Below are 57,671 nucleotides of genomic sequence, written 5' to 3'. Positions count from 1 at the left end.
CCAGCATGTCGTGCTGGGAAGAATGCTGGCAACAGGTAAAATCACACGAACGGAATATAACGAGGGACTTCATTTTGATATTAAAGCTACTCTTGCACCACATCGCGAGAAAAGCTACAATACATTCCCTTATTTGATGCTGGAGACGGAGCGGGAGGCCACTCGGTTGTTGGCGCTCCAGGAAAATCCGGATCTTACAACAGCTGAGATTTCCAAACCTGAGCATGCTGAACTCCTTCAAAATACACGGGAAGAGCTGCAACGGTCCGGTTATCGGATTTATACAACGATAAATAAGAAAGTTTATAACGATATGAGACAGATTGCAGCCAATCCGCAAAACTTTTCTCCATACAGTAAGCAGAAGGGACTGGAACAGATTGCTGCCATCATGATTGATCATAAAACGGGGGCTATACTCGGTATGATCGAGGGCAGGGACTTTAATACTGAGCAAATGAACTATGCAACCCAGATGACGCGTCAGCCCGGTTCTGCCATGAAGCCTATTGCAGCTTATTTGCCTGCTTTGGAAAAAGGCTACACTCAGCCTGCTGGTCTTATTGATGATTCGCAAATTGTATTGAAAGACGGACGTAAAGGCTATCATATCCCTAAAAATTATAACAGACGGTACGAAGGACTGATGACAGCCCGCGAAGCACTCAATCGATCGATCAACATTCCTGCGCTGAGATTGTTTTTATATGAAGTTAAAATTCCAAATGCCTGGAATTTTGTGCGTTCCCTTGGGGTTACAACAATTCAGCCGCAGGATGAACATGCTCAGACAGGCGTTCTGGGTGGGCTGAGTAAGGGAGTATCTGTCAAGGAACTGACAGCGGCATATGGTACGATTCCCAATATGGGCGTATACAATGAACCCCATTTGATCAGTAAAATTACGGATGCCGACGGCAAGATCGTATATCAATTCAAACCGCAGGCGAAGCGTGTATATTCCAAGCAAACCGCGTTTTTGATGACAGATATGCTCAAAACGGTTATATCGGACCCTAGGGGTACAGGCAAACGTATGCAAAATGCTTTTAAAAGCTATGGTACCATTGATATTGCTGGCAAGACCGGTACGACACAAAACTTTGGCGATGTATGGTTCATGGGCTATACCCCGGATGTTACACTTGGCGTCTGGGCAGGTTACCGTCAACAGGTTAACACGCTATCTCAAGAAGGGCACTCCAGAGCACAATCGGTGTGGGCGCTTATCATGAACGAGGCGGTCAAGGATCAGCCCCAGCTTTTCAAAAATAAGCATTTTACACAGCCAGAAGGTGTTGTAAAAGTTACGGTCTCCAGTCTTACAGGTAAGCTGCCGGGAAGTTATTCCCGTCAATCCGGTCAACTTGTGACAGACTGGTTTAACCAAAAATACGTGCCAACGGAAGTTGGGAGGGAGCAACGAACACGTTCATCCATACCTGTCGTACCGTCCAAATCGGATACAAAGGATAAAGCAACTCCGGAGAAACAAGAACCTGCAACGGATCAGAAGGAGATTCTACCAGAAGAAACAGTACCTTCTGATCCTGACACAGAAATAGATACAAATGGTGAGAGTAATGATTTGCCGCCAGCAGATAGTTCGCAGCCATCTGTTGAAAATAAGCAGGAGCCTCCTTCTGAACCAGAAACCCAGAATGAAGCTCCAGAAAATAAACCCAGCGAAGCTATTCATAACGAAACACCTGATCAGCCGGAAAACTAAACAAAAGGGAGCGGCCTAATTCAAAATGCCGTTCCCGACAATATTAACGGTGATCTGTGGGTGAAAACGAACATTAGGGTACTCTTTATTCCACTCCAGACTTTTCCACAAGGTCGGGTGATGGGCAATCAATTGTCTGCCGATGCCAAAGGCATCACAACCGCTTTTTTGAAGCGTACGGATAATTTCCTCCGCATCCTGGGTCATGATTTCCGAAAGCTGACGGTTCAGGCGTATGACATTATCCTTATCCTGAAGATGATCCCGCGCGTATTCAACAACATCGACAGGGAGCTTCAGGTTGAGGTACACATCAATTTGACCATCACGTCCAACTTTCACTATAAGCTGGCGTTTGATGTTCCGAATATGAGCCTGATAGGTAATAAAGTTTTGCAAATCACTGGCAGGTCCCGAGTGAACCCTTTTTACAAAGCGCGCTGTGTCCTTCCATTTCCCGGTCATCAGGACATAAAGCACCCCTTGCTCGTCGTTAAGGGTTCCTGTAAATCTTTGTCCGTGAAACAAGGCAATCCCTCGTGCTACGATGTCTTCTCCATCTTTGGAGAGATAGGGGAGAACAAAGTCCTGTCCTGGATCAAGCATAGGGGGAAGCAGTGTTTCTAGCGTCACTTCGGGAAATACGCACATTTCCTCCAGGCTTCGTATTTTTTTCGTTATAAATTCGCCGATTAAGAGACTGCCTACACTTTTCTTGTTCATTAATTCTCCAGCTGATCCTTCTACTATAGCTACCTTTACATGTGAGGTTGGATGATCCGGCTCCCGATACAGGACATCCAGATATGGATACAAATCTTTTTGGGCCAAGCTTGTGCCATACAAAGTAACCCCATATTTAAAGTAACGGATATCCCCTGTTACTTTGGCTCGAATTTTGTCTGTACTTTGCCGAACGGAATTTCCGGTGCCTGAATGAATTTCATTGGTGCTTTTCCCTTGGTTATTTCCAGAGTCGTCTACAATTTCGAGTGTTTGCAGCAATATGCCTTCTGGAGTAAGATCGTAGGCCGAAGCATTTGCCAGCCGGGCATCCTTCAAGCTGTCCTGATCCCAGCAGCCAGTCATAAAAATGAGTAGAGCCAGCATACCAAGTGCTCTCCTCTTTTTTTTCATGTTCCGGGCTCCTCCTTTTTGTTGAATATATACGATAGAATCAGCAACAGCAGAGGTAGTGCAATCAGGAAAAAATAAGCCGAATTGTTGGCAATTGTACCGACGAGTTCAAAATCCTCTCTTTTTTGAGGGATGCAGGCAATAATGCATGAGACGAATACTACGAAAGGAACGGCTTGTTTGTGGTTTTTCTGCTTGAACAAATAGCCTAGTCCATAGGACGCTGCATAATAATAACCGCTTATGGAGCCAAAGATTGAAATTAACCAGATGGGCAGGAAAATAAAATCAACCCGGTCCATCGTTCCCAGCGGAATAGATCTGAGCAGGTAAATGACAGGCTCAGGCATCAAATCAAGCTGCTGGGGGCTAAATACACTTGTACAGGTTAATATGGTAAAACCATACAAGAGAACCACGACCCCGTTAGCTAGCAGGAGCGACTTGAGCTTCCCCTTACTTTTGCCCTCGACCATGGGAAAGACCACGAGGATGAATTCAAAGCCGAACATGGCTAGAAGCGTTTCTTTGGAACCTATAATAATATGAGGCCATCCAGCCTCAGTCAAAGGCAGCAGATAGAGCAGATTGGCCTGTTTTATTCCATAACTGATTAAAAGCATCATCGGTACGATCAGGAAGGAGATTAAAACAAGCACTCGGGCAATTGTCCTCAAATTTTCGCGAACTAGATAGATGCTGCTGAACAGAATCAGAGCCAATATAGCCCAACGCGGGGTTTTTTGCAGCATCCAGCGATTAATGACGTCATAGGCGCTCACAAGAACCGAAGTTCCCATAAGCAAGTAGTACATAATGTAAGCCAACGTCAAAATTTTCCCCATCCAGGAACCAGTAATCCGAGTGAGGATTTGGTAAATGGAGGAGGAGGGAAAACGTCTTAACAGGAGCCAGCACATTAAAATGATAAGCTGGATCAAAATGCCTCCAATAATGACGGATATCCAGCCCCCTCCCTTGGATGACAAATGCATCTGATAAGGAAGTGATAGAATATCCACGCCAATCTCAAACTTGATAATCAAAAAAAACAATTGACCCTGTGTAATTGTACTTTCTTTATTCACGACGTTTCCAGCTCCTAGAGTAGTTCTGCTGCTTCATTTTTTGGGGTCGGGAATCATGCGGCCGCTGTTGGAGTGTCCAAATGGGGAAGCGAATAAAAACATCCTTCATATCTCCAAGCCGGAAAGGTGCCAGAGGAGCAAAATAAGGTGAACCAAATGTTTCCAGCTTACAAAGGTGAATAAGGAGAATAAGCATTCCGAAGGCAATGCCAATATATCCGAACAAGGCTGCAGCAATCATCATTGGAAAACGGAGAATGCGGACAGCTGAGCTCATTTCATGGGAAGGTACCAAAAAAGAAGAGATAGCTGTTAACGAAACGACAATAATCATGGTGTATGATACGAGACCAGCCCGAACGATAGCATCCCCGATAACCAGACCGCCAACGATGCCTATTGTTTGGCCCACTCGGCTGGGCAGACGAATCCCGGCTTCCCGTAGCACCTCAAAAATCACTTCAAGCAACATCGCCTCCACAATGGCGGGAAATGGAACATTTTCCAACGATTTTTTGATCGTATGTGCGAGCTCTAGCGGTAGAATGGCTGAGTGAAAGGCAATCGTTGCAATATAAACGGCGGGCAGTGTAAAAGCGATCAGAAAGCTCATCATTCGGATCATTCTCAGAAAGGAACTAATAATCCAGCGACCGTTATAATCATCCGGGCTTTGATAAAATGCAAAAAAAGAGACGGGAGCGATTAAGGCAGTAGGGCTGCCTTCGGCCAAAATAGTTACTCGTCCTTCCATTAAATTAGCGGCTACCCGATCTGGACGTTCTGTGCTGAGTTGCTGAGGGAACAGGGAAAAGGGATTGTCCTCCGTGAATTCCTGAATAAAACCGGGAGGCAGTACCAGATCGGAGGAGATGGCTTGTATTCTTTTTTCCACTTCCTCCACTAGCTCAGGATTGGCCAAGTCTTGCATATACATGATAGCGACTTTGGTCCGGGTTTTAGATCCGACATAAAAGTAGCGCACAATCAGCGATGTGCTGATGATTTGTTTGCGAATAAGATTCAGATTGACGGACAGCTGCTCAATAAATCCATTGTGCGGCCCGCGGATAATTCCCTCGTTCTCCGGCTCATCTGTACTACGGGCGTATGTTTTTTCGGAGGAAAGGATATAAAATTCTTCTGCGCCATCCACCATTAAAATGGAGTATCCCTCAATAAGCGAATCAGCGGCATTTCGGAGGTCGGTGTCCTTTTGGCTGTTCAGGGTGGTAAACATTTGATGAGAGCCAGAATCGGTTTTCTTATACAATGTGGCCAGAATATGCGTCTGAATGATCTCCTGATCCACGAGTGAGTCTATATAGAGAAGAATGCCATCTTTCCCGTCAACAGAAATAGCCTGTTTTTTTAAATCATCCGTATAAAAAAGAGCTTGCTCGATAAAGGAAATATTCTTGTTCAGTTCAAAGGAAGCTGGGTTATGTCCAGTCAAGGAAACACCTTCTTTTTGGATGAGATAAGCATAATGTGTGCCAAATGGATTGGATTTATCCATGATCTGGCGATCTATCCATATCCCGCATCATGTTTCACCTCACGTAACGTGAATGTTTTATAATAGAATAGGCTGAAAACGAGAGACTCAATTACATATATCTACACGCACGATACGATTCTATGAGGAAAGGGATGATTGCTCCTGTTAAGCACCCGGATAATGGATATCGTTATTTTACAGAGCGTGAAGCCGTTCGCCTGAGGATGATTATGGCGCTACGTGAATTCGGTATGTCGGTAGAGGAAGTCAAATCCATACTGGACCGATTGGATCAAGGGAGAAGGGATGAGGCACTTCATGAGCTGGAGCTGCAACGTTCTGTGATGTTCACGACGTGGATGGATCATAAGCGCAGGCTGGAGGCAGCCGACCAAATGATCGAACGTTTGAGACGTGACAGCGAGCTGGAGTGGGAAGAGATGTTTCAGTTGGCCGGAGGTTTGAAGCGTCAGCGGGAGCTGCGTGAAGACTGGTTTGACGGTTGGGATTTTGACAGCCGCGCAGCTGTACATGATATCAGGGTGAGTCTGGAAGAGGGAGAAAATGGCAGGCATCCCGCGTACAGGCGTGCTTTGCGTCTTATCGTACAGCGTGTGGCTGCCAATGCAGGTGAGTCTGGACGCAGGTACAGGGACGGGGAATCTGGCGGGGTTGTTCGCTGAAAAGGGCATTCGTATGGCAGGTGTGGATCAATCGAATGGAATGCTCAAGCGCTGCCGGAGTAAATTTCCGCAGGTGGAGACGAGGCTGGGAAATCTGATGTCGATTCCTTATATGGACGGGACCTTTGACTTGTAGTCAGCAGTTATGCCCTGCATCATCTGACAGATGAACAAAAAATACTCTCTCTGTCAGAAATGCGACGCACGCTTAAACCACACGGACGTATTTGCGTCGTGGATCTGATGGTTGATGCAGCAGAGATACCGGAAGCGGGGGAAAGCATGTCTACACCGGATAACGAGGAGTCCGAGTTGCCTGTATATTGTGCAGAACGCTCCTGCATGCTGGATTGGTTCGATAGACATGGGTATTTTGCGGCTTTCTGGCATATTACAGGGAGACTGCATTTAGGCAGCGACATGGCTGCAAAAGCTAAGCACAGGCAATCCAGCTGCTTTTACTGCTGCGCAGGCGCTGCAAATGGCTACAGTCAATGGAGCCAAGCTGCTAAACCTTGAGCACGAAACCAGCACACTTGAGGTGGGGAAAAAGGCAGATATCATTCTGATAGATATGCAAAAGCCGCATTTACAGCCAATACACCAGATAGAGTCACTGCTTGCTTACAGTGTAAACGGCGCGGATGTTGATACGACCATTGTGAATGGGCGTGTGCTAATGCGCGGAAGACAGTTGCTAACAATAGACGAGAAAGAGGTGCTCGTACAAGCAACGGTACGCGGAAAACGCATCGTACAAGGATTGTAAACGAGACTACACAGTCGAGTGGCTTTGGGTCACATCAATTCCTAAATAATGTCCCAATTCTCGTCGAACCTCGCTGCGTGCAAAGGAGGAAAGCATGAAAAACCGCTTTTGGTAGCCACGGCATACATACAGAACCTCCACGCCTTCGTGATTCCGGGTTTCGTTGTATATTTTAACTCCTTGCCTTTTCATTCGCGCCTTTGTCTCCGCCAATTGAACAGCTACACGCTGTTGCACCCCGGTCAGGCTGCGAACGTACAGATCGGGCATTTTTAAGGCAGAGGCATTCAGAATGCGAATGTCCCGCTCCAGCACATCCAGCACGAGGGTCAGAAGTACACAAGTTTTGATCAGCCCTGCGTCTTCCTCGGAAGGCAGTGGGGCCTTATTCTTGTTGTCCAGTATCTTTTTCATAAGAAATCTCCTTTACTCATAGCAGGAATACAATTATAATCAGCATACAGAACAAATGTTCTTTTTATACTTCATCATAGAAATTATTCCTTTGCCAAAGCAATCATCAATTATTGGAAAGAAAGAAGGTATACATATTGTCACGCTCGTTATATGCGGTGCTATTGCTGCTAAGCCTCATTTGGGGCGGATCATTTTTGTTTATCAAGGTGTTATTGCTCCATCACGTAGGGCCTTGGACTATTGTATTTCTTCGTTCCGGCTTTGGCCTCATTTTTATTGTTTTGTTGATGCTGCTTATGCGCAAGCCATTTGAATTCAGAAGTATTCCATGGAAATCGGTTATTCTCGTAGCTCTAGTGAACATGGTTTTGCCATGGGCCTTGATTAGTTTTAGCGAGACCAGAATTGCTAGCAGCATGGCTTCCGTATTGAATGCCACCACGCCAATCTGGACCATGTTGGTCGGAATTGTCTTTTTCAGAGCTATCTTTTATCGAATGCAGTGGTTTGGAATGGGCCTCGCTTTTGTAGGAATCGTTATTTTACTGGGTATTAATCCTGTATCCATTATTTCTGTCGACCCCGTCGGCTTTGGATGTATGCTGCTTGCGACTCTCTGCTATGGCTTCGGAACGCAGTTGTCCAAGCGGTTTTTATCCAATCTGTCGATGTATCAGGCAACCTTTGCGACACTATTGGGTGCGGCGGCAGGGGGCGGCATCATGACGGCAATGGTGGATCGACCTGATCTGTCGGTCGTCTTCATCCCTGGTGTGTTGGGTTCCCTTATAGGGCTGGGGGTTTTGGGATCGGGAGTAGCGTATATATTGTTCAATTATATGATTTTGCGGGGAAGTCCGGAATTTGCCTCCTCGGTGACTTATTTTGTACCGGTGAGCGCTATTGTATGGGGCTTTTTGCTTCTGAATGAACACATCGGCTGGAACGTTCTGACCGGGCTGCTCCTTATACTCGGAGGGGTGTTTATGGCCAACCAACGCAGAACAGCCAAATTAGCCGGGTAGTATCACTGAAAACCTGCATAAACCATGCCATAAGTACATTGTATGTGCATCCGCCAAACCTTCGGTATAATGCCGTTATTCGCACATACAATAAAGCATGCTCACGCATAAAATAAAAATATGGTGCAGCATAAAAAGCAAGCTGTTTAGCAGGTGGTAAGGTGTGGTATAATAAATAATAGAATTACATGTACCACAGAAATGTCGGAGTTTTATTCCACAAAAGAAAGGATCAGGATACCATGTGTCCCCGAAGGATACTTCCCCAAAGGACGATTTGGAAACGATTTGATCTGTCTTATACTTAGCTTTTCCGCGGAGTAACGTCAAGTTGCGAAAGCCAACTCTGCGGAAGAGGGGATTGTATATGCGAAGGACCAAGTCCTCCAGGCACAACTTACCCGGTAGCTTCCGTAAGAGTGGGTTCATCCACATCAAACTTACGAGAAACCGAGGGAGCCTGTATGAGGAAAACTTACGAATCTATCGTGAACAATGGAGCATTAAGGCAGATTGCTGTCATGCTGCTCGGAACATGCATTTTAGCTTTTACGTATTATCACATCAATGCTCAAAATCATTTGTCAGAAGGCGGATTTGCAGGCTTGGCCCTGCTGGGACATTACGCATTTGGCGTGTCTCCGGCTTGGAGTATGCTACTGCTTGATATCCCTGTCATATTGCTGGCCTGGGTACTGAAGGGCAAAAGATTCATGCTGCTGGCATTGATCGGGGCGGTCGCCTTTTCCCTGTTTTATGCAGGATTTGAAAAGTATTCGACGCTGGTTATAGATCTGCACGGCAACTTGCTGGTAGCGGCTCTGCTTTGCGGAGTGCTTACAGGCTTGGGTGCCGGAATCGTACTGCGATTCGGTGGAGCAACCGGGGGCGATGATATTTTGTCCCTGCTGATCAGCGAGTGGCGCGGATGGAAAATCGGTAACGTGTTTATCGTCAGTGACATTATTGTATTGGGATTATCGCTGTTGTATCTGCCTGTGAAGGAAACAATGTTTACCATACTGGCTGTGTGGCTCGCCGGAAAAATAATTACATGGACGACAACGTTCCAACTACACCGACCTGTGAAAAAGGTGCTGCCTGCGGCTATTCCAGCCCCAAAGGTAGTTGCCAAAACAGTGCCGGTCGTCCACAGCCTTCGTCAATAAGGAAAGGGTGTTACGTCAGGAGAGAAATCTTCCTACGTGACACCCTTTCGCTGTATCCAGGCTTTGTCAGGAAGGCTTCAAAGTAGAATGAATACGTCCGCTCCGGTCATAAATAATCGCCGAAATCTGCTGGCAGTCTACTCATTTTCGAGCCTCGTCCACCGCTTTATTTTTGTGCTTAAAGGTTGAAGCAGACTTGTCATGTCCTTCTTCCTTAATAGCCCAGCCATCCTCATGTGGCACGACATGAATAGGCTCCTGAGATCCGTAAGAAGCGGAATGATTGCCTTTCCCGCACACGAGGCTCCAGATTTTTCATAGATGGGGGATAATCATGTTTGGTCCAAGGGACAGCTAATCACTCCCTATAGCAGATGATGTATTATGTATTACCCGCTGTCCGCTTAAATAAACGGAAAGCAAGAAATGAATATATTGTAAAATGTATTTTGAGAAAAAGCGTATAATGGTGTACAGAATGTCAGGGTCTTACATGCTCAGGATTTAAATATGAAAAGGAGTGGGGCATTTGCTTGCCTGGGGTTTCGTCTTTATGCTAACCATCATCATACATACTACAGATAGCTTGTCCTATGCCCTCCGGCTTGGCGGTTTGCGAGCGCGTCGGATTGGATTGGCTTTAACCGTTGCAAGTATGCTGCTGTTGGTTTCACGCACCTCTAATATGGCGCAGGGACCTTTACTCGGAGGTATGGTCGATCAGGCTAAGGCCGCCGTGCGAGCGAGTGGGGCTGATGTTAGACTGGAGCTGTATATGCATGGGGTCCTACTGGCAGCAACCGTTGGAACCATGATCGCTATAATTTTGTATCCGACAGTGGTACGCATGTCCGCCAGATGGATTGTGCATCTGGAGCATACCGGGTCTATTCCGGCATTGGTGCGTCATTTAATGGTGCGCAACCACTGGAAGCATGCAGGCTACTACATGAAGCGTCCAACCTGGTCCATGCTCACCTCGCTGTTCAAGGGAGCGATCCCAAAGCGTCTGATTACCCTGAATATGATTGTGACCGCGATATATACGACTGGAGTGGTGTCTGCTTTATATGCATCATTCCTGTGGCCCGCTCAGGGTACAGCAATGTCTATGTCATCGGGTCTAATCAATGGTATGGCAACGGTACTGCTAACTTTGCTAATTGATCCCAGATTGGCGGTATTGTCTGAAAAAACGCTGCGCGGGGAGCTGCCCTTAAATCGTATGAACAGTATGTACGGCTGGATGATCATTTCGCGTCTGGGAGGTACCTTGCTTGCACAATTGCTATTGGTGCCGCTCGCAATCTGGCTTGGATGGATTATGGACTGAGCCGGAAACTGAATTCACCAGTTTAATTCAAAAAAAGCTGACCCGGAGCCATCTGCGAAAGATGATTTCTGGGCCAGTCTAAAATATTTTTGAAGTCTACTTACTTTTCAAATAATGACTTATAGGCTCCATAGCCTTCACGTTCCAAGTCTTCTTGAGGCACAAAACGGAGCGCAGCGGAATTAATACAATAGCGCAGGCCATCAGGACCTGGGCCATCATCAAATACGTGTCCCAAATGGGAATCCGCTTCGCGACTACGGACCTCGGTACGAATCATAAAGTGGCTGAGGTCGTTTTTTTCTTTGACGTTATAGCTGCGCAGCGGGCGAGTAAAGCTGGGCCAACCGCAACCTGCATCATATTTGTCGAGCGAGCTGAACAAAGGCTCTCCCGAAACAATGTCCACATAAATCCCTTCACCCTCATGGTCCCAAAACTCATTTTGAAAAGGGCGCTCGGTCGCGTTTTTTTGTGTTACTTCGTATTGAATAGGTGTCAGCCGATCTTTAAGATCAGATTTATCTATTTTGCCCGACCAATTTTGCTCAATAAAATCTTCACGTCCAGAGCCTTTGCGGTAACGCTTGTAATGGGCGGGATTCTTCTTATGATAGTCCTGATGATATTCTTCCGCTTCATAAAAGGTTGCCGCAGGCAGAATTGGTGTAGCAATGGGCTTGTCAAAACGGCCGCTTTCACCCAGCACTTTTTTGGAAGCCTCTGCCTTGATTCGTTGTTCTTCGTTATGATAGAAAATAGCTGTTTGGTAGGATGAACCTCTATCGTGGAATTGTCCACCTTCATCCGTCGGATCAATCTGTTTCCAGAACAGCTCTAATAATTTTTCATATGGGAAGATTTGCGGATCAAATGTAATCTGTACTGCTTCTACATGTCCCGTTGTTTCGGAACATACCTCTTCATAGGTCGGGTTTTCCGTATGTCCTCCTGTGTAACCGGAGCTTACCTTTAAAATGCCGGGTAGTTCCTCGAAGGGGGAAACCATGCACCAGAAGCAGCCGCCTGCAAAAGTTGCCTTCTCCACGGTGTTTGGATTGTTGGTGCTCATATTTGTCACTCCATTCTGAGAAAGTTTCAATTAGTTGTTATTTAAATAGCTTACAATTAAATTATATACGACATGTTCGCAAAATCCAATGGAACGACAGAAACAAACCAGCTTTGCAAATTTCTTTGGACTAAAAGCCACCGCTAACCTTCATCCTTACTGATCTAGCGGCAGGCTCACAGAAGCTATGATTTATTAACACGTTGAATCTTTTTGCGGTAAAGCACAAAGCCACCGCCCACCAGTGCTGTATACAGCAGCAAAATGAGCAAACCAGTGACCGGACGTTCGGCAATAGTCCCGCCTGCATAAGCGTATACCGCAATTGCAGGAAGCTTGCCAATCGTCGTACCCAGCATAAAGCTCCAGAACGGAAAGCCTGCGACCCCGGCATATACATTCACAGCTGCCTGCGGGATGATCGGAATCAGGCGGGCCAGCAGCACAGCAGCAAAAGGCTCTCGCTCCATGACCCGGTTCAAGCGCTCTAACGCTGGAATTCGCTCCAGATAAGCCCGTCCTTTGTCACGGAAGAGGGTAAGTACCGCCCCGTAAACCACCAACGCAGCCAATGTAGTGCCGAGCCAGCAGATAAGTGCGCCTTGCCAGGCACCTGCTGCATAAGCAATGGAAGCGATAATCAGCTTGTAAGGCACAAATGGAATTAACGCGAATAGAAACGCGAGCAGCAGCAGAACTGGAAATGAGGTTTGCTTGTTCGCCCAGGCGAGCCAATCATATCTGTAGATAAACGCGATGCAGAGCAGCGAAACATAAGCTGCGGCGAGTAGCCATTTTTTCATTTACATACCTCTTTCAATATCCCTGTTCGGCTTGTCGCTTATACAGAAAAAAATAGGGTTCACATTCCTGATAATGTGTGCTATACTGCCACTAACAGAATAGTTCCCAAAGGGGAGTAGCTCAACGAGTAAAGTCGTCATTACGGGATTTTTTAAATCCCCGGCTTTATTGGCAACGTAATGTTGTAAGCGAGACCTTTGCCAGGATTTTTGGAATCCGGGTAATGGTCTTTTTTTGATGCTAAATTTGGGTCAAGCGCCGTTTCCGGATTCCGTGAAATGGCGCTTTTTTAGTATAAAGCGCAGAACTAAGTACAGTATAACAAATAAATAAAGAAGGTGGGAGAAACGTATGGATTTTTTGTCAATCGAGTTTTTAACCGCACTATTGTCAATCATTATCATTGATTTGGTGCTGGCTGGTGACAATGCGATTGTGATTGGTCTGGCAGCCCGTAATGTCGAGAAGGCCAATCAAAAAAAGGTCATTATTTGGGGGACGGTCGGCGCGGTTGTCATTCGAGTTATCGCTACTTTGCTGGTCACGTACTTACTGGAAATTTACGGCTTGCGTTTAATCGGGGGGCTTGCGCTCATCTACATTGCTTACAAGCTGCTGGTTGAGGAGAAAAAACATGAAATCTCTGCAACCAATCAAATGTGGGCAGCGATTCGTACCATTATTATTGCCGATACCATGATGGGGCTCGACAATGTACTTGCCGTTGCAGGAGCAGCTCATGGAAATATGTTGCTTGTTATTTTGGGACTGGCGATCTCCGTTCCGATTATGGTATGGGGCAGTACAATTATCTTGAAGCTGACCGAACGTTTTCCGATGGTCATTACAATTGGAGCTGCTGTACTGGCCTATACTGCTGCCAAAATGGTAGTGGCCGAGCCGCTGATTGCACATTGGTTCACGAATGGGGTCGTCAAATACGGATTTGAAGTTCTAGTCGTTGTTCTGGTCGTAGCCATTGGAATGCGTGTTAAAAAAATAAAAAGTGAAAAAACAAGAAAACAAGCGCTGCACGCCTAAGTTAAGCACACTGAAATCATCGTAGCTGAAGCTGAAGGCTCATGCATAGAGGCTGTTCCGTCAGGTCTAACTGGATCGGGGCAGCCTCTTTTCTTTGCTTGTCAGCTGACTTCCATGTAAACTAGACAACAGAAGAAATGAGTCATCAGAGGTGGGTATGATATGAATAAGCAAACGAAAACAAGAGTGGCTATTGCAGGTCTGGGCGGTATTGCCCGCAAAGTGTATTTGCCGCTGCTGACTGCGCACGAAGGTGTAGATATTGTAGGAGTCATGAACCGTTCGCAGGAGCCGGTTAGTTCCATTATGGAGCAATACAGGCTGCCGAGAGGAACGACGGATGTAAAGGAAATGCTGGCATGGGAGCCGGAGGCTGTATTCATACATGCTGCGACCGAAGCCCATTTTGATCTGGTTATGGCGTGTATTGAAAAAGGTGTTGCGGTGTATGTGGATAAACCTCTGTCCTATGATGTGCGTCAAAATCTGGAAATGACCGCGTTTGCGGAGGCACAGGCTGTGCTGCTGGCGGTCGGCTTTAACCGACGTTTTGCCCCGCATTATGTAGCTGCTAAAGCGTGGCTGGAGGAAGCAGGAGGTTTCAGCCAATGCGCGGCGATCAAGCATCGGACTGGATATGATCAGAGACTTGCGGCACAGACGGTTTATGATGATTTGATTCATATGCTCGATCTGCTATTGTGGCTGGGTGGCGATGATTATGAGCTGCTGCATAGCAGTCTGGACACGACGAGTGAAGGATATATGAACGCTGCATTCGGGTCGGTACGTTTGGGAAATGCCTCCGGTAGCTACAGTATGAACAGACAGGCAGGGGCTGACATTGAGAGGCTGGAGCTGCATGGGGCAGGTCGTTCCGTCGAGGTGACCAACATGGAACAGGCTATTTTTATGCAAAAAAATAAGCCGTCATTGTCACAATCTTTTGGAAGCTGGGACACAATTCTGGAAAGACGGGGATTCACCGGAGTGGTAAATCATTTTCTGGAGCATATTCATCGTCCAGAGGAGTGCAGTGTGCGTGCTGGCAGGGTGCTGGAAAGTCATATGTTGGCGGACGAACTCATTAGCCGTTTGAATGACTAACACAGAAGGAACGACAGCCATCAAGGCAGTCGAGACATCGAGAAATAGATTGAAGGAGAAATGAACGAATGGAAGAGCACAACCGCGGTAAACAGTTAGAAGAGGCTATCATCGAAAATTATAAGCAGGAAGAGGATATGATGATCCTTGTGTTTGCGCAATGGTGCATCAATCACGGGCTGGAGCCAGAGGAGCTGTATCATGCAGCTTATCCGCAGCAGGATAGCAATGAGCGTCTGTTGCGAGTACGTAAGCTGACCGTATCGCGTGAAGAAGCGGGAGATATTCCACTAGACACAGTATTAGGAGTGCTGTCCATGTTCGGAAATGAGGACTTGGCGATGGTCGTATCTGAAGCGGCTGCCCAGCTCCCGCCGGAACGGAAATAAGGTCCTCCAGCCGCATGTACTCAGGACGTTGTTTGAAAGAGAGGGTAAGCCGATGATGGAAGGTATAACCGCACCAAACACCTGTAAAGGGTGTGAAAGGGACATCGCTATTTCGGAAGAGCAAATTACCAGAATTATAAACAACATGAGGCCCGGAATGGAATGTGTGACCGATGATGTGTACGAGACCAGACTGTTAGCTTGCTCGCAATGTGATGAGTTAATGGGTGGGCATACGTGCAGCATCAGCGGAAGTATTGTCCGTGTACGCGCTCTGGCAGTCAATCAAAATTGTCCCGGCTATAGCGGTTCTCGCTGGCAAGGGACATCCTTGAAATGAAGTAGGCTCAGACTCCACTGAACATGCGGCTGTTTCTGTGATCACGAGCTAAAGTGGACATACCATGGTCTGCCTTGAGGGCAGACTTTTTGGTTTGGGTGGAGCTATGGGTTAACGATTGACAAATAGAAGGCAATAAAATATATTAAACATGTAAAATATTTTTGTTTAATTATTAATATTTACATTAACTATCTAAGCTGTTACATTGCATGATTGTAAACGTTGAGATGGAAAAGAGAATCAGGTATACGCCATATTTTTTAATTTTATGAAAGCGTAATCATTGAAATGTATAGTCTAATGAACTTTACTATTTTTGAGGAGGGCTTGTCATGAAGGGTTCTATTGTTGTGCATACAGATTGGGAGCAAGGCGTTATTAATAAAAATATTTACGGACAATTTGCCGAGCATCTTGGACGATGTATTTACGAAGGTTTGTGGGTTGGACAGGATTCCCCGATTCCAAATACGGACGGGATTCGCAATGATGTGGTAGAAGCGCTCAAAAAGCTGAATATTCCTGTGCTGCGCTGGCCAGGTGGCTGTTTTGCCGATGAATACCATTGGAAGGACGGCATCGGACCGAAGGAAAATCGCAAAAGAATGGTCAATACACACTGGGGTGGTGTGGTTGAAAATAATCATTTTGGCACCCATGAGTTTTTTCAGCTGTGTGAGCTGTTAGACGCTGAGCCTTATATTTGCGGGAATGTTGGCAGTGGTACGGTGCAGGAGATGTCGGAGTGGGTAGAGTACATGACCTTTGACGGGGAATCCCCTATGGCCGCATGGCGGCAGGAAAACGGGCGTGAGCAGCCATGGAAGCTTAAATATTTTGGCGTAGGTAACGAAAACTGGGGCTGTGGCGGCAATATGCGTCCGGAATATTATGCTGATCTGTATCGTCGTTATCAGACGTATGTCCGTAATTATGGTGATAACCGTATCTACCGGATTGCGGGCGGGGCCAATGTGGACGATTATCGTTGGACCGAAGTGCTGATGCGTGAAGCTGGGCATCTTATGGATGGCTTGAGTCTGCATAACTACACGGTCCCGGGCACCTGGGAAGCGAAACGGCAAGCACTTGGTTTTGATGAAGCGGAATGGTTTGAGACGATGAAAAAATCATTACGTATGGATGAATTGATTACACGCCATTCTGCTATTATGGACCAATATGATCCTGACAAACGGGTCGGAATGATTGTAGATGAATGGGGAACCTGGTTCCTGACCGAGCCGGGTACCAATCCGGGCTTCCTGTATCAGCAAAATACGATGCGCGATGCGCTGGTAGCCGGACTGCACCTGCACATTTTCCACGATTATCATGACCGTGTACAAATGACGAATATTGCTCAAATGGTCAACGTTTTGCAGGCTATGGTTCTGACCGAAGGACCTGCTATGCTACTGACGCCGACATACCATGTATTTGAAATGTTCAAGGTGCATCAGGATGCACAAGCGCTGGCTACCCATGTAACCGTAGGCAATTATGAGTATGATGGTAATTCCATTCCACAGGTGAGTGTGTCCGCTTCCAAGGCGCAGGACGGATATATTCATGTGAGTTTGTGCAACGTCCATCCGGGCGAGGCGGCTTCCTTGAATCTGGAGCTGAGAGGGCTGGAAAACGTTAAGCAAATTAGCGGCGTTGTTCTCGCCAGTGACGATATGCAGGCACACAATACATTTGATCAGCCGGAGCGTGTGAAAACGGAAACTTTCACGTCCTTCCAGCAGCAAGATCAGAGCCTGGATGTTACACTGCCACCGATGTCAGTAGTGATGCTGACGATTGCACCGTAGATATTTTGCAGACTCAGAAGAAATATGAAGTATAATTTTGAAATCGGAACAAAACAAAACCTTGATGGAGCAAGAAAGGCTCTCTCAAGGTTTTATTTTTACCAATACTACAATTGCTCGCGGTGGATCACTCTGAATTCCTTGGGCGACATGCCGAAGCGGGAGCGAAATACGCGGTGAAAATACGTATAGTTTGCAAAACCGGACGATTCGGCTGCCTGTTCCAAAGACATGGGGCTGAAAATAATGCGCTCCCTCGCCATGTTGAGCCTGATATCCAGTGTGTACTGCATAATACTCGTATTAAATGTTTCCTTGAACAGATGTACAGCTCTGGATACGCTGATGCCGATGTGTGAGGACACGTCATCCAGCTTAAAATTGGAAGAAGCATTTTCTTCAATATAATTTTTAATCTGATAAGCGAGATAATTATGATGGGTGGAAGTCGGATGCTCGGATAGCATACGGTCAAACTCCAGGCAAAGAATGCGCATGTAATAGCTCGATATTTCCGGATAAGGATTAGAAATACGCCGCTGCTCCATCACAAGCTGCCGAAATAGGCCAAGCAGTGCTTCGGTAAGCTGGACCTTGATGCGGTTGGGCCGTTTGTGATGGTGCCACCACTCATCTACCCAGGAGCCTCCAAAAAAAATGTGATAATCTCCGCTCTCCACGACCTGTTCCCCCATGGGATTTAACTCACTGTGAATGTCCAGCTCATAAGGCTCGATAGGATTGAACAGCAGCAGGTCACCCGCCTCAATCCGTGTCATTTCCCCGTTAATGCGGGCCTGGCAGCGTCCGTCTGTTTGTAGACGAAATAAATAATTTTTGATCCCTTCGGGCTGGTTCGAATAAAAGGGCTTACGATGGAAGGAATAGCCTGCGGTAAGAACCTGACAAGGCTCGACGATAGACATGATGATGACTCCTTTGGGCATATGGCTGCTTCAAATATTGACCAGATTGTTCATGTTTTAATCATATTATTCATTTTAAACGAAACGGAAATAGAATACTATTGTGTCTGTAAGGCTTATAACAGAATACAGAACATGTTGGAGGCCAGGGGGTGTGACGACGTGGAACGAATGAAGGCCGGGATTATCGGCTGCGGTAACATTAGCGCGGTATACCTTGAAAATCTCCAAAACAGTCCGCTTATCGAAGTGGTGGCCGTGGCTGATTTATTGGAGGAAAGGGCCAAAGCGAGGGCCAATGAATTTAACATTGAAAACGCATACAAGGTAGATGAATTGCTTCGTCAGCCCGAGATTGAGCTTGTTTTTAATCTGACCGTGCCTGGCAGCCATGCACTAACGGATATGGCGATACTGGAGGCAGGCAAGCATGTGTACAGTGAAAAGCCTTTGGCGGTTTCCTTGGAGGATGGCAAACGCGTTCTGGATCTAGCCAAGGCAAAAAACCTGCGTGTCGGCTGTGCCCCGGATACATTTCTTGGCGCGGGTATTCAGACTGCACGCTATGCCATACAAAACGGAATGATTGGGCAGCCCGTAGCCGCTACTGCCTTTTTTATGGGTAGAGGTCCCGAGTGGTGGCATACTGATCCGGAATTTTTCTATGTCGCTGGAGGCGGTCCGATGTTTGACATGGGACCTTACTATTTGACGTCGCTGATCCATGTGCTGGGTCCGATCCGGCGAATCAGCAGTTCAGTGGGCATTCAGATTCCTGATCGTTACATACATTCCGGTCCCAAAAGCGGCACACCGCTGCGGGTACAGACACCAACGCATTTGACCGGAACGATGGATTTCCATAACGGAGCCATTGTAACGCTCATTGCCAGCTTTGACATTCAGGGGGCGACGGATCTGCCGCGTATTGAAATTTATGGTACGGAAGGAACCTTAAGCCTGCCTGATCCGAACTTTTTTAACGGAGATGTCAAGCTTCGCCGATCTGGAGAGGAAACCGCAGAGCTCGTGGAACCTTTATTTGAGTGTGGGAAGAACGAACGCGGAATAGGTGCGGGTGAGATGGTGAGAGCCATTCGCAGTGAAAAGAACCACCGTGCTAACGTGGAACTGGCCTATCATGTATTAGAGGCTATGCACGCTTTTCAGCGCTCCTCATTGGAAGGTAAGCATATTACGTTGGAAAGTACATTTGAGCCAGACGAGGATTTGTATCATGGAACAGATATAACGATTCATCCATCCTAATTGAAGAGGTGAAGGACAATGGCTAAAGTAGGATTGCAATTGTACACAGTAAGGGAAGAACTTGAACAGGATTTTGAAGGTACGTTGCGCAAGGTAGCTGAGCTGGGCTATAAAGGGGTTGAATTTCATGCCTTTTTCGGACGTAGTGCCAAGGATGTCAGAGCGCTTTTGGATGAGCTGGGCATAGAAGTTATTGGAACTCATATTCAATATACCCGCCTGCTGGACCATTTGGATGAGGAGATCGCTTACCACAAAGAATTGGGCAACAAGTACCTGATCGTTCCTTATTTAACCGAAGAACAGCGCCAGTGGGATGAGATTTTTGCCAATTTGCATCGTATTGGTGAAAAAGTGAAAGAACATGGCTTAGTTCTGGCTTACCATAATCATGATTTTGAATTGACGGAGAAAATTAGTGATCGTCCGGTATTTGATGTTCTATATGATGCAGTTCCCGCTGATTTGTTGCAGGTCGAAATGGATACTTGTTGGGTATACTACGGAGGCTATGATCCTGTGGAATACATCGGACGTTATCGCGGACGCCTGCCTATCATTCACTTAAAGGATATGGCACGTGACGAGCAGCACAAAGCAGTTACCGTAGAGCTTGGCAAAGGAGAAGTGCAGCTTCAGGCCATTACAGACGCCGCTATTCAGGCAGGCGTGAACTGGATCGTCGTGGAACAGGATTTCAGCTCGAATCCTCCAATCGAAAGCATTGAAACCAGCTTTAAGTGGCTCCAACAATACGCAGCTCAGGGAGGAAATATTCATGTCTAAAACACTCAAAATCGGAATTATTGGTTGTGGGGGCATTGCTACTGGCAAGCATTTGCCGAGTCTTGCCAAGCAAAAGCGTGCAGAGATCGTTGCTTTCTGTGACATCATTCTGGAACGTGCGGAGGAGGCCGCAGCAAAGTTTGGTGCTGAAGGCTCCCAGGTTTATAGTGATTACCGTAAGCTGCTTGAAAATAAAGACATTGAAGTCGTACATGTATGTACGCCCAACGACTCGCACTCGGAAATTACGGTAGCTGCGCTTGAGGCAGGTAAGCATGTGCTGTGCGAGAAGCCGATGGCCAAAACCGCCGAGCAGGCTCGAGAAATGCTAGATGCTGCGAACCGTACAGGTAAAAAGCTGTCCATTGCGTATCAAAACCGTTATCGCAATGACAGCTTGTACCTGAAACAATTGGTCGAGCAGGGAGAGCTTGGCGAAATTTACCTAGGCAAAGCAATTGCTCTGCGTCGCCGCGCGGTTCCAACTTGGGGAGTATTTCTGGATGAAGATAAGCAGGGCGGCGGTCCACTTATTGATATTGGGACGCATGCGCTCGACCTGACTCTCTGGCTGATGGATAATTACAAGCCTAAAAGCGTTCTGGGCTCAACCTTCCATAAACTCGGAGATCGTAAAAACGCGGCGAATGCCTTTGGACCGTGGAACCCTGAGGAATTTAAGGTGGAGGATTCTGCCTTTGGTTTTATTACCATGCAAAATGGAGCCACTATTGTATTGGAATCCAGTTGGGCACTGAACGTTGTAGAATTTGGCGAAGCCAAGACACTGTTATGCGGGACTGAGGGCGGAGCCGATATGCAGGATGGTCTGCGTATTAACGGGGAGAAGAACAGCCGCTTGTTTGATACGAAAATTGATCTGGATGCGGGCGGTGTAGCCTTTTACTCCGGAGAAACGGAAAACGAAGCGGATCGCGAAGCCCGTCTGTGGATCGAAGCCATTCTGGACGATAAAGAGCCGCTTGTGAAGCCGGAACAGGCACTGGTAGTTACTGAAATTTTAGAAGCTATCTATGAATCGGCGCGTACAGGAAAAGCCGTCTATTTTGATTAAGCCCGCAAGTATCCTGAATAGGCCATCATTATAAGATAAGCAGCTTCTTTCACATATAATACAGGGAGGGATTACGTTTGAAACTTGGAGTATTTATGGTATTGTTCGGCGGACGTTCACTGGAAGAGGCTTTGGACTATGTAGCATCCCAAGGACTGGATGCAGTAGAAATCGGCACAGGCGGTAACCCGGGCGATAAACACTGCAAGCCGGATGAACTGCTGGACAACGAAACAGCGCTCAAAAACTTCAAAAAAGCAGTAGAGTCCCGTGGACTGACCATTAGCGCACTCAGTTGTCATGGCAACCCGATCCATCCGCAAAAGCATTTGGCACAGGCTGATCACGAGGCGTTTCTTAAAACGGTTCGTTTGGCAGAAAAGCTGGAAGTTCCCGTTGTGAACACCTTTTCCGGCTGTCCGGGTGATCATGAGGATGCGAAGTATCCGAACTGGCCTGTTGCGCCGTGGCCGAATGATTTTCAGGAAGTGCTAAAATGGCAATGGGAAAATAAAATTATCCCTTACTGGACCGAAGCCGGAAAATTCGCAGCAGATCATCACGTCAAAATCGGGCTGGAGCTGCATGGTGGCTTTTCCGTTCATACGCCAGCGACCTTGCTTCGTCTGCGTGAAGCGGTCGGGGAGGTCATTGGTGCCAATCTGGATCCGAGCCATATGTGGTGGCAGGGTATTGATCCGGTACAGGCGGTTCAAATTCTGGGCCGAGAGGGAGCCATTCACCATTTTCATGCCAAGGATACGACGATTGACCCGATTAATGTGAATAAATACGGTTTGACCGATATGCAGGATTACTCGAATATGCTGGATCGCGCTTGGCAGTTCCGTACTGTCGGCTATGGACATGATATCAAAACATGGGCGGATATTATTAGTGCTCTTCGCCTGGTGGGTTACGATTATGTAGTGAGTATTGAGCACGAGGATGGGCTGATGTCCGTTGAGGAAGGCTTTACTAAAGCCGTCCACAATCTTCGCCAGGTCCTCATTGAAGAACCGCTGAGCGAGATGTGGTGGGTCTAACCTAATAGGGGGAAGTATTGATGATTAACGTCACCATTTGGAATGAGTTTTTGAACGAGAAGCTGAATGATGAAGCCAAACAGGTATATCCTGATGGGATACACAAGGCACTGGCTGATGGCCTCTCAGGCGAAGGGTTCGCAATTCGAACGGCTACGTTACGTGATGATGCTGAACATGGTTTGGGAGAAGAAATCCTGAATTCTACAGATGTGCTGTTGTGGTGGGGGCATAAAGCACACGATCAGGTGAGTGATGAAGTTACAGCCCGTGTTGTAAAGCGGGTAGAGGAAGGTATGGGCTTGATCGTGCTGCACTCGGGACATTTTTCCAAGCCGTTCAAAGCCCTGATGGGCACAAGCTGTGATCTCATATGGAGAGTGGCAGGAGAACAGGAAATTATTTGGTCCGTAAATCCATCCCATCCCATTACGAATGGAATTGACGCCAAAATTTTGTTAGAGCGCGAAGAGATGTACGGTGAGTTTTTTGATATTCCAGCGCCGGATGAATTGGTCTTTGTCAGCAACTTTGAAGGTGGAGAGGTATTCAGAACCGGTTGTACCTTCCGTCGTGGCAGTGGTAAAATATTTTATTTCCGCCCGGGTCATGAAACGTATCCGACCTATTACCAGCCCGATATTCTGAAGGTCATTGCCAATAGTATACGCTGGGCTTATCCGACAGGTATAGTTAGACCAGTATATGGTAAAAGCGAGCCTGTTAGACCTCTCGGTGGGGTATTGGTATAATTTCCATTTATTTATTCCAATAAGCATGATATTGAACAGACTTGCAGGCGGAAATCTCTTGAGATTCCGTCTGTTTTTTATTTAACGCATTTGCCATATACCTCTTATGTAGGTTTGTTGTATAATCAGCTTTGGTCATGGCAACTTTATCGGATCAGGTATTAAATTAAGAAGAAAGTGTTTTCTTTCGGGATAAAGTATGCTAAAATTATATATACTAACAAAAGGAAAGCTTTATCAAACCGAAATGCTAAAGAAGGTGAAAAATATGGAGGTTCAACCGCAACTTACAAAAATGTGTCCGCGTTTTGAAAGTGCCTTTTCATGTCTGGGTAAGCGTTGGAACGGACTCATTATTCAATCCATGATGAGCGGTCCCAAGCGTTTTAAGGATATTTCCAATCTGATTCCTACAATGAGCGATAAAATGCTGTCTGAGCGGATGAAGGATCTGGAGAATGAAGGAATTCTTACACGTCATGTATACCCGGAAACTCCTGTCCGCATTGAATATGAGCTGACAACCAAAGGCCGTGCACTTCAGCCGGTAATGGAACAGATTCAATATTGGGCCGAGGAATGGATTAGATGAGTACCAAGCCGAATAAACGTTTTTCATAGCAAAACAGCCTTTTTCCTAGGAAAAAGGCTGTTTTTTATTTTGTAATACTTAATAAACTTTGGCGCGGCCTGCGATTGAAAACAATCCTGTCGCAGTACGACGGGGGACACGGGTTTGAATATCGAGCGCTGCTGTACGGAACGTACCGAGGCAGGAATGGCAAAGCCTTCCCGCATAAATCGGGGAATGGCAAGACTCGCAAGGATAATCAAGCTGGCTATAGGTGGAGGGAAACTTGCCTGCTCTCACCCAGTCTGTAAGCAAATCCATAGGTGTATCGGTTACTTCACTAAGCTGGCGAGTATGAGTAGTGGGATGTTTCCACAAATAGTTAGAACAGCGGTCATAAAATAAATTTTCTTCTTGAATACAAGTATTGCACAGGTTTCTAAGATTTTGGCGGAAAACGGAACCACACTTTGGGCAATTAGCAGTATGTATCTCCATAGAAACCAGTCCTTTATATCGAGTTATAGTGAATATTTAGTTACATACTACTATGACTTTATACCTATATCAATCTTTATTTAAGGAAGCGACGATTTTTAAGTGTATGCTAAAATCTGCATTGACATAACCTTGTTACTTATGTATTATTACTTACATAAAGTTACTTGTTGAGAAAAATAAATTGATAAATGATAAGGGGATTTTCACATGATGCCATCTTTGTTTTTAGCCCACGGATCACCTATGCTTGCTATTGAACAGACAGAATATACTGCCTTTCTGGAGCAGCTTGGAAAGAGTATTCGCCCGAAGGCTATTGTTATCTTTACCGCCCATTGGGAAACGCAGGCATTGACAGTTAGTTCGATAGACGACGTTTACGATACGATTTATGATTTTGGCGGTTTCCCGCCGGAGCTGTATGCGGTGAAATATCCAGCGCATGGTTCGGTGAAGCTGGCGGCCAAGTTAAAAGAATTATATGAGCAAAAGGGTATTGACGTACAAACGGACCGGGTGCGAGGGCTGGATCATGGGTCCTGGACACTTTTGCATCGTATGTATCCTGAGGCGGATATTCCGGTAGTCCAGATTTCCGTGAATCCGTTTCTATCGCCTAAAGCACAATATGCTATCGGTGAAGTGCTGCGGGGGTTGGGTGAGCAGAATATTTTGGTCATTGGCAGTGGTGTAACTGTTCATAATCTGCGCATCGTCAAATGGGGAGAAACGAAAACAGAGCCTTGGGCACTTGATTTTGATGACTGGATTATTGAAAATGTACAGAGTGGAGATGTGGAGGCTTTGGATCGCTATGAAAGCGAAGCCCCATATGCTCGTCAAGCGGTACCGAGAGCTGAACATTTTGTACCGTTGCTTATTGCCATGGGGAGTGGAGATCCGGCGAATAAGGCCAAGGTCATCCACAGGAGCTATGAGATGGGGAATTTAAGTTATCTGTGCTTCCAGTTCTAAAAATGTGGAGAAGGGTGTTAGTGGGATGTTAGGCGCTTCGCGATCCATTTGATCTTACGATCGCTGTTGCAGCGGGATTCTTTTGGGTTTTATAAAACATTTAGAGGTGAGAATCCCGCTGCAAAGGCGAACGCTTCGCTTCTTCAGATTCAAATGGATTGCTCCGCTGCTGCCCGCCATTTAGGTGGAGTGGGAGTGTAAAATTAAGAGAGTGTTCTGTAAGCCATACAGTTTACAGAACACTCTCTTTTACATAAAATAAAACAATAATTTAGATCCGGCAAATCTCACGCGGGCACAGCTCACAATGACATACACCTTGCAGCATTTCCAAATCCTTTACGACGATCATGCCATTATCATATTCGACTGCATTTTTTTTACGCAAATCACTCAGCATCCGGTTTACACTTTCGCGGGTGGCACCGATCATATTGGAGAGGTCGGTATGAGTGATTTTTTTATGAATAAGGATATGTTCCCCATGAGGCTCACCATAGGTGTTACACAGGCGGATTAGCGTGGAGCATAGAGCACCGGGCTTGCCGTACATCATCAGATCACGAAATTTGGTCTGAGTAATACGGTGGTGGGACCCCATCCATTTCATAAAGTCAATGGCAAAATCACAGTGCTGGCAAATAAGCAGCTCCAAATCCGTATGATCGACAACACCGATATCACTGTCCTCCAGAACTTCGGCAGAAAAGGAGTGCTTGGTACCGAAAAATGGATCAGCTTGACCAATCAGATCGCCGCTTTGGTACATATATAGTATAAGTTCCTTACCCTCATCCGTTGTTTTCGTTACTTTCACGCGTCCGCGCTTGATATAAAACAGCTTATCCGCTGTATCTCCTTCCCAGAACAGATGTGAGCTTTCTGGCATGACCCGATCTTTCATCATCACTTGCAGCCGGTTGAAGCTGGTCTCCGAGAAGCAACAGGTGTTGCCGCGGGCTTCCATTACGTTTGCAGGGTTTCTCATCGTCCATTTCCCCTTTGTTTCCTTTGTTTTTTTATCTGCAACTTGATCAATTCAAATTCATTATATACCTGTGCTATGCGTTTTTGGGGCAAGAAGAGGGGGTAAAAGTGGCAGAATTCCAAACTTTGTGATTTAATTCACTTCATAAAATAAAATTTTAAATAGATTGTGAAAAAAATCACAATATATCTTGAAAAGCTGTGTTACGATCAGTGCGTGAACAAGAGATAGTACACGAGATAACAGGAGGATGAGGGAAATGGCTGTTAAAAACGAGGTTATCCAAAAAGAGCAAAGCGCTGAGCAGTATATTCAAACACTGATTGACCGGGGGAACCGGGCACAGAAGGCTTTTATGAGTATGAATCAGGAGCAGATTGACGAAATCGTACAAGCTATGGCAATCGCAGGGATGGATAAGCACATGCATCTGGCGAAGCTGGCTGTTGAAGAAACAGGACGCGGTGTGTATGAGGACAAAATCATTAAAAACATGTTTGCAACAGAATATGTCTATCATAGCATCAAAAATGAAAAAACCGTTGGTGTCATTGAAGATAATGACTTTGACAGTTTTCAAAAAATAGCAGAGCCCGTCGGCATCATTATGGGGATCACTCCAGTGACTAATCCGACTTCAACTACAATGTTCAAAGCGTTGATTGCTATTAAAACACGTAACCCGATCATCTTTGGTTTCCATCCATCCGCTCAATCGTGTAGTGCGGAAGCAGCTCGCGTTTTGCTTGAAGCAGCCGTCAAACATGGTGCTCCGGCAGATTGTATTCAATGGATTGAAGCTCCATCGATGGATAAGACAAATTCACTCATGAATCACCCGGATGTGGCGCTGATTCTGGCAACTGGTGGATCAGGCATGGTTAAGGCGGCATATAGCTGCGGTAAACCTGCTCTGGGTGTAGGCCCAGGTAACGTGCCTTGCTTTATTGAAAAAACAGCAGACATCAAGCAGGCTGTGAACGATCTCATCCTCTCCAAATCTTTTGACAACGGTATGATTTGTGCTTCCGAGCAAGCGGTTATTATCGAAGAGCCAATCTTCGAACAAGTGAAAAAATTGATGATCGCTAACGGCTGCTATTTTGTAAATAAAGAAGAAGCAGCTAAGCTCACTCAAGGAGCTATGAATGTCGAGAAATGTGCAGTGAACCCAGCTATTGTCGGGCAGTCTGCTGTAAAAATTGCTGAAATGAGTGGTATCACAGTACCAGCAGGAACTAAAATTTTGGTCGCTGAGATTGAAGGGGTAGGAACAAAATTCCCATTGTCTGCGGAAAAATTGAGTCCTGTATTGGCTTGCTATAAAGTGAAAAATGCGGAACAAGGTATTCAACGCGCTGCTGAAGTCGTGGAATTCGGGGGCATGGGCCACTCGTCCGCTATTCATTCGAACGATGAGGACGTTATCGCTCGGTTCGCAAACCGTTTGCAAACAGGCCGTATCATTGTAAATTCGCCTTCCACACATGGTGCGATCGGTGACCTCTACAACACCAACCTTCCATCGCTGACACTGGGTTGTGGTTCGTACGGACGTAACTCGACTTCGTCGAACGTATCGGCAGTCAACTTGATTAATGTGAAAAGGGTGGCGAAACGAACGGTGAATATGCAATGGTTCAAAGTACCTTCCAAAATTTATTTCGAAAAAAATTCGACTCAGTATCTTGCTAAAATGCCTGATATCACACGTGTAGCCATTATCACAGACCCTATGATGGTGAAACTCGGATATGTGGATCGTGTCATTCATTATTTACACCAACGCCAAACGCCAGTAGCTATCGAAGTGTTCTCTGAAGTAGAGCCAGATCCATCGACAGTTACGGTAGAACGTGGTACTGAAATGATGAGACGTTTCCAACCGGATTGCATTATTGCATTGGGCGGCGGTTCGCCGATGGATGCGGCTAAAGGCATGTGGATGTTCTATGAATACCCAGATACTGATTTCAACAACTTGAAACAAAAATTCATGGATATCCGCAAACGGATCTACAAATACCCGCGTCTTGGTCAGAAGGCACAATTTGTAGCCATTCCTACAACCTCGGGTACAGGTTCGGAAGTTACGTCGTTCGCAGTTATTACAGACAAAAATCAGGGCAACACGAAGTATCCGCTGGCTGACTATGAGCTGACTCCTGATGTGGCAATTATTGACCCTGAGTTTGTATACTCGCTGCCTAAAACAGCTGTAGCGGATACAGGTATGGACGTACTGACGCATGCTATCGAGGCCTACGTGTCCGTAATGGCTAGTGACTACACAGACGGTCTGGCGATTAAAGCCATTCAACTGGTATTCCAATACCTGGAGCAATCGGCTCTGACTGGCGACAAGCTGGCTCGTGAAAAAATGCATAATGCTTCCACACTGGCAGGGATGGCGTTTGCCAATGCATTCCTGGGTATTAACCACAGTCTTGCGCACAAATGGGGCGGACAATACCATACAGCGCACGGTCGCACGAATGCCATTTTGTTACCACACGTCATTCGTTATAATGCGAAAAAACCAACGAAGTTTGCTTCGTTCCCTAAATATTCGCACTTTGTTGCGGATGAGCGTTATGCAGAAATTGCACGCATACTGGGACTGCCTGCCCGTACAACGGAAGAAGGGGTTAACAGTCTGATCGAAGCGATCCGCAAGTTGAACAAAACACTCGGTATCGAGGAATCGTTCCAGCAAATCGGCTTCGATGCGAAGGATTTTGAATCGCGTGTAGATTATCTGGCTGACCGCGCTTTTGAGGATCAATGTACAACTGCGAATCCGAAGCTGCCGCTGGTTACCGAATTGGCTGATGTATACCGCAATGCCTTCTACGGACGTTTTGACCAATAATATATAGGTACGAAGAGGCTTGTGACTAAGCATTTTCCCGTTAATACCAACGCAGGCTCTCTATATAGAGGGCCTGTTGGTTTGGGAAGGGGGGTGAACGGCAAGGATAAAAGTACGGGCGTGAAGCTAAAGAAAATAAAGTGATAAATGTCACCTGTATTGTGATTTTTGTCACATACTACACTCTATCATTATTCTACAATAAGGGTGTAAGAAAGGTCCCGACACTGAGCGTAAGGCATCGGTGAAAAGGCCGGGCTCGAGACACTATTTTAATGTGAAAAAAATCACAAGTCCGGAAGACCAAACAATTTGGAGGGATTTACATGTCGGTGATTGAGAGAGAATTACAAGAGCAACAATCTGGCTGGAGAGGTTTCAAAAAAGGTAAATGGACTAAAGAAGTCAACGTCAACGATTTTATTGAAACCAATATCTTACCTTATGTCGGTAACGAGGAATTTCTAGTTGGTCCTACTGCCAACACAACTGCACTGTGGGATATTGTATCCGATCTTACCAAAAAAGAGTTGGCAAACGGTGGCGTGCTTGATGTAGACGTGAATACGCCATCCACCATTATTTCACATAAGCCGGGCTATCTAGACCGGGATAAAGAACAAGTTGTCGGTGTACAAACAGACGCTCCATTCAAACGCTCTTTGCAGCCGTTTGGTGGAATCCGGATGATGATCGACGCTTGCAAAGCCTATGGCTTTGAAGTACCGCAAAGCATTGTTGATATCTTCACTCATATTCGCAAAACGCATAATCAGGGTGTATTCGACGCTTATACCGATGATATGAGAGCAGCTCGTAAAGCGGGTATTATCACTGGTTTGCCAGATGCATATGGTCGTGGTCGCATTATCGGTGACTACCGTCGTGTAGCACTGTACGGCGCAGACTTCCTGATTAAAGACAAAAAGGCTCAACTGAAAAGCCTTGAAGTGGATTCCATGGAAGAAGACGTAATTCGTCTGCGTGAAGAAATTTCCGAGCAAATTCGCGCTTTGAACGAGCTGAAACAAATGGCTGCTGAGCATGGTTTCGACATCTCAAAGCCTGCTAACAACGCAAAAGAAGCTTTCCAATGGGTGTATTTTGGCTATCTTGCAGCGATCAAAGAACAAAATGGTGCAGCAATGTCCTTGGGACGTGTATCTTCCTTCCTTGATATTTATACTCAACGGGATATGGAAGAAGGCGCAATGACAGAAGAGCAAGCACAAGAATTGGTCGATCATTTTGTTATGAAACTGCGTATTGTTAAATTCCTGCGCACACCTGATTATAATGAACTGTTCAGCGGAGACCCAACATGGGTAACTGAATCCATTGGCGGTATGTCCATTACTGGAGAAACTCGGGTTACTAAAAACAGCTTCCGTTTCTTGCACACTCTATACAATTTGGGACCTGCACCGGAGCCAAACCTGACTGTACTGTGGTCAGAAAAATTGCCTGAAGGTTTCAAAAAATATTGTGCCAAAGTTTCTATTGAAACTAGCTCCATTCAGTATGAAAATGATGATCTGATGCGTCCGATTTATGGCGATGATTATGGTATCGCTTGTTGTGTATCGGCAATGAAAATCGGTAAACAAATGCAATTCTTTGGTGCCCGTGCCAACTTGGCTAAAGCTTTGTTGTATGCCATCAACGGTGGTGTGGATGAAAAATCAGGTGCTCAAGTGGGCCCTGAATATCCTGCAATTACAGGTGAAGTGTTGGATTACGAGGAAGTGCTGAGCCGCTTCAAGCCAATGATGGAATGGTTGGCAAAACTGTACATGAACACTTTGAACGTTATTCACTACATGCATGACAAGTACAGCTACGAACGGATTGAAATGGCGTTGCATGACCGTGATATTGTCCGTACGATGGCTTGTGGTATTGCTGGTCTGTCCGTTGCAGCCGATTCCCTGAGCGCCATTAAACATGCGAAGGTGAAACCGATCCGTAACGAAAAAGGCATCGCCATTGACTTTGAAATTGAAGGGGAATACCCTTGCTACGGTAATAACGATGATCGTGTAGATAACATCGCAGTAGAACTGGTAGAGTCCTTCATGGGCATGATCCGCAAGCACAAAGCTTACCGGAATGCGATTCCTACTCAATCTGTATTGACCATTACTTCCAACGTGGTGTACGGTAAGAAAACAGGTACAACACCGGATGGACGTAAAGCTGGCGAACCGTTTGCACCAGGTGCGAACCCAATGCACGGACGCGACAAAAAAGGTGCTTTGGCTTCCCTTAGCTCCGTAGCTAAGTTGCCTTACGAGCACAGTCTGGATGGTATCTCGAATACCTTCTCTATCGTGCCTAAAGCACTGGGTAAAGAAGAAGAAACACGCAAAACGAATCTCGTTTCCATGATGGACGGCTACTTTGGAAGCCATGCGCATCATCTGAACGTTAACGTGTTTGCTCGTGAACAATTGCTGGATGCGATGGATCACCCAGAAAACTATCCACAGCTTACGATTCGCGTATCAGGCTATGCCGTTAACTTTATCAAGCTGACTCGTGAACAACAGCTGGATGTCATTAATCGTACTTTCCACGGTACAATGTAACAAAGCTTTACGTATCACATATTACAACGACGCACGCATAGCGGATGCGGGAAGGAAGATGCAACATGCTGAAAGGTCACATACACTCATTGGAAACCTTCGGGACCGTAGATGGTCCTGGCATCCGCTTCGTGCTTTTTATGCAAGGATGCTTGTTAAAATGTCAATATTGCCACAACCCGGACACCTGGGCTTTAAATGAAGGCAATCCAATGACACTGAAAGAGGTATTGGCTGAAATTGAGCCATATTTAGCCTACTACCGTTCTTCGGGAGGCGGATTGACCGTATCCGGTGGAGAACCGACACTGCAAGCTCATTTTGTAGCAGAGCTGTTCAAAGAAGTGAAGCAACGCTGGAATTTGCACACGACGCTGGACAGTAACGGTTTTAATGATGCAGGCCGTATCCATGAACTGCTGGACGTAACAGACTTGGTGTTGCTGGATATTAAGCATATTGACAACGACAAGCATATTAAGCTTACAGGCAAGTCCAATGACCGTATGCTGAGTACGGCACGCTGGTTGTCTGAACAAGGGCGCAAGATGTGGATTAGACACGTGTTTGTACCGGGTATTCATGATGATGAGCAGGATCTGCTGAATTTGGGACGGTTTATCGGAACGTTGAACGGAGTCGAAAAGTTCGAAATTTTACCCTACCATCAAATGGGTGTATACAAGTGGGAAATGCTCGGCAAGGCGTATCCGCTGGAAGGGGTTCCTTCCCCTACAGATGAAGAGGTCCAACGGGCTTACCGTCTCATTGAAGAGGGCCGTCTGGAGACTGCAGGGATAAATGTCGCCGTCCGTCCGTCATAATGTTGAATGACCGTTAAAATACTTTCTGTTTATGAAGCCGCCGCCCCATCAGGTCAGATGGGGCGGCGTTTTTTTGTTGTAGTATTTCTTGCAGCCACAGGAGAAAGTTCCCTTTTTTTCATGTTCAGAAAAATTCCCAGCAACTTTTGGGCAACAGCCGCGTCTAATAGTATGACTTTTTACGGGGATGATAATAATTTGGTAATAGAAGGAGACAGAGAATGAATTTCAAGAAATGGACCATGCTCACCGCGCTTGCGGTAGCCCAGGTGGCTGCAGTAGCCCCTGTAGGAGCAGAAGCAGTATCCACTGTTCAATCCACCGATTCGGTTAGCGGACAGCAGGCTCAGGCCAATGTCACAGATTCCGGCGTTGATAATAGCATCGGGGGACAAGATAGCACTGGAACACAAAATGACATGGTGACACCTGATAACACAGGCGTATCCAATGATCCATTGTCTGGTTTGCCGACGGATACAACCAACGGATCGAACGTATCCAATGATGTATACGGTGGGGACGGAACGATCATCAACCCTAGTGGTTCTCCAACATCCATGAGTGCAAATCAACTGATTTTGTATTTGAACAGCGCAAAAATGGAACAAAACGGACAGGTGTACACGGCGACTCAGCCGATGACAGTCAAGGACGGTGTTTCTTATGTAGCTATCCGTTCGCTTGTCAGCCGCGTCGGATTACAGTTTAGTTATGACACTGCTACCAAGGAAACCGTTATCACCCAAGGTACAAACGTGCTACGCTTCAAGACTGATAGCAAAATTTATACGGTTAACGGTGAGGCTCGACAAATGAAGGGACCGGCATTCCAGCAAAAGAACGTATTTATGGTGCCGTTGACCTCTATTACACAGGCCTTGAATATTCCTTATACTGTAAATAATATTACAAAACAGGTTATTATGGATTTGAATCAAAAGCCTAAAGCTTCCTTCACGGTTCAGCAAAAAGATATCTATGCAGGCCAAACGACAGTTACGTATCTTACGAAGGAATCTTCTCCTACAGGTCTTCCGATTGTGAACCAGCGTTGGGAAGGCAAGCAGGATGTATTTCAGGAGCCGGGTACATATGTAGTTACATATTCCGTTCTTGATTCGGCAGGGAACTGGAGCGATCCTTACTCCGTGACCATCACAGTAAGACCGCCAAACCAACCGCCGGTGGCTCTGTTTACGACTGATAAAAAAGAATACAAAATGGGTGAAAAAATTACCATTACCGACTTGAGTACGGACGATGAAAATGCCATCACCAAGCGTGACTGGGTGAACAAGAAGCTGGCGTTTTTCGAGCCAGGTGATGTGACCATTACACTGACCGTGACCGACAAACATGGCGAAACGGGTACAGTAAGTCAAACGATTAAAATTACGAATGAACTGCTGTACAATGAAGATGATTTCAACAAAATCTTCACGCCCTTTGGTGATAAATACAGTGTAGATGGCAGTCAGGTGCCTACCATGGCTACCATTCCGGTAACCAGTACATCTTCACCACGCCTTCTGATCCGTGCTAACAGCCCGGAACGTGTATTCCAGGATGGCATTGTGTATCAGGAAATGGGATCAGGCAGCACACGTATACTCGTCCATCATGTGAATGAAACGGGCAGAGATGTAAAAATGTACGTTATCGCAACCAACAATAATATTACTGCTACCAATCTGAACGTCGAAAATTCCGGTTTCGCCGGCCCATCTGAGTTTGCGACGGCTGCGGGTAAGATTTCGATTCAGCGGTACTTTCAATCCATGCAGGATGGAAGCAAACGTTCCAGCACAATTCTGAATCCAGGCGAAAGCCGCGTTATTTTACAGGATTTGAATGCGCAAAAAATTAAGCAAAAACAGGTCATTTCTCTCTTATCCGACTTGTATACGGATCAACCTATTCAATACACAGTTGTTGTGTTAGATGCAAATGCAGATCCGTTGACTGCAATGCCTACTCTCGCAAAACTGCCTAAGGACGGCATTCATAACCGTGGAACGTATGCGAATTCGGATATTACGCTTCAATATACGGAAGAGGTTGGTAAAACAGCTCAGCGTATCGTTCTTGGCGACAATAAAGTAGACCCGAACCTGCTTGGTTCAGACGGTCTGGACGGTTCTTCTTCCTCCAATGCGGGTAATTTTGGTGTTGTGTATAAGGTTAAACTGGATCGCGTAGCGCCGTATTCCCTGATTACATTTAATCCGCGTGGTGGTGAATACTCTGGCTATGCTATGGTGAATAATCAGGTCGTGGGTATCCCGACGAACGGCTCCGTGTGGGCTCCGAATGAGATGAGTGTACTGTATCGTACAGGTCATATCGAGGAAAGTGTAGAGATGTATTTCACTGCTGCGGCGGGTAGTAACTTGCCAGTTTCCGTGGTAGTTATGCCATTACCAGCTATTAAAAATTAATATGAACATCCGGTTTTGTTTATCGGTTTAGACCGAAGGGTCTCATCATTCACCGTTTAAAGTCAGATCACTTACAGAATAAAGGCGTTCTCCTGTTGCGGATTCGGTTCAAGCACAGGAGAACGTCTTTTTCTTTATCAAGAGCGCGAATATCTCTTATAACTTTGACTTTAATCGTGGTATAATAAGTAGATGCAAGCCTAAGCCTGCATCAGATAACCTGAAACTACAGACAGGGGAGGGTGAAACGCATGCTGACAAAGGATGAAATTATCGCAACAATGTCCACTCAGGGACTGCGTATTACGGATCAGCGCAAGACGCTGGCCACGTTATTTTCCGAGAATGAAGGGTATCTGTCCCCAAAAGACGTTTATGAATATATGGGTAAAAAATACAGCGGACTCAGCTTTGACACCGTTTACCGTAATTTGCGTGTGATGCAGGAATTGGGTGTCCTGGAGCAGGTATCTTTTGAGGATGGGATGAAGTTCAAGGTGAGCTGCAATGAGCATCATCACCACCATCATATGATTTGCCTGAGCTGTCAGAAAACTTTACCGATCTCTTTCTGCCCGATGCAGATGACAGATACGACAGATCAGTTCCAAATCGTTGAACACAAGTTTGAGATTTTCGGTTATTGCAAGGAATGCCAGAAGAAGAACGGGCAAGCAGAGGCCAATTCTAATGGGGGATACAAACAGGCGAGCGGTCACACTCACAGCCACGGAGGCTACTGAAATGAAGATTACCACACGCAGAGTGGTTCAAGCTCCGATTAAGTTATACCGATCCTATATTTCACCGTTAAAGCCACCAACCTGTCGCTTCTATCCGACGTGTTCAAAGTACGCACTTGAGGCGGTGGAGGTGCATGGTGTGCTCAAGGGCTCCTGGCTGGCCGCCAAACGTATAGCGAAGTGCCATCCCTTTCATCCAGGTGGTGTAGATCTGGTGCCTCCTGCTAAAAAGAGGGCGAATAGATCCGATGAAGATCGTTTTGCTGACCGTACCGGGAAGGGATTGACTTGACATAGCTATGCGGGTTTGGTTATATTTTGGATAATAATGTTTTCCTGTGAAGGGATGAGTAGGGTCAGCCGTCCAGTACAGAGAGCCGGGGTTAGCTGCAAACCGGTCTGGAACGAAGCCTGAATATGGTCCTGGAGGAACCTTTTTCGAGCGTGTTTGCCAGCAGTTCAATGTTTATAGGGGCGATCGTAAGGGAAAGGCGTGATCCAGCGTTAATGGGCGGTCAGAAGTGACTGGTGAAGCCTGTAGTCTGCGAGGATACGGGAAATTTGGGTGGTAACGCGTGAGGTGACTCTCGTCCCATAGGGACGGGGGTCTTTTTTGTGCCCAATTGGTGTGAAAAACATGAATTGGAGTACCGAATTCAGGGGAGCATGCCTTATTTTGCTGCCATGAACAAAACAGGAGGCAATACACATGTCCAATGAGAAAACATTTTACATTACGACACCGATTTATTATCCAAGCGACAAGCTACATATCGGTCATGCGTACACTACGGTAGCCGGAGATGCGATGGCACGCTACAAGCGGCTGCGCGGCTACGAGGTGCGCTATTTGACAGGAACGGATGAGCATGGACAGAAGATTGAGCAGAAGGCGAGTGCGGCTGGCAAAACACCGCAACGTTTCGTTGACGATATTGTGGCAGGGATTCAGGACTTATGGCGGAAGCTCGATATTTCCAATGACGATTTTATTCGCACAACGGAAGAACGGCACAAGAGCGTTGTACAGGAAATATTTGATCGTTTGCTCAAGCAAGGGGATATTTACAAGGGCGAATACGAAGGCTGGTACAGCATTCCTGACGAGACTTATTACACGGAAACTCAACTGGTTGACGTGGTCAAGGATGCGGAAGGCAACGTGGCTGGAGGTAAAAGCCCGGACAGTGGCCACCCTGTAGAACTGGTCAAGGAAGAGTGTTACTTTTTCCGTATGAGCAAGTATGCTGATCGTTTGCTGCAATTTTATGAGGAGAATCCGCAGTTTATCCAGCCGGAATCCCGTAAAAAAGAGATGATTAACAACTTCATCAAGCCGGGGCTGGAGGATTTGGCTGTATCCCGTACAACCTTTGACTGGGGCGTTAAGGTGAAGGGTGATCCGAAGCATGTCGTATACGTGTGGATTGATGCGCTCTCCAACTACATTACAGCCCTGGGCTATGGTTCCTCCAATACCGAGCTATACGATAAATTTTGGCCTGCCAATGTGCATATCGTAGGGAAGGAAATTGTACGGTTCCACACGATTTACTGGCCAATCATGCTGATGGCGCTGGATCTCCCGTTGCCTAAAAAAGTATTTGCACACGGCTGGCTACTCATGAAGGACGGTAAAATGTCCAAGTCCAAAGGTAACGTCGTAGACCCTGTAACGCTGATTGACCGCTATGGTCTGGATCAACTTCGTTACTACTTGCTGCGCGAGGTGCCTTTCGGCGCGGATGGAACCTTTACACCGGAAAGCTTCGTTGATCGGGTCAATTCTGATTTGGCGAATGATCTGGGCAATTTGTTGAACCGTACCGTAGCGATGGTAGACAAATATTTTGAAGGCAAGGTTCCGGCTTATGAAGCGAATGTAACAGCATTCGACGGGGCTTTGGAAGAAATGGCAACAGTGACTTACAGTAAAGTAGAAGAAGCGATGGAAAACATGGAGTTTTCCGTGGCACTGACGGCGATCAGCCAATTTATTAGCCGCAGCAATAAGTATATTGACGAAACACAACCATGGAACCTGGCCAAGGATGAGGACAAACGCCGTGAGCTGGCATCCGTTATGGTGCATTTGGTAGAAAGCTTGCGCATCGCGTCTATTTTGCTCCAGCCGTTCTTGACCCGCGCTCCGCATAAAATTTGGGAACAGCTGGGCATCAACGAAGGTGAACTGACTACATGGGAAAGCGGCAAGCAGTTTGGTCGCATTCCGGAAGGAACGCAACTGGTCAAAGGCAATCCCATCTTCCCGCGTCTGGATTCAGAGCAGGAGGTTGCTTTCATTGTTGAAGCGATGACGGGTGGCAAGAAGCCAGAGGAAGCTACCGCGCAGCTTCAACCGCAGAATGCGGCTGAGGCGGGCCAGGAAGCGCCAGAGGCGAAGGAAGAGATTGGTATTGAGGACTTTGCCAAGGTAGAACTGCGCGTCGCTCAGGTTATCGCCTGTGAGCCTGTGAAGAAGGCCGACAAGCTGTTGAAGCTCCAACTTGATCTTGGTTATGAGCAGCGTCAGGTTGTATCGGGCATTGCCAAGTTTTACACGCCGGAGGATATGGTTGGACGCAAGGTGATTTGTGTGACCAATCTTAAGCCTGTGAAGCTGCGTGGGGAGCTATCACAAGGCATGATTTTAGCAGCATCGCACGGAGATCAGCTTACGCTGGCTACAGTACCGGAAAGCATGCCTAACGGCACGATTGTAAAATAAATAAAACAAGTAATGAGCGTATGTCTTTCGGTTTTTATGCCGGGGCATACGCTTTTTGGGTTGCAACATATTTTGCTGCGTCCTCACGTATGTTTTAGTAATAGGGCTTGTTTGCTCGCGTTTACTTAAGACAGGCGGGAGGAAATGATGATGACGGATGTTAACGCCGGGTTGGCGATCATAGCAGGATTGGTTTCTTTTTTTTCACCTTGCTGTTTGCCACTGTATCCCTCTTACTTATCTTACATGACGGGGATGTCGGCACATGAACTGGCCGAAGGACGGCATAAGGCTGAGGTGCGTTACCGTACGATGGGACATACCCTTGCTTTTGTACTGGGTTTTTCCGTTGTGTTTTATTCCTTGGGTGCAAGTGTAGGGTTGCTGGGAGAATGGTTTGGCAATTATGGGGATACGCTAAGGGTGGTTGCGGGGATACTGATCTTGGTGATGGGGCTGGTATCTCTTGGCGTGGTACGGCCTTTGATTTTGATGCAGGAGCATAAGCTTCGCTGGACATGGAAGCCTGCCGGTTATGCCGGTTCCTTTGTGATCGGAATCGGATTTGCGGCAGGCTGGTCTCCCTGTATCGGTCCCATGCTGACAGCTATTATCGCTTTGGCGGCAGTAGAGCATCATACCTGGTTCAAGCTGGTCACAGGCTACGCGCTTGGTTTTGCGATTCCATTTTTTGCATTGGCTTTACTGGTCGGCTCTGTTCGTCTATCCTCGCGTTACACGTCAATTATCGTCAAAACAGGCGGTATACTGCTGATCATCACCGGAATTTTGCTAGTAACGGATCATATGACGGGTGTAACGCTGTTTTTACAACGGATTACGCCGGATTGGATGCTGGTTATGTGAAATACTCAATACGACTTAATGGAAAATGTTCAAAAATGCGCTCGGTGATAAATTCTCGCAGTGCGTTTTGCTGTTCATCGGGATAAACGTATTTGTTCTGTCCCCAACGTCCCCATTTTTTCTTGCGTTTCTCCATGTCCATTTCCAGCTTGGTTTTTGGATAACGCTTCTCGATCACAGCCTTGGATGTTTTGGTAAAACGATGCTGGATCAATTCGAACGTCAGATCTTTTGTGGCATCCTGAGGCAAGGTTTCACCCAATTTGCGCAGTAGCTCGCCATATCCTTCTTCCCAGCCGTCATACCAGATGATTGGCGCGATAATAAAGCCTAGCGGATAACCGGCTAGGGCGATTTTGCCCGCTGCTCCAATGCGTTCCTCGAAGCGCGAAGTCGCAGGCTCAAACTGTTTAATAACATAATCGGAATTAATGCTAAACCGGATGCGGGTATGACCATTATGCTGAATATCTAGCAGCGGATCGACATGATGATATTTGGTAACAAAACGCAGGCGACCAAATTCTTCGTCTGCCATAAAACGAATCAATTCTCCGAGCGATCCGGTGATATGCTCCAAACCGATCGGGTCGGAGGTACAGGCTGCTTCAAAACGAGTTATTTCGGGTGCACGTTCCTCGATATAGCCTTTAGCTGCCGATAAGATATCATCGGTATTGACATAGACGCGTAAGTACGGCTTTGCCCCTAATGTCGTTTGCAAATAACAATAGTGGCAGTGTCCCATACATCCGGTCGAAATAGGAATGGCGTATTCAGCAGAGGGCTTGGATTGGTCGAAGGTTAGCGTTTTGCGAATACCGACGACCAACGTCTTTTTCGCCATTCGATATTTTTCAACTTCGGTTTCGCCCGGTAAATTGGTAATCCGGTTATGAGATGTGGTCATACGATACGGAATGTCTTTGGCTTTGACCCAATCCATAATACGCTGACCCTTGGGATAATTCAGTGCGTCCGGCTCGAAAAATACCAGATCAGGCACGAACGGTTTGGTTCCTTTGGTTTTGACAGGAGTACGCTTAAGCGTGGACATGGGTAACGCTCCTTTCAGGAATAAATATCCAGTAGTAGCTTGGGTGTCCAACTCTAACTCATGCCATAGGAGAATGATACAAGGACGCTATTAGTATGCCCTGCTTAAATTGAACAAAACGTGGCAATAGCTGTGAGCAGAGGGATGAGACTTGCCAATAGGCAATGATAACATGTATCATTACATATGTAGGTTCAACGCAGGAAATGAAGGCGGTAAGCGCCCGTTCAATAACAGAAAAGAGGGAAACAAGTGCCAACGCCAAGCATGGAAGATTATTTGGAGCGCATTTACCAGCTGATTGATGAGAAGGGATACGCCCGTGTCTCGGATATCGCAGAGGGTCTGGAGGTCCATCCTTCGTCCGTTACCAAGATGATCCAGAAGCTGGATAAGGATGACTATCTCGTATATGAGAAATATCGGGGATTAATTTTAACACCCAAAGGGAAAAAGGTCGGCAAACGGCTGGTTGATCGCCACCAGTTACTAGAGCAATTTCTGGATATGATTGGGGTCGACAAGGACCTGATCTATAAAGATGTGGAAGGTATTGAGCACCATTTAAGCTGGGATTCCATCACCCGCATTGAGACATTGGTCGAATATTTCCGCCGGGATGAAGATCGTTTGCGCCAGCTTCACGATATACACAAGGAATTGAGTGGTGATTCCTGACAGGCATCGTCCGTAAGGACAGATGCTTTTTTATTTGTCCCTACCGCAACAAATACCCGGGTATTAGCGTCTATCCATTATATAGCAGGACAAGACAGGGGTTAAAAATTAACGGGTTAGCGGAGGATTGTAATCATATGAATTGGAAGAAAACATGGGCACTGGCTGCGGGTTTACTGCTGGCGGTGCAAACGGCAGTTGTGCCAGGAGCGCAAGCGGCTCCAAACGGAGAGATTGAAATTATATTGGACGGGCAACCGCTGCAAAGTGATGCGTTGCCGTACATTGTACAGGGAGCCAACGTAACAATGGTACCCTTGCGGGTGATCAGTGAGGGATTAGGCGCTCAGGTCAACTGGTCAGCATCGTCCGGTACGGTAACCATTACAGCACAAGACAAGAACATTTCTATGGAAAACGGCGGACAGAGTGCTATGGTGAATGGCAAGTCAGTTCGATTGGACGCATCTGCGCGTATGACGAGCGGAAGAGTCATGGTGCCGCTGCGTTTTGTTGGGGAAGAGTTGGGATTAAAAGTGGACTGGCAGGCTTCAGAGCGAGTCATTACGTTAAATAGTGGTAAAGAGGGTGCCGCCACTGGCGGAACAACATCCTCCGGTGGCGGCTCCAGCTCCAATACGTCCACATCTGACAATCCGGGAAGTGTAGATACGAATCAGGGAATCAATGATGATGTGCAAGCGAGTGTTACTTCTCCGTCTACATCAACCAATGAGGGCAGCTCCAATTCTTCGCAGGGAAATGTCGTGCAAGTGAAAGCTTCGACTTCCATGCGCGGGGCTTGGATTTCTACGATTAACGGGGATTGGCCTTCTTCCGCCGCCCGAAGCAGCACCGAGAAGCAAAAGCAGGAATTTACCAAAATGCTTGATGATTTGCAGGGTATGGGTATTAATGCGGTTTTTGTTCAGGTCCGGGCCAGCGGGGATGCGCTGTATCCGTCCAATCTTGTGCCATGGAGCAAGTACCTGACGAACACCCAGGGTAAAAATCCGGGCTATGATCCTTTAAAATTTATGATTAGTGAATCGCACAAGCGGGGGATGGAGTTCCATGCCTGGTTCAACCCTTTCCGCGCCAATTCTACAGGAACGACCAGTGGTTTAGCTGCAAACCATGTCGCTAACCAACATCCGGATTGGATCGTTAAGAATGGCAGTCAGCTATACATCAATCCCGGTATTCCCGCCGCTCGCCAGCATGTCATTGCTGCGATTATGGAGGTTGTGGACGGATATGATATTGACGGCGTTCATTTGGATGACTATTTCTATCCATACAGCGGTACTTTTGATGATGATGCGACTTTTCAAGCTTATAATGCCAACAAAATCTCTAACAAAGGCGACTGGCGGAGAGATAATGTGAACAGCTTTGTCCGTGATTTGGGCAAAAGCATTCATGCAAGCAAGTCCAAAGTGCAATTCGGTATTAGTCCTTTTGGAGTGTGGCGCAACAAGTCTCAGGACTTAACCGGATCAGATACGAAGGCAGGCGTTACAGCGTATGATACGACATTTGCCGATGTACGTACCTGGATTAACAAAGGCTGGATTGATTATGTAGCTCCACAGATTTATTGGAGTATCGGTTTCCCGGCCGCTGGCTATGACAAGCTTGTGGCATGGTGGTCCAATGAGGTCAAAAATTCAGATGTTAAGCTGTACATCGGACATTCTCCTTATAAAATCGGCACTCCTGAAAAGGGCTGGCAATCTGCCGAAGAGCTGATTAAGCAACTCAAGCTGAACGAAAATTATAACCAGATCAAAGGGGACATTTATTTTAGTGCCCAGCATTTACGGAAAAATCCGTACGGACTCATTCAGCTTCTTCAAAATTATTATCAATAATTATGTAAAATGGATCATATAGGTTCTAAATAAGCCTCCGTTCTCATACATAAGCAGTAGTACTGCTTACTCCCAAGAGAACGGAGGTTTTTTGATCTATGCTGATCAATGCTGTGTTCCAGGGTGGAGGGGTTAAGGGTATATCGCTGGCGGGTGCAGTCAAGGCTGCGGAGGAGCATGAAATTGTATTCAACCGTGTAGCGGGTACATCATCAGGTGCTATTGTAGCTGCTTTGTTGGCGGCAGGATATTCAGCAGATGAAATGAAAGCCGTGATCGAGAAAACCCCCTTGGTCAGCTTGTTACGGCGTTCTCCGGTGTTTAACATCAAATGGGTTGGACCGGCAGCTCGTATTTTTCTTAAAAAAGGGCTGTACTCCGGAGAAGCATTGGAGCATTGGGTGCGGGAGCTGTTGCTTGCCAAGGGAGTGCGTACGTTCGCGGATCTGCCTCCAGGCAAGCTGCGCATTATTGCTTCAGACATAACGAACGGACGCATTCTGGTGCTTCCTGAGGATATCAAACGTTTCGGTATGAACTCCTCTTCACTGGAGGTGGCCAAAGCCATTCGGATGAGCACAAGCATCCCATATTTTTTCGACCCCGTTATGCTAAGACTTGATCCTTTGCACACGAAAGGGAAAAAATTTTCACAGCAATTTGTGTTTGTTGTCGATGGGGCACTGCTAAGTAATCTGCCTTTATGGCTTTTTGATGAGCCTGTAAATGAACGAAAGGCCAAAACAATTCCAACAGTAGGCTTTCAGATGGTGGGCAAAACGGGAACCGAAACGAAGGTTTCATATATACGGGGGCCGTTGACGATGCTGCAAGCTATTTTTGATACGATGCTATCAGCGCATGATGAGCGTTATATTGAGCAGGAGAACCGATATCGGACGATTAAAATCCCGACGCTGGGCATTCGCACAGCACAGTTCAACATTTCTCCTGAGCAAAGCAATTTGCTTTATGATTCTGGTGTGCAGGCAGGAGACGCATTTTTCCACAAATGGAGCATCGCTTCTTACCAACAGCAGTATAACAAGTATCAATTAATGAAGGATACGATGTATGCCATGAAATAATTACTTGCTAGTTGGAGCTGGAATCAAGAGGTTAAAAAAGGAGCCATTTCCCGGTCATTTTTCATTACGCGGGTGATGGCTCCTTTGTGTATCATGTTAGAGTGTGATCGACTAATGATACTTAGGTTGTTCTTCTTCGTTTTTGCCCTTAGAGCCTTCAATAACATGAAAAGGATACGCTTTGCGCTTGCCTGTAGTCTGCTGCTTGCGTGTATTGGCTGTTTTGGCCATAGTGCGTGCAGAGGGTTTAATCTTGGGAGTACGGGTGCGTCGTCCTGGCAGGTATTTGTACAGCAGAAATATAACTGCAAAAACAAGGACAGGAATCAATAAACTCATAAGAAAGCCCCAGCTTCCTCTCCATACCATATCCACAATCCCATATGCGCCCAAGGCAAGGGTAAGCCAGAAAATAACCGCATGTCTGTTCATCTTTCACTCATCCTTTCACAGGATCAAGGACCGAGCTGTTGAAGGTCTCCTTTACAGGTACATTTTCCAACTCGGCATCCAATTCCAGCATACGCTTGAATGAAGCAATGGATACCTCTACTTGATCATCGGTCGGTTCTTTGGTGGTAAGTAGTTGCAGCCACAGGCCGGGGTATCCCAAATAACGGAGTACCGGAATCTCCCGCAGGGCATTGGTTAGCTTGAGAAATTCAAAAGAAAGCCCCAGCACGATTGGAAGCAGCAAAAGCCGCTGTCCCATACGCTCCCACAGATTATCATACGTAAACAGGGAATATACGAGTACCCCGATGATCACCGTGAGCATGATGAAGCTGCTACCGCAACGGTAATGCAGACGACTGTATTTTTGCACATTAGCAGGAGTTAGTTCTTCACCCGCTTCATATGCGGTAATCACCTTATGTTCCGCTCCGTGATACTGGAACAGTCGTTTGATCAACGGAGTTTGGGAAATGCCCCATAAATAACCCAATAGCAGAATTAGCTTAATGGCCCCTTCCGCAAGGTTATGCAGAATCTGGTTGTGAAATAAATTTCCGAACAGGAAGTTTTCCACGATAACCGGAACGAGGGTCAACACAATTTTGCCGAACAGGAAGGATAAAATGCCGACCGCAGCTACACCGATCATCATACTCAGGCTCCAGCGGGATTCTTCTTTTTTCTTTTGTTCAGCGCGTTCTTTCGGGTCTACTTCATCATCAGCATACGCGTCTGCTGAATAGTTCAAATGCTTTGTACCCTTGGCGCTGGAGTCGATGATGCTTACAATTCCCCGCAACAATGGAATTCTGCGAAATTTGGACACCCAGGATTGCTCCTTGCGCGGTACTTCCAAATATGTGATTTCGCCAGTCTTGCGGCGAACTGCCGTGACATTGACACGCTTGCCGCCGAACATGACACCTTCAATGACTGCCTGACCACCGTAGCTTACAGGCTTGGATGCTTGTGACAACCGTCTCACCTCTCTTTACACGTGCTTTTTTGTATATTGTATCGAATTTGGAAGGGAATATCTAGTTGGGGGAAATGAGAGGAAGTATTTAGGCTGCTTCAAGCGGTGAAGGAAGTCGCTCCAAGCTCGGATCATCCTTCCGATCGCTGTTATCCCCAGATTTTTTGATTTTGTAAAAGATGTAATGGTAAAAATCCGGGGATAAAGGCGAACGCTACCGCTTCTTCAGGACGATTCCGAGCTTTCCGCTGTTACCTGCCTCTCGATTTGTCTTGGTTTGGGAGAGTAAGTTGGACTTTAAATGATAAAAAGGCACGTTATTAGTTTGATGTGTGCTTCTACTTCTATTTTCCCAAACTCTATTTTAGAGTAAAAATCGGGTTGGCCTTACAGCCAGAAGGCTTTTAGTCCTTTTTAGCTTGTACCGAATTTAAAAGCCTTACGGTTGGGAAAAATTTGCGAAGCTCTTGCCTCCGTAGTAAAATTCCTGTATCAACATTTACTAAAAGTCCGATTTTACTGGCTTTAACCTTAACAAGTGATGTATTTAAATATGGTATCAATGCCTTGGTCTGCGTAATTAACCTTTTTAACGCAAAAAGTGATGTGAATTTTTAGACTCAGAGCTTTTGAATGTTGAATAATAAACGTAAATACGTTTCTTTTCTAATGCTCGTTGTGGGTGTTGAAAAGCAAAAAAGTTGGCTTAACCAACATAAAGCAGCGGAGAGAACGGAATCGTTCTGAAGAAGCGATAGCGTTCGCCTTTGCCTCCGGACTTCTACCCTTGGGGGTATAAATCAGAAATCTGGAGGCAACAGCGATCGGAAGAATGATCCGTTCGCGTAGCGGCCAGATACACACGTAGTAGAAGTCACAAGCAGTCTTCGCCACACAACCTCCTCATCATATAACAACCACTCATCAAGTTCAGTGTTAAACTCATCCCCATCGGAGCATACTACCTAGCAAAATGGATATGCACGAATCCATCGGAAATGCAGCCTTCATCATGCGCCAATAAAAGTCATCCTTTTAGCATGGAAAAAGTTTTGCATCTTGAAAGGGGATCAAACAACATGAGTGAAACCTACTCCATACCCAATGCAGGCCATGATCAGGATCGGTCTGGCGAATCTCAGGATCAACGCGACCATAATAACAATAATAGCAGTCGAGGAAGACAGCAGTCGGGCAAAATACATACGCCGCTTATTCCTTTTGCACTCGAATTGGGATTTTTTGCAGGCTTGCTCTGGGGATTACTGCGCTGGTTGTTTTATACGTTACATTTTACGGTAGTCGCACCGGCATTTTTGGCAGAGCCTTTTTTTAAACATTCGTTCATGAAAACAACGGCGGGACATCTGGTGGGTTTATTGTTTTTTATCGCATTATCCGTTGTAGCGTCACTGGTGTACACATTGATGTTGCGTAGGTATAAGGGGCCTGCGCCCGGCATCGTTTACGGCTTGGTATGGTGGGTTATTTTATTCGTGTTGATAGGTCCCAAGCTTGGAATGATGAATCCGCTTTATCGTTTAACCTGGAACTCCATTTATACGGAAATTTGTGTATTTATACTGTGGGGATTATTTATCGGATACACCGTTGCTGTTGAGTATACGGACGAGAGAAAGCGCGAGCCTGAGAAAGCTGGGGACTGAGCACAACAAAAACTTCTCAAGCGGCTATCGCCTGTGTTAAAATAGCATTTGGTTATTTGACAGAGGGGAGCGGGATGAAAGATGAAGAATGACCGGGTGTTAAAGCTGCGGCAGGCGCTGGGCGAGCATGATCTGCGGGCTATATTGATTACAAGCCCTGTCAACCGCCGATATTTGACAGGATTCACTGGTTCGTCGGGTTATGTGCTGATTACGGAATCTCACAGCTATCTGCTGACCGACTTTCGTTATATGACACAGGCGGCCGAACAAGCGGCAGGCTTTACGGTGGTGCAGCACGCTGCGCAAGTCATGGAAACGGTGAAAGAGCTGTTGTCCTCCCATCAGATCGGCGAAACAGGCTTCGAGCAGGATCATGTATCTGTTGCGACGCATAAAGCTTACAGTGAAGATTTGTCCCCTGTTACATTGATTCCGGTATCGGGAATTGTAGAAAAGCTACGGGTGTACAAGGATGCGGAAGAACTGGAAGTGATGCAGCGGGCGGCGGATTTGGCAGATGCTACATTTGCACACATTTTGCCTTACATCAAACCGGGTGTCAGCGAGCGTGAGCTGGATCTGGAAATGGAATTCTTCATGCGCAAGCAGGGAGCTACGTCTTCCTCCTTTGACACGATTGTGGCATCCGGGGTTCGTTCGGCACTGCCTCACGGTGTAGCTAGCTCCAAGTTGGTACAAGCGGGCGAACTGATTACGTTTGATTTCGGTGCGTTGCTGGATGGCTATTGCTCCGATTTGACACGTACAGTAGCTACACAAGGGGATTTGTCGCCGCAGCTACGTGAGATCTACGATATTGTGCTCAAGGCGCAGCTTCACGCGTTGGAACATATTAAGCCGGGCATGACGGGCCGAGAAGCGGATGCGCTGACACGGGATATTATTGCAAGCCATGGCTATGGAGACAATTTCGGACACAGCACAGGTCATGGTTTGGGTCTGGAAGTCCATGAATCCACGCGTCTGTCGAAGGCGAGCGATGATATTTTGGAGCCTGGCATGGTTGTAACGGTTGAACCAGGTATTTATGTACCTGGATTGGGCGGCGTACGGATCGAGGATGATATCGTTATTACAGATAGCGGCATCAAGGTATTAACACATTCAAGCAAAGAATTTACAGTCGTTTAATAACGATAACAGTCCTGTAGGAGGGGTATTTTAGTGATTAACGTTAATGATTTCAAAACAGGCTTGACCGTCGAGGTAGACGGAGATATTTTTACAGTGCTGGACTTCCAACACGTAAAACCAGGTAAAGGTGCGGCATTCGTGCGCTCCAAGCTGAAAAACCTGCGTAACGGCAACACGGTTGAACGTACATTCCGTGCGGGTGAAACGATTGGCCGCGCGCAAATTGAAAACCGTGGTGTGTCCTATCTCTATGCGAGCGCAGACGAGCATACATTCATGGACAACGAAACATACGATCAATTCAATCTTTCCAGTGATCAACTGAAATGGGAACTTAACTTCCTGCAAGAAAACATGAATGTAAACATCATTAGCTATAATGGTGAAATTCTCGGGATTAACCTGCCTAACAGCGTAGAGCTGAAGGTTATTGACACGGAGCCGGGCATTAAAGGCAACACCGCTACAGGTGCTACCAAAAATGCTAAAGTTGAAACAGGACTAAATGTTCAGGTTCCTTTGTTTATCAACCAGGATGATGTACTACTGATTGATACACGCGATGGTAAATACATTTCCCGCGCATAGAATGGTCTAGCTTCGTTATATCCTCTGTCCTTGTCAAGGGCAGGGGATTATTTGTTATGAACAACTGTTATTAAAAAACATTGGCTCCGCACAGCACTTTCGTATTATACTGTACTAAAGTTATGCCGTAGGATGTCACGTTCAAAGTCGGTTGTGCCATCTCAAGGTTACATACTGTTGAGTCTGAGGGAGTGAATATCGTTGTCTTTGTATGTCATGAAATTCGGAGGCAGTTCCGTCGGTGATACGGAGCGCATGAAACGCGTGGCAAAACGCGTTGTTGAGAAACAGAGTGAAGGGCATCAATGTGTAGTTGTTGTTTCTGCGATGGGGGATACAACAGACGAACTGATCGACCAGGCCAAATTGCTGAATGAGCAGTTGCCTGCACGTGAATTGGATATGCTGATGACGACTGGCGAGCAAATTTCGATTGCATTGTTGTCGATGGCTATTCAGCAGTTGGGACATGAGGCGGTATCGTTTACGGGATGGCAGGCTGGTTTCCGTACCGAATCCGAGCACGGTCGGGCGAGAATTACGGACATCCAACCTCAGCGGGTACTGGATGCACTAAGCAGTAATAAAATTGTCGTGGTTGCGGGTTTCCAGGGGATGTCTGCTGAAGGAGATATTACGACGCTGGGACGTGGTGGTTCTGACACAACGGCGGTTGCGCTGGCGGCGGCGATCCAGGCGGATGCTTGCGAAATTTACACGGATGTGGATGGCATATATTCTACAGATCCACGGATCGTGAAGGTTGCCCGTAAGCTGAAAGAAATTTCCTATGATGAAATGTTGGAATTAGCCAATCTGGGTGCGGCAGTGTTGCATCCGCGTGCGGTAGAATATGCGAAACATAACCGGGTACCGCTGATTGTGCGGTCCAGTTTTAACCATAATGAAGGAACGGTCGTAAAGGAGGATGCAGTAATGGAGCAGGGCGTAGTAGTCAGTGGGATTGCATATGATAAAAATGTAGCAAGAATCAGTATTTTGGGCGTAGTCGATACTCCTGGTGTATTGGCGAAAGTATTCGGAACGCTGGCGGGAGCCAAAATTGATGTAGACATTATTGTGCAAAGCGGTGTTGAGGCTGGCAAAGCAGACTTTTCCTTTACAGTGGCTCTAACGGATCGCGAAGCAGCTTTGAAGACGTTGGAAGGCATTCGCACAGAGCTTCCATACCGTGAAGTGACGTCTGAAGAAAACCTCGTCAAAGTATCCATCGTAGGTGCAGGTATGGTCAGCCATCCAGGCGTTGCAGCGCAAATGTTTGCTGTGTTGGCAGAACAAGGCGTGAGCATTAAAATGGTAAGCACATCTGAAATCAAGGTATCGTGTGTGATCGAGGCTGGCAAACTCCATGGGGTTATTCAGGCGCTGCATACAGCGTACAATCTGGATACTGAGGAGCAAGCATTTGTAGGTGGACCGCAGGACCGTCGGTAATTGAATGGGAATATTGCGCCTCCTAAATTCATAGTTTTATAATCATAGAATATAGCGGTAGGTAAGAGGTTGTTTTTTCAGCGAGTGATGGGCTGAAGGGCAGCCTCTTTTATTGTGAATCTATTGTTTTTGTTCCAGGGTATCCCTTAGCCGTCAAGGCTTCGGGGTGCCTTTTTTGATTTTTGCAGATTCCATGAAGGAGCTTTAGGTGGCGGGGAATATGTTTGTTAAAGGCGGATAGGAGCTTTGAAATCAACGACTAGGTTTTCGATATATTTTCGGCATAAAAAGCGAGAGTCGGCCATAGACTTGTCTTAAAGAAAAAGGACAACTGTGAGGGGGCGGCATCGGTATGGAATGGCTGGAGTTATTTCCCGAACCGTTGCACGGTATACTCGGAAAGCTTCCGGAAACGATATTCAAGCAACTGGAGGAAATTCGGGTCCGGGAAGGAAGGCCGCTGGAAATTAATACAAATGGTGAACACCATTTTGTAACGTCCGCCGGTCGGCTGACTTTGAACCATATGGAAGCCTATAAGCCGGACCGGGAGGATGCCCACCGTTTGCTGGATTTTATCAGCAATCATTCCCTGTACACCATGGAGGAGGAGCTTCGCAAAGGGTTTATTACCATTCCCGGGGGTCACCGGATCGGGTTGGCGGGGAGAACGGTGCTTAGCAGGGGGCGAGTGGAGCATTTGAGGGATATAAGCAGCTTTAATGTAAGAATTGCCCGGGCGATTCCCGGTATAGCTGATCGCATATTGCCTTATGTAGCGGATCGAAAATCCGGTAAAATCCTTCATACCCTCATCTTGTCCCCGCCTCAGCATGGCAAAACAACACTGCTTAGGGACTTGGCCCGGCAACTAAGCTACGGGGGGCTGGAAAGCAATGGGGGGCGTCGAAGCGGGCTCAAAGTAGGCATTATAGATGAACGTTCGGAGATTGCCGGCAGTCACAAGGGCATTCCCGGTTTTGATGTTGGACCTCGAACCGACGTATTGGATGGATGTCCGAAAGCAGAAGGCATGATGATGATGATTCGTTCCATGTCGCCAGATGTGCTGATCGTCGATGAAATCGGCCGACCTGAGGATGCCGAAGCGGTGCGTGAAGCGCTTCATGCGGGGATCGCAGTCATTGCTTCCGCACATGGACGTGATGTGGCTGAAATGGCGACCCGGCCTGCTTTTGCCGGATTGACTACAGGACAGGAGCTGTTTCAGCTCTACGTCATGCTGGAGCGGACGAGCCGGGGCGTCTCCTTCCGGCTGGCAGATGCCAAACAGCGCAGGCTGACACTGTCTGGGGAAGGGCAGAACGGAGGCATATCTTATGCTTAAGCTGCTGGGTGCCGCGTTGGTTATACTCGCCGCTACGCTGGCTGGCTGGCAGCGGGCAAGGCAGTTTGCGCTGAGGCCGCGGCAGATCAGAGAGCTGATTCTCGCGCTGCAAAGGCTGACCACCGAGGTTTCCTACGGGGTGTCACCGCTACCGGATGCTTTTGCCAAGACGGGAGAGCCGTTGCGGGAGCCGCTGCGAACCTTGTTCAAGCAAGCCTCACACTGGATGCACCCCTCCTTTGGGCTGACCGCCAGAGAAAGCCTGCATAAAGCGATTGAAGCCTCGTGGAGCCGCTCCAGTATGCAGCAGGCCGAGAAGGAAGCGATGCGGCAGCTTGCTTACAGTCTCGGAACCAGCGACCGTGAAGACCAGATCAAGCACATTGCGCTAACCATCCAGCAGCTATCCCATGAGGAAGCGCAGGCGCAGGCGGATCAGGTGAGATACGAGCGCATGAGCAGAAGCCTGGGACTGCTGATCGGAGCATTGATCGTCATTTTGATCTATTAGCGGGGTGCTCGAATGAATTTAGAAGTGAACGCTATTTTTCAGATTGCCGGAATTGGCATTATTATCGCCATGATTCATACCGTACTCAAGCAAATGGGCAAAGAAGACATGGCCCACTGGGTAACGGTCATCGGCTTTGTTGTGGTGCTGTTCATGGTGGTACGAATGCTGGATAACCTTCTGCAAGAGATCAAATCTATCTTTCTTTTTCAGTAGGTGGACACATGGAAATCATTCAGGTGGTCGGCTTCGCCCTGATTGCCACAGTTCTTATTTTGGTCATTAAGGAACAGAAGCCGATGTTTGCTTTTCTGATTGCGACAGCCGCGGGAATCGTCATTTTTTTACTGTTGATTGGCAAGATTGGGTCCGTAGTTGCTGTGCTGGAGCGTCTGGCAAGGTCATCTGGCATGGATATGATTTATTTTAAAACCGTGCTGAAAATTATCGGTATCGCTTATATTGCCGAATTTGGAGCGCAGGTGGTTCGGGATGCGGGACAAGACGGGATTGCCTCCAAAATTGAGCTTACAGGAAAGGTGCTCATTATGGTGCTGGCGATCCCGATTATCAGCATTATCATTGACACGATTCTGAAGCTGATGCCCGCCTGAGGGGGTGATGCCATGAAAAGGCTGGAGGGCATGCCGAATCTCAAAGTGGTTGCCATTTTGCTGCTATGTCTCTGGTGTGCCTCGGCTGTGGTCATGTTTGCAGATACACCTGCGAATGAATGGATCAGACAACAGGCGGAGCAGATGCCCAAAGATGAGGTAGAGCATTATTGGGACGGGCTGATGCAGCAATATGGCGGATTTTTCCCTGATCAGAAAACGCCTTCCTTCATGGATATGCTGCTTCCGGGCGGTGAAGGGTTCAGCATTAAAGGTGTATTGAGCGCCATAGCCGACTTTTTCATCCACGAAATTCGGGTGAATGCCAAGCTGCTCGTCACCATTGTCATGCTCAGCATTATGAGTATGGTGCTGGAAACTCTGCAAAGTGCTTTTGAAAGTAATCAGGTCAGCAAAGTCGCCTACGCCATTGTCTACATGGTCATTATCATCCTGGCGATTAACAGCTTTAGTGTAGCGATCGGTTATGCAAAGGAAGCCATTGACAGCATGATTCAGTTTATGATGGCGATGCTGCCCCTGCTGTTTACCATGCTGGCTTCGATGGGCAACGTCGTAACGGTTTCGGTCACCCACCCGCTGATTGTATTTATGATCAACACGGTCGGGACGGTCATTCATACGCTGGTGTTCCCGCTGCTGTTCTTCTCGGCGGTGTTGTATCTGGTCAACTCACTGACAGGCAAATACAAGCTGACCCAGTTAGCCGATCTGCTGCGTAACGCCGGAGTGGGGGTGCTGGGGGTGCTTTTGACCATTTTTCTGGGTGTCATTTCCGTACAGGGCTTGACGTCGTCTGTAACTGACGGATTAACGATCCGCACGGCCAAGTATATTACAGGCAGTTTTGTTCCGGTGGTTGGCAAGGCGCTGGCAGATGCGACAGATACGGTCATTTCGGCTTCGTTGCTCGTGAAAAATGCCATTGGTCTGGTGGGAGTCATCATTATCCTGTTCCTCTGCGCCTTCCCTGCCCTCAAGATTCTAACGCTGGCCCTGATCTATAAAGTCACAGCAGCAATTATGCAGCCTTTGGGAGATACGCCTATTGTGGAATGCCTGGACGCAATCGGTAAAAGCATGATTTATGTCTTCGCAGCGCTGGCGGCAGTGGGTTTAATGTCCTTCCTTGCGATTACGGTCATGCTCGCGGCAGGCAATATGACAGTCATGATGAGGTGAGAGAATGATCGGAAATCAAACGGAGGGAGGGGAGTGACGTGACCTGGCTGGGAGGCTGGCTTAAGGAACTGGTGCTGATTGTGCTGCTGGCTTCTTTTATCGATATGATCTTGCCAAGCCGTTCCATGGAAAGGTATGTCAAGCTCGTACTCAGCCTGCTTATTCTACTGACGCTGCTCTCTCCGGTCGTGCGTTTGCTGAGTACCAGTCCCTCTGAGCTTCTGGGGCGCGCGTTTGATCTTCAACGTCAGGCAGAGACGGGTAAGGGCGAACCAACATTGGAGGAAATATTGGCAAAAGGCAACAAGTTGAAGCAGCAACAGGAGCAAAGCTCCATGCAATGGGCTGGCCAAGAGGTCGCCAAGGAAATCAAGGGACAGCTGGAGCAAAGTACCGGGTTAGCAATTCAATCGGTTCAGGTTACGCTTGCTCAGATGAAGCAGGGAGCGTCCGATCTGGAGGCTGGAACGGGGATTCAGTCGGTTGTGGTTAAGTTGGCGGAGCAGCAGTCTGGGCGTAAGGAGAAAAACACGAATGTCCCGCCAGATTTGGACTCCAAGCCGATTATGGTAGAGCCTGTCGCTGAAAAAGCAGTAAATATCCGCATAGAGCCAACACCTGTAAAAGCATCGGACCAAGAGAAGGGAACGTTAGAGGGTGCCAACAACCATGCGGAAGGCTCTGATGTTGAAAAGACAGCAGATACGCAAGCTTTCGGTTTAATTACGGGACTGTTGCACGAAAAATGGGGTGTCGACAGCAAAAATGTGCAGGTACTTTCTTCGCAGGACGGTACACATGAATGGTAACAGGAGGTGAGCAGAAATGGGCAAATGGATGAAAAAGCTGGAGCAATGGATGGGCGGGGGGGCAGACGGGCCCAAAAGGTTCAATTCATTTCGCTGGCTGCTTATTCTCGGTCTTATCGGGGTCGCGATCATGCTTTTTAACTCGTTTGTCAATGTGAAAAAGGTGGACCCGGAAAACGTGGGGCGGGAGCCGCCTGGAGTGATGAAAAATGAACCCGCACTTCAGACAACGGGGGGGGAGGAAAGTTCCTTTGCCGGAATTGAGAAGGTGTTCGAAGATAATATGAAGCAGATGCTGGAGCAGATTGTTGGTGTAGGAACCGTCGATGTCATGGTTACAGTTGACTCCACCGAGGAAGTCATCGTTCAACGTAATGTGAAGGATATGCAGGAAGAAAATAACGAGACGGATGCCAATGGCGGTCAGCGACATACCACTCAATATACACGCGATGGAGAGATTGTCACCTATGAATCGTCAGGAGGTCAGCACACCCCGATTGTTACAAAAAAAGTAAAGCCGCAGGTGAGGGGAGTGCTGGTGGTGGCGATGGGAGCAGAAAACCCCACCGTGAAGCAGTTGATTGTGGATGCCGTACAGAAGGGACTCAATGTGCCTTCCTATAAAATTTCAGTCGTCCCGCGCAAGCAGGGATAGATTGAAATCCTAATCAGGGATAAATGAAATCCTAATTTAATGATATTGGAGGACGGAACATGAATAACAAAAGACAAACCGTTTGGCTGGTGTCCATGTTGAGTTTAATGGTCGTGCTGTCTGCGTACTATCTGTTTACGGAGGACTCCAGCCCGGCTAACCCGCCTGTGGCGGACAGTGAGCAAGTGAGCAAGGTTAAGCAGGATACCGCCCAGGAAGCGACAGGTAAGGCAGAAGAGCAATTAAACGAGCTGAAAGTGAATGAAGTGGTAACTAATGGAGAAGTAACCGGAGAAGGAACTGCCTCTTCCGCGAAGACGGACACGGCTGCCGCAACGGATCCTGCTACCGAATCTACTACAGGCGAAAATAAAGATACGGCCGCTGCCCAGGCTACTGAGTCTGCTAAATCGGATCAAAATACTACTGCTACCGTGCCGGATACTGCGGCAAAAAGTGACGACAAAACAGCATCCACTGCGAAAACGGACCAGCAGGTGCTCGATCAGGTGGCAACGGAACAAGCCGCGAAGCCAACGGCCGCTGCTGTTATCGACAACTACTTGCTGGAGCGGGATGTGGCGAATCAAAAGAAGAATGATGAGCTGACGACTGCAATGAACGATAGCACTGCCAAGAAAGCCGCAGAAGCACAAAAAGAATTGCATGTGCTGGAAGACAAACAGGCGAAAATCACTGGAATTGAGGAAGAGCTTCAACAGCAGTTCGCCAATGCGGTGGTTCGTGAGGAAGATGCTGATAAATACAAGGTAGTGGTTCTGAGTGAAAAACTGGATGCCAAGCAAGCGGTAACGATCGTCGATAAGGTCATGAAAGAACTGAACGTAACACAGGACAAGATCAGCGTCCAGTATGTTACACAATAAGACAAAAATCGAGAAAAAGCCCGGATTTCTGCACATTTCCGGGCTCTTTCTATTTTTAATGATTGTGATATAATACATAAAGCTGTTTCAACAATGTTATCAGCAACCGGCAAAATGCTGAAGGAGTGATTAATAGAGATGTTCAAATTAAGCGAGATTAAGGAATTGATCAAGCTGGTGGATGAAACGTCTGTACATGAGCTTGAAATTGAAAATGAAGGAACTCGCCTGTTGATCCGTAAACCGGGCAAAAGCGAGATCGTTACGGTACAGGCTCCTGTGGCAGCACCTACTTATACGGTGGCACCACAAGCTGCTATTCCGAATCCACAAGCACAGTCCGATGCAGGACATGCATCTGTTGAGGAGACTAAGGAATATGCAAGCAATCTACATAAAATCGTATCTCCGATGGTGGGCACTTTCTATAGTTCTTCATCCCCGGATACGGCTTCGTATGTGAGTATCGGCAGTAAAGTAGGCGAGAAAACAACGGTGTGTATTATTGAGGCGATGAAGCTGATGAACGAGCTGGAAGCTGAAGTGAAGGGCGAAATTGTGGAAATTTTGGCCGAAAACGGACAGTTGGTCGAGTATGGCCAGCCATTGTTCCTTGTGAAACCGGAGTAATACGCTCGCTTGTACCCTCTGTTTTGAGGGTTCAGCCAGGCTGCTCCCAGGGAGGATAAAGTCATGACATTTCAAAAAGTATTGATTGCGAATCGTGGGGAAATTGCGGTTCGTATCATTCGCGCTTGCCGCGAAATGAATATTTCGACGGTTGCCGTATATTCGGAAGCCGACAAGGATTCGTTACATGTGCGTCTCGCAGATGAGGCTTACTGTATCGGACCGACGCTGTCCAAGGACAGCTACCTGAATTTTACGAACTTGATGAGCGTTGCGACATTGACTGAATGTGATGCGATTCATCCAGGTTACGGATTTTTAGCTGAAAACGCCGACTTCGCTGAAATTTGCGAATCTTGCAATATTACATTTATTGGTCCTTCTCCAGAAGCGATTAACAAAATGGGGGATAAGGCTGTTGCCAAGCAGACGATGAAGGATGCCGGGGTTCCGGTCATTCCGGGTTCGGACGGGCTGGTGGAGGATTTGCAGGATGCCATTACCATTGCTCGCGATATTGGCTATCCGGTAATCATCAAGGCCACAGCAGGTGGCGGCGGTAAAGGTATCCGTATCGCCGAGGATGAGGATAATCTTATTCAACAAATTACTACCGCCCAGCAGGAAGCGCAAAAAGC

General features: G+C 46.9%; 59 protein-coding genes (2 of these 59 cut by a window edge). 46 read left to right on the top strand and 13 right to left on the bottom strand.

All coding sequences use genetic code 11. The features are described from left to right. A protein-coding gene (locus ABIA61_RS07110) for a transglycosylase domain-containing protein (RefSeq protein ID WP_404580521.1) crosses the window boundary here: on the top strand, positions 1–1,729 show its 3' portion. Its footprint begins 788 nt before the window's first position; the window shows 1,729 of its 2,517 coding nt (coding positions 789–2,517); its start codon lies off the left edge, out of view; its stop codon occupies positions 1,727–1,729. Positions 1,730–1,744: 15 nt separating this feature from the next. Here the strand turns inward: ABIA61_RS07110 and ABIA61_RS07105 are convergent, their stop codons facing one another. The 3 genes from ABIA61_RS07105 to ABIA61_RS07095 are packed head-to-tail and all read right to left on the bottom strand — an operon-like array spanning position 1,745 to position 5,473. Next, positions 1,745–2,866 (bottom strand): Ger(x)C family spore germination protein, encoded by a 1,122-nt coding sequence (locus ABIA61_RS07105; protein WP_404518864.1) that lies wholly within the window; start codon positions 2,864–2,866, stop codon positions 1,745–1,747. After that, a complete protein-coding gene (locus ABIA61_RS07100; RefSeq protein WP_404580520.1) occupies positions 2,863–3,954 on the bottom strand; it encodes a GerAB/ArcD/ProY family transporter in 1,092 nt (363 codons plus the stop codon). The genes ABIA61_RS07105 and ABIA61_RS07100 overlap by 4 nt, the downstream gene beginning before the upstream one ends. Further along, positions 3,947–5,473 (bottom strand): spore germination protein, encoded by a 1,527-nt coding sequence (locus tag ABIA61_RS07095; protein WP_404518867.1) that lies wholly within the window; start codon positions 5,471–5,473, stop codon positions 3,947–3,949. Before ABIA61_RS07095 ends, ABIA61_RS07100 begins: the two co-directional genes overlap by 8 nt. A 122-nt stretch (positions 5,474–5,595) precedes the next feature. Between ABIA61_RS07095 and ABIA61_RS07090 the strand changes: the two genes are divergently transcribed. The 4 genes from ABIA61_RS07090 (at position 5,596) to ABIA61_RS07075 (ending at position 6,907) form a co-directional block, all read left to right on the top strand. Further along, a complete protein-coding gene (locus ABIA61_RS07090) occupies positions 5,596–6,138 on the top strand; it encodes a MerR family transcriptional regulator (RefSeq protein ID WP_404529614.1) in 543 nt (180 codons plus the stop codon). Then, the gene (locus ABIA61_RS07085) at positions 6,128–6,274 is read left to right on the top strand and encodes a class I SAM-dependent methyltransferase (protein WP_283652350.1); all 147 of its coding nucleotides are present in this window, start codon (positions 6,128–6,130) and stop codon (positions 6,272–6,274) included. The genes ABIA61_RS07090 and ABIA61_RS07085 overlap by 11 nt, the downstream gene beginning before the upstream one ends. A 98-nt stretch (positions 6,275–6,372) precedes the next feature. Next, positions 6,373–6,657 (top strand): hypothetical protein, encoded by a 285-nt coding sequence (locus tag ABIA61_RS07080; RefSeq protein ID WP_404580519.1) that lies wholly within the window; start codon positions 6,373–6,375, stop codon positions 6,655–6,657. Next, the gene (locus tag ABIA61_RS07075) at positions 6,620–6,907 is read left to right on the top strand and encodes an amidohydrolase family protein (RefSeq protein ID WP_349361858.1); all 288 of its coding nucleotides are present in this window, start codon (positions 6,620–6,622) and stop codon (positions 6,905–6,907) included. The genes ABIA61_RS07080 and ABIA61_RS07075 overlap by 38 nt, the downstream gene beginning before the upstream one ends. Before the next feature lie 6 nt (positions 6,908–6,913). On the opposite strand, the gene ABIA61_RS07070 is transcribed toward ABIA61_RS07075, so the two are convergent. Then, complete coding sequence (locus ABIA61_RS07070; RefSeq protein ID WP_134913660.1) at positions 6,914–7,321, bottom strand: YhjD family protein; 408 nt, start codon at positions 7,319–7,321, stop codon at positions 6,914–6,916. 137 nt (positions 7,322–7,458) lie between these two features. Here ABIA61_RS07070 and ABIA61_RS07065 point away from each other — a divergent pair, with 137 nt between their 5' ends. After that, positions 7,459–8,349, top strand: a complete 891-nt coding sequence (locus ABIA61_RS07065; protein WP_283652349.1) for a DMT family transporter — start codon at positions 7,459–7,461, stop codon at positions 8,347–8,349. Between the two features lie 464 nt (positions 8,350–8,813). After that, a complete protein-coding gene (locus tag ABIA61_RS07060; RefSeq protein WP_283652348.1) occupies positions 8,814–9,518 on the top strand; it encodes a YitT family protein in 705 nt (234 codons plus the stop codon). A 141-nt stretch (positions 9,519–9,659) separates the two neighbouring features. Here ABIA61_RS07060 and ABIA61_RS07055 read toward each other — a convergent pair whose 3' ends face one another. Then, positions 9,660–9,761, bottom strand: a complete 102-nt coding sequence (locus ABIA61_RS07055; protein ID WP_283652347.1) for a DUF2188 domain-containing protein — start codon at positions 9,759–9,761, stop codon at positions 9,660–9,662. A 286-nt stretch (positions 9,762–10,047) separates the two neighbouring features. Between ABIA61_RS07055 and ABIA61_RS07050 the strand changes: the two genes are divergently transcribed. Beyond that, on the top strand, positions 10,048–10,851 hold the full coding sequence (locus ABIA61_RS07050) for a lipid II flippase Amj family protein (RefSeq protein WP_283652346.1): 804 nt from the start codon (positions 10,048–10,050) through the stop codon (positions 10,849–10,851). 100 nt (positions 10,852–10,951) lie between these two features. Here ABIA61_RS07050 and msrA read toward each other — a convergent pair whose 3' ends face one another. Beyond that, on the bottom strand, positions 10,952–11,923 hold the full coding sequence (gene msrA, locus ABIA61_RS07045; protein ID WP_404580518.1) for a peptide-methionine (S)-S-oxide reductase MsrA: 972 nt from the start codon (positions 11,921–11,923) through the stop codon (positions 10,952–10,954). A gap of 185 nt (positions 11,924–12,108) precedes the next feature. Further along, on the bottom strand, positions 12,109–12,726 hold the full coding sequence (locus tag ABIA61_RS07040) for a TVP38/TMEM64 family protein (protein WP_404580517.1): 618 nt from the start codon (positions 12,724–12,726) through the stop codon (positions 12,109–12,111). A 352-nt stretch (positions 12,727–13,078) separates the two neighbouring features. Between ABIA61_RS07040 and ABIA61_RS07035 the strand changes: the two genes are divergently transcribed. The 5 genes from ABIA61_RS07035 (at position 13,079) to ABIA61_RS07015 (ending at position 17,424) form a co-directional block, all read left to right on the top strand. Further along, complete coding sequence (locus tag ABIA61_RS07035) at positions 13,079–13,768, top strand: TerC family protein (RefSeq protein ID WP_044647291.1); 690 nt, start codon at positions 13,079–13,081, stop codon at positions 13,766–13,768. A 162-nt stretch (positions 13,769–13,930) separates the two neighbouring features. Continuing rightward, positions 13,931–14,875 (top strand): Gfo/Idh/MocA family protein, encoded by a 945-nt coding sequence (locus ABIA61_RS07030; RefSeq protein WP_404580516.1) that lies wholly within the window; start codon positions 13,931–13,933, stop codon positions 14,873–14,875. 68 nt (positions 14,876–14,943) lie between these two features. Then, entirely contained in the window at positions 14,944–15,264 is a 321-nt protein-coding gene (locus ABIA61_RS07025; RefSeq protein WP_283652342.1) for a hypothetical protein, read from the top strand. A 55-nt stretch (positions 15,265–15,319) separates the two neighbouring features. Next, a complete protein-coding gene (locus tag ABIA61_RS07020; protein ID WP_283658019.1) occupies positions 15,320–15,604 on the top strand; it encodes a DUF6171 family protein in 285 nt (94 codons plus the stop codon). Positions 15,605–15,939: 335 nt separating this feature from the next. Continuing rightward, positions 15,940–17,424 carry an alpha-N-arabinofuranosidase gene (locus ABIA61_RS07015; protein WP_404580515.1) on the top strand — a complete coding sequence of 495 codons (1,485 nt, stop codon included), beginning with the start codon at positions 15,940–15,942 and terminating at the stop codon, positions 17,422–17,424. Between the two features lie 107 nt (positions 17,425–17,531). Here the strand turns inward: ABIA61_RS07015 and ABIA61_RS07010 are convergent, their stop codons facing one another. Beyond that, a complete protein-coding gene (locus tag ABIA61_RS07010; protein ID WP_283652340.1) occupies positions 17,532–18,350 on the bottom strand; it encodes an AraC family transcriptional regulator in 819 nt (272 codons plus the stop codon). Between the two features lie 162 nt (positions 18,351–18,512). Here ABIA61_RS07010 and ABIA61_RS07005 point away from each other — a divergent pair, with 162 nt between their 5' ends. The 6 genes from ABIA61_RS07005 (at position 18,513) to ABIA61_RS06980 (ending at position 23,870) form a co-directional block, all read left to right on the top strand. Then, positions 18,513–19,619, top strand: coding sequence for a Gfo/Idh/MocA family protein (locus ABIA61_RS07005; protein WP_283652339.1), 1,107 nt, complete (start codon positions 18,513–18,515; stop codon positions 19,617–19,619). 18 nt (positions 19,620–19,637) lie between these two features. Continuing rightward, entirely contained in the window at positions 19,638–20,405 is a 768-nt protein-coding gene (locus tag ABIA61_RS07000; RefSeq protein ID WP_283652338.1) for a sugar phosphate isomerase/epimerase family protein, read from the top strand. Continuing rightward, the gene (locus ABIA61_RS06995; protein ID WP_283652337.1) at positions 20,398–21,480 is read left to right on the top strand and encodes a Gfo/Idh/MocA family protein; all 1,083 of its coding nucleotides are present in this window, start codon (positions 20,398–20,400) and stop codon (positions 21,478–21,480) included. Before ABIA61_RS07000 ends, ABIA61_RS06995 begins: the two co-directional genes overlap by 8 nt. Positions 21,481–21,557: 77 nt before the next feature. Continuing rightward, positions 21,558–22,526, top strand: coding sequence for a sugar phosphate isomerase/epimerase family protein (locus ABIA61_RS06990; protein WP_404580514.1), 969 nt, complete (start codon positions 21,558–21,560; stop codon positions 22,524–22,526). A gap of 20 nt (positions 22,527–22,546) precedes the next feature. Further along, entirely contained in the window at positions 22,547–23,278 is a 732-nt protein-coding gene (locus ABIA61_RS06985; RefSeq protein WP_404580513.1) for a ThuA domain-containing protein, read from the top strand. Positions 23,279–23,546: 268 nt separating this feature from the next. Further along, positions 23,547–23,870, top strand: a complete 324-nt coding sequence (locus ABIA61_RS06980; RefSeq protein WP_044647281.1) for a winged helix-turn-helix transcriptional regulator — start codon at positions 23,547–23,549, stop codon at positions 23,868–23,870. A 78-nt stretch (positions 23,871–23,948) separates the two neighbouring features. On the opposite strand, the gene ABIA61_RS06975 is transcribed toward ABIA61_RS06980, so the two are convergent. Further along, positions 23,949–24,227: a hypothetical protein gene (locus tag ABIA61_RS06975; RefSeq protein ID WP_404518881.1), complete on the bottom strand. Its 279-nt coding sequence runs from the start codon at positions 24,225–24,227 to the stop codon at positions 23,949–23,951. A gap of 330 nt (positions 24,228–24,557) precedes the next feature. Between ABIA61_RS06975 and ABIA61_RS06970 the strand changes: the two genes are divergently transcribed. Further along, positions 24,558–25,325 (top strand): DODA-type extradiol aromatic ring-opening family dioxygenase, encoded by a 768-nt coding sequence (locus ABIA61_RS06970; protein ID WP_404580512.1) that lies wholly within the window; start codon positions 24,558–24,560, stop codon positions 25,323–25,325. Between the two features lie 271 nt (positions 25,326–25,596). On the opposite strand, the gene ABIA61_RS06965 is transcribed toward ABIA61_RS06970, so the two are convergent. Next, on the bottom strand, positions 25,597–26,313 hold the full coding sequence (locus ABIA61_RS06965) for a Crp/Fnr family transcriptional regulator (RefSeq protein WP_283652334.1): 717 nt from the start codon (positions 26,311–26,313) through the stop codon (positions 25,597–25,599). 259 nt (positions 26,314–26,572) lie between these two features. On the opposite strand from ABIA61_RS06965, the gene adhE reads away from it, so the two are divergent. From adhE to ABIA61_RS06920, 9 genes are all read left to right on the top strand, one after another. Further along, positions 26,573–29,185 (top strand): bifunctional acetaldehyde-CoA/alcohol dehydrogenase, encoded by a 2,613-nt coding sequence (gene adhE / locus ABIA61_RS06960; protein WP_283652333.1) that lies wholly within the window; start codon positions 26,573–26,575, stop codon positions 29,183–29,185. Positions 29,186–29,511: 326 nt separating this feature from the next. After that, positions 29,512–31,773 carry a formate C-acetyltransferase gene (gene pflB, locus ABIA61_RS06955; RefSeq protein WP_283652332.1) on the top strand — a complete coding sequence of 754 codons (2,262 nt, stop codon included), beginning with the start codon at positions 29,512–29,514 and terminating at the stop codon, positions 31,771–31,773. 65 nt (positions 31,774–31,838) lie between these two features. Further along, positions 31,839–32,597 (top strand): pyruvate formate-lyase-activating protein, encoded by a 759-nt coding sequence (gene pflA / locus ABIA61_RS06950; protein ID WP_283652331.1) that lies wholly within the window; start codon positions 31,839–31,841, stop codon positions 32,595–32,597. Positions 32,598–32,603: 6 nt separating this feature from the next. Next, positions 32,604–32,822 carry a hypothetical protein gene (locus ABIA61_RS06945; RefSeq protein ID WP_404529613.1) on the top strand — a complete coding sequence of 73 codons (219 nt, stop codon included), beginning with the start codon at positions 32,604–32,606 and terminating at the stop codon, positions 32,820–32,822. Next, positions 32,819–35,038: a copper amine oxidase N-terminal domain-containing protein gene (locus ABIA61_RS06940; RefSeq protein ID WP_404580511.1), complete on the top strand. Its 2,220-nt coding sequence runs from the start codon at positions 32,819–32,821 to the stop codon at positions 35,036–35,038. The genes ABIA61_RS06945 and ABIA61_RS06940 overlap by 4 nt, the downstream gene beginning before the upstream one ends. 251 nt (positions 35,039–35,289) lie before the next feature. After that, on the top strand, positions 35,290–35,781 hold the full coding sequence (locus ABIA61_RS06935) for a Fur family transcriptional regulator (protein ID WP_044647275.1): 492 nt from the start codon (positions 35,290–35,292) through the stop codon (positions 35,779–35,781). 1 nt (position 35,782) lies between these two features. Next, positions 35,783–36,073: a membrane protein insertion efficiency factor YidD gene (gene yidD, locus ABIA61_RS06930; protein ID WP_283652329.1), complete on the top strand. Its 291-nt coding sequence runs from the start codon at positions 35,783–35,785 to the stop codon at positions 36,071–36,073. Positions 36,074–36,490: 417 nt separating this feature from the next. Continuing rightward, entirely contained in the window at positions 36,491–38,509 is a 2,019-nt protein-coding gene (metG, locus tag ABIA61_RS06925) for a methionine--tRNA ligase (protein WP_404580510.1), read from the top strand. Between the two features lie 150 nt (positions 38,510–38,659). Then, the gene (locus tag ABIA61_RS06920) at positions 38,660–39,376 is read left to right on the top strand and encodes a cytochrome c biogenesis CcdA family protein (RefSeq protein WP_404580509.1); all 717 of its coding nucleotides are present in this window, start codon (positions 38,660–38,662) and stop codon (positions 39,374–39,376) included. Here the strand turns inward: ABIA61_RS06920 and splB are convergent. Continuing rightward, a complete protein-coding gene (splB, locus tag ABIA61_RS06915; RefSeq protein ID WP_283652327.1) occupies positions 39,369–40,433 on the bottom strand; it encodes a spore photoproduct lyase in 1,065 nt (354 codons plus the stop codon). The two genes, ABIA61_RS06920 and splB, sit on opposite strands and share 8 nt — an antisense overlap. Positions 40,434–40,685: 252 nt before the next feature. Here splB and mntR point away from each other — a divergent pair, with 252 nt between their 5' ends. The 3 genes from mntR (at position 40,686) to ABIA61_RS06900 (ending at position 44,073) form a co-directional block, all read left to right on the top strand. Continuing rightward, the gene (gene mntR, locus ABIA61_RS06910) at positions 40,686–41,111 is read left to right on the top strand and encodes a transcriptional regulator MntR (protein ID WP_007430946.1); all 426 of its coding nucleotides are present in this window, start codon (positions 40,686–40,688) and stop codon (positions 41,109–41,111) included. A 137-nt stretch (positions 41,112–41,248) separates the two neighbouring features. Continuing rightward, positions 41,249–42,985, top strand: coding sequence for a family 10 glycosylhydrolase (locus ABIA61_RS06905; RefSeq protein ID WP_283652326.1), 1,737 nt, complete (start codon positions 41,249–41,251; stop codon positions 42,983–42,985). Between the two features lie 98 nt (positions 42,986–43,083). Beyond that, positions 43,084–44,073 (top strand): patatin-like phospholipase family protein, encoded by a 990-nt coding sequence (locus tag ABIA61_RS06900; RefSeq protein ID WP_283652325.1) that lies wholly within the window; start codon positions 43,084–43,086, stop codon positions 44,071–44,073. 111 nt (positions 44,074–44,184) lie between these two features. Here the strand turns inward: ABIA61_RS06900 and ABIA61_RS06895 are convergent, their stop codons facing one another. Continuing rightward, positions 44,185–44,505, bottom strand: coding sequence for a hypothetical protein (locus ABIA61_RS06895; protein WP_404580508.1), 321 nt, complete (start codon positions 44,503–44,505; stop codon positions 44,185–44,187). A gap of 7 nt (positions 44,506–44,512) precedes the next feature. After that, entirely contained in the window at positions 44,513–45,505 is a 993-nt protein-coding gene (locus ABIA61_RS06890) for a DUF1385 domain-containing protein (RefSeq protein WP_283652323.1), read from the bottom strand. Between the two features lie 1,079 nt (positions 45,506–46,584). Here ABIA61_RS06890 and ABIA61_RS06885 point away from each other — a divergent pair. The 14 genes from ABIA61_RS06885 to accC all read left to right on the top strand — a co-directional run. Next, positions 46,585–47,172, top strand: coding sequence for a YqhR family membrane protein (locus ABIA61_RS06885; protein ID WP_283652322.1), 588 nt, complete (start codon positions 46,585–46,587; stop codon positions 47,170–47,172). 81 nt (positions 47,173–47,253) lie between these two features. Further along, positions 47,254–48,327 (top strand): M24 family metallopeptidase, encoded by a 1,074-nt coding sequence (locus ABIA61_RS06880; protein WP_283652321.1) that lies wholly within the window; start codon positions 47,254–47,256, stop codon positions 48,325–48,327. Positions 48,328–48,360: 33 nt separating this feature from the next. Further along, positions 48,361–48,918 carry an elongation factor P gene (gene efp, locus ABIA61_RS06875; RefSeq protein ID WP_044647663.1) on the top strand — a complete coding sequence of 186 codons (558 nt, stop codon included), beginning with the start codon at positions 48,361–48,363 and terminating at the stop codon, positions 48,916–48,918. A gap of 201 nt (positions 48,919–49,119) precedes the next feature. Beyond that, positions 49,120–50,373, top strand: a complete 1,254-nt coding sequence (locus ABIA61_RS06870; protein ID WP_044647662.1) for an aspartate kinase — start codon at positions 49,120–49,122, stop codon at positions 50,371–50,373. A gap of 352 nt (positions 50,374–50,725) precedes the next feature. Then, entirely contained in the window at positions 50,726–51,721 is a 996-nt protein-coding gene (gene spoIIIAA, locus ABIA61_RS06865; RefSeq protein WP_283652319.1) for a stage III sporulation protein AA, read from the top strand. Beyond that, the gene (spoIIIAB, locus tag ABIA61_RS06860; protein ID WP_014282236.1) at positions 51,714–52,232 is read left to right on the top strand and encodes a stage III sporulation protein SpoIIIAB; all 519 of its coding nucleotides are present in this window, start codon (positions 51,714–51,716) and stop codon (positions 52,230–52,232) included. Before spoIIIAA ends, spoIIIAB begins: the two co-directional genes overlap by 8 nt. A gap of 12 nt (positions 52,233–52,244) precedes the next feature. Continuing rightward, positions 52,245–52,448, top strand: coding sequence for a stage III sporulation protein AC (spoIIIAC, locus tag ABIA61_RS06855; protein ID WP_010345636.1), 204 nt, complete (start codon positions 52,245–52,247; stop codon positions 52,446–52,448). 8 nt (positions 52,449–52,456) lie between these two features. Then, positions 52,457–52,846 (top strand): stage III sporulation protein AD, encoded by a 390-nt coding sequence (gene spoIIIAD, locus ABIA61_RS06850; protein ID WP_025683336.1) that lies wholly within the window; start codon positions 52,457–52,459, stop codon positions 52,844–52,846. A 12-nt stretch (positions 52,847–52,858) separates the two neighbouring features. Then, positions 52,859–54,049 carry a stage III sporulation protein AE gene (spoIIIAE, locus tag ABIA61_RS06845; RefSeq protein ID WP_283652318.1) on the top strand — a complete coding sequence of 397 codons (1,191 nt, stop codon included), beginning with the start codon at positions 52,859–52,861 and terminating at the stop codon, positions 54,047–54,049. A gap of 38 nt (positions 54,050–54,087) precedes the next feature. Further along, positions 54,088–54,858, top strand: a complete 771-nt coding sequence (gene spoIIIAF / locus ABIA61_RS06840; RefSeq protein WP_283652317.1) for a stage III sporulation protein AF — start codon at positions 54,088–54,090, stop codon at positions 54,856–54,858. 16 nt (positions 54,859–54,874) lie between these two features. Then, on the top strand, positions 54,875–55,516 hold the full coding sequence (gene spoIIIAG, locus ABIA61_RS06835; protein WP_404518894.1) for a stage III sporulation protein AG: 642 nt from the start codon (positions 54,875–54,877) through the stop codon (positions 55,514–55,516). 59 nt (positions 55,517–55,575) lie between these two features. Further along, on the top strand, positions 55,576–56,403 hold the full coding sequence (locus tag ABIA61_RS06830; protein WP_283652316.1) for a SpoIIIAH-like family protein: 828 nt from the start codon (positions 55,576–55,578) through the stop codon (positions 56,401–56,403). Between the two features lie 138 nt (positions 56,404–56,541). Continuing rightward, complete coding sequence (accB, locus tag ABIA61_RS06825; RefSeq protein ID WP_404518896.1) at positions 56,542–57,033, top strand: acetyl-CoA carboxylase biotin carboxyl carrier protein; 492 nt, start codon at positions 56,542–56,544, stop codon at positions 57,031–57,033. Between the two features lie 63 nt (positions 57,034–57,096). Beyond that, a protein-coding gene (accC, locus tag ABIA61_RS06820) for an acetyl-CoA carboxylase biotin carboxylase subunit (RefSeq protein ID WP_137063557.1) crosses the window boundary here: on the top strand, positions 57,097–57,671 show its 5' portion. Its footprint extends 769 nt past the window's final position; the window shows 575 of its 1,344 coding nt (coding positions 1–575); the start codon lies at positions 57,097–57,099; its stop codon lies beyond the right edge, outside the window.

Source organism: Paenibacillus sp. RC21, assembly GCF_044907935.1.
Taxonomy (GTDB): domain Bacteria; phylum Bacillota; class Bacilli; order Paenibacillales; family Paenibacillaceae; genus Paenibacillus; species Paenibacillus terrae_A.
Note: the sequence above shows the minus strand (reverse complement) of the source record. Positions and strands in the feature narration are given on the sequence as shown.

What these genes read in the sequence shown, in the direction of transcription:
- ABIA61_RS07090 (WP_404529614.1), top strand. Translation starts at nt 5,596, where the DNA reads ATGAGGAAAGGGATGATTGCTCCTGTTAAGCACCCGGATAATGGATAT.
- ABIA61_RS07035 (WP_044647291.1), top strand. Translation starts at nt 13,079, where the DNA reads ATGGATTTTTTGTCAATCGAGTTTTTAACCGCACTATTGTCAATCATT.
- spoIIIAC (WP_010345636.1), top strand. Translation starts at nt 52,245, where the DNA reads ATGAATTTAGAAGTGAACGCTATTTTTCAGATTGCCGGAATTGGCATT.
- splB (WP_283652327.1), bottom strand. Translation starts at nt 40,433, where the DNA reads ATGTCCACGCTTAAGCGTACTCCTGTCAAAACCAAAGGAACCAAACCG.
- ABIA61_RS07030 (WP_404580516.1), top strand. Translation starts at nt 13,931, where the DNA reads ATGAATAAGCAAACGAAAACAAGAGTGGCTATTGCAGGTCTGGGCGGT.
- ABIA61_RS06970 (WP_404580512.1), top strand. Translation starts at nt 24,558, where the DNA reads ATGATGCCATCTTTGTTTTTAGCCCACGGATCACCTATGCTTGCTATT.
- ABIA61_RS06900 (WP_283652325.1), top strand. Translation starts at nt 43,084, where the DNA reads ATGCTGATCAATGCTGTGTTCCAGGGTGGAGGGGTTAAGGGTATATCG.
- ABIA61_RS07095 (WP_404518867.1), bottom strand. Translation starts at nt 5,473, where the DNA reads ATGGATAAATCCAATCCATTTGGCACACATTATGCTTATCTCATCCAA.
- ABIA61_RS07040 (WP_404580517.1), bottom strand. Translation starts at nt 12,726, where the DNA reads ATGAAAAAATGGCTACTCGCCGCAGCTTATGTTTCGCTGCTCTGCATC.
- ABIA61_RS07075 (WP_349361858.1), top strand. Translation starts at nt 6,620, where the DNA reads ATGGCTACAGTCAATGGAGCCAAGCTGCTAAACCTTGAGCACGAAACC.
- spoIIIAA (WP_283652319.1), top strand. Translation starts at nt 50,726, where the DNA reads ATGGAATGGCTGGAGTTATTTCCCGAACCGTTGCACGGTATACTCGGA.
- ABIA61_RS06905 (WP_283652326.1), top strand. Translation starts at nt 41,249, where the DNA reads ATGAATTGGAAGAAAACATGGGCACTGGCTGCGGGTTTACTGCTGGCG.
- pflB (WP_283652332.1), top strand. Translation starts at nt 29,512, where the DNA reads ATGTCGGTGATTGAGAGAGAATTACAAGAGCAACAATCTGGCTGGAGA.
- ABIA61_RS06830 (WP_283652316.1), top strand. Translation starts at nt 55,576, where the DNA reads ATGAATAACAAAAGACAAACCGTTTGGCTGGTGTCCATGTTGAGTTTA.
- ABIA61_RS06980 (WP_044647281.1), top strand. Translation starts at nt 23,547, where the DNA reads ATGGAGGTTCAACCGCAACTTACAAAAATGTGTCCGCGTTTTGAAAGT.
- spoIIIAB (WP_014282236.1), top strand. Translation starts at nt 51,714, where the DNA reads ATGCTTAAGCTGCTGGGTGCCGCGTTGGTTATACTCGCCGCTACGCTG.
- ABIA61_RS06935 (WP_044647275.1), top strand. Translation starts at nt 35,290, where the DNA reads ATGCTGACAAAGGATGAAATTATCGCAACAATGTCCACTCAGGGACTG.
- ABIA61_RS07015 (WP_404580515.1), top strand. Translation starts at nt 15,940, where the DNA reads ATGAAGGGTTCTATTGTTGTGCATACAGATTGGGAGCAAGGCGTTATT.
- ABIA61_RS07060 (WP_283652348.1), top strand. Translation starts at nt 8,814, where the DNA reads ATGAGGAAAACTTACGAATCTATCGTGAACAATGGAGCATTAAGGCAG.
- ABIA61_RS07070 (WP_134913660.1), bottom strand. Translation starts at nt 7,321, where the DNA reads ATGAAAAAGATACTGGACAACAAGAATAAGGCCCCACTGCCTTCCGAG.
- ABIA61_RS07010 (WP_283652340.1), bottom strand. Translation starts at nt 18,350, where the DNA reads ATGTCTATCGTCGAGCCTTGTCAGGTTCTTACCGCAGGCTATTCCTTC.
- ABIA61_RS06995 (WP_283652337.1), top strand. Translation starts at nt 20,398, where the DNA reads ATGTCTAAAACACTCAAAATCGGAATTATTGGTTGTGGGGGCATTGCT.
- yidD (WP_283652329.1), top strand. Translation starts at nt 35,783, where the DNA reads ATGAAGATTACCACACGCAGAGTGGTTCAAGCTCCGATTAAGTTATAC.
- metG (WP_404580510.1), top strand. Translation starts at nt 36,491, where the DNA reads ATGTCCAATGAGAAAACATTTTACATTACGACACCGATTTATTATCCA.
- adhE (WP_283652333.1), top strand. Translation starts at nt 26,573, where the DNA reads ATGGCTGTTAAAAACGAGGTTATCCAAAAAGAGCAAAGCGCTGAGCAG.
- ABIA61_RS06880 (WP_283652321.1), top strand. Translation starts at nt 47,254, where the DNA reads ATGAAGAATGACCGGGTGTTAAAGCTGCGGCAGGCGCTGGGCGAGCAT.
- ABIA61_RS06945 (WP_404529613.1), top strand. Translation starts at nt 32,604, where the DNA reads ATGACCGTTAAAATACTTTCTGTTTATGAAGCCGCCGCCCCATCAGGT.
- ABIA61_RS06920 (WP_404580509.1), top strand. Translation starts at nt 38,660, where the DNA reads ATGACGGATGTTAACGCCGGGTTGGCGATCATAGCAGGATTGGTTTCT.
- ABIA61_RS07025 (WP_283652342.1), top strand. Translation starts at nt 14,944, where the DNA reads ATGGAAGAGCACAACCGCGGTAAACAGTTAGAAGAGGCTATCATCGAA.
- ABIA61_RS06895 (WP_404580508.1), bottom strand. Translation starts at nt 44,505, where the DNA reads ATGAACAGACATGCGGTTATTTTCTGGCTTACCCTTGCCTTGGGCGCA.
- msrA (WP_404580518.1), bottom strand. Translation starts at nt 11,923, where the DNA reads ATGAGCACCAACAATCCAAACACCGTGGAGAAGGCAACTTTTGCAGGC.
- spoIIIAE (WP_283652318.1), top strand. Translation starts at nt 52,859, where the DNA reads ATGAAAAGGCTGGAGGGCATGCCGAATCTCAAAGTGGTTGCCATTTTG.
- spoIIIAD (WP_025683336.1), top strand. Translation starts at nt 52,457, where the DNA reads ATGGAAATCATTCAGGTGGTCGGCTTCGCCCTGATTGCCACAGTTCTT.
- ABIA61_RS06940 (WP_404580511.1), top strand. Translation starts at nt 32,819, where the DNA reads ATGAATTTCAAGAAATGGACCATGCTCACCGCGCTTGCGGTAGCCCAG.
- ABIA61_RS07000 (WP_283652338.1), top strand. Translation starts at nt 19,638, where the DNA reads ATGGCTAAAGTAGGATTGCAATTGTACACAGTAAGGGAAGAACTTGAA.
- accB (WP_404518896.1), top strand. Translation starts at nt 56,542, where the DNA reads ATGTTCAAATTAAGCGAGATTAAGGAATTGATCAAGCTGGTGGATGAA.
- pflA (WP_283652331.1), top strand. Translation starts at nt 31,839, where the DNA reads ATGCTGAAAGGTCACATACACTCATTGGAAACCTTCGGGACCGTAGAT.
- ABIA61_RS07105 (WP_404518864.1), bottom strand. Translation starts at nt 2,866, where the DNA reads ATGAAAAAAAAGAGGAGAGCACTTGGTATGCTGGCTCTACTCATTTTT.
- ABIA61_RS07020 (WP_283658019.1), top strand. Translation starts at nt 15,320, where the DNA reads ATGGAAGGTATAACCGCACCAAACACCTGTAAAGGGTGTGAAAGGGAC.
- spoIIIAG (WP_404518894.1), top strand. Translation starts at nt 54,875, where the DNA reads ATGGGCAAATGGATGAAAAAGCTGGAGCAATGGATGGGCGGGGGGGCA.
- ABIA61_RS06885 (WP_283652322.1), top strand. Translation starts at nt 46,585, where the DNA reads ATGAGTGAAACCTACTCCATACCCAATGCAGGCCATGATCAGGATCGG.
- ABIA61_RS06985 (WP_404580513.1), top strand. Translation starts at nt 22,547, where the DNA reads ATGATTAACGTCACCATTTGGAATGAGTTTTTGAACGAGAAGCTGAAT.
- ABIA61_RS06965 (WP_283652334.1), bottom strand. Translation starts at nt 26,313, where the DNA reads ATGAGAAACCCTGCAAACGTAATGGAAGCCCGCGGCAACACCTGTTGC.